Annotated in this window: 57 protein-coding genes (1 of these 57 running past the window's edge); 22 read left to right on the forward strand and 35 right to left on the reverse strand. The window is 71.0% G+C overall.

Annotation, left to right across the window (positions count from 1 at the left end; translation table 11 throughout):
• Positions 1-104: 104 nt before the first annotated feature.
• The 7 genes from ABZ880_RS22450 to ABZ880_RS22480 form a co-directional block, all read right to left on the reverse strand.
• Complete coding sequence (locus ABZ880_RS22450; RefSeq protein ID WP_361265678.1) at positions 105-1697, reverse strand: ABC transporter ATP-binding protein; 1593 nt, start codon at positions 1695-1697, stop codon at positions 105-107.
• Positions 1694-2692, reverse strand: a complete 999-nt coding sequence (locus ABZ880_RS22455; protein WP_361265681.1) for an ABC transporter permease — start codon at positions 2690-2692, stop codon at positions 1694-1696. Before ABZ880_RS22455 ends, ABZ880_RS22450 begins: the two co-directional genes overlap by 4 nt.
• Positions 2689-3702, reverse strand: coding sequence for an ABC transporter permease (locus tag ABZ880_RS22460; protein WP_361265684.1), 1014 nt, complete (start codon positions 3700-3702; stop codon positions 2689-2691). Before ABZ880_RS22460 ends, ABZ880_RS22455 begins: the two co-directional genes overlap by 4 nt.
• Positions 3703-3706: 4 nt before the next feature.
• Positions 3707-5425 (reverse strand): ABC transporter substrate-binding protein, encoded by a 1719-nt coding sequence (locus ABZ880_RS22465; RefSeq protein WP_361265687.1) that lies wholly within the window; start codon positions 5423-5425, stop codon positions 3707-3709.
• Between the two features lie 149 nt (positions 5426-5574).
• Positions 5575-5667, reverse strand: coding sequence for an Ms4533A family Cys-rich leader peptide (locus ABZ880_RS22470; RefSeq protein WP_361265690.1), 93 nt, complete (start codon positions 5665-5667; stop codon positions 5575-5577).
• 56 nt (positions 5668-5723) lie between these two features.
• The gene (locus ABZ880_RS22475; RefSeq protein ID WP_361265692.1) at positions 5724-7241 is read right to left on the reverse strand and encodes a DUF3152 domain-containing protein; all 1518 of its coding nucleotides are present in this window, start codon (positions 7239-7241) and stop codon (positions 5724-5726) included.
• An 8-nt stretch (positions 7242-7249) separates the two neighbouring features.
• The gene (locus ABZ880_RS22480) at positions 7250-8299 is read right to left on the reverse strand and encodes an alpha/beta hydrolase (protein ID WP_361265695.1); all 1050 of its coding nucleotides are present in this window, start codon (positions 8297-8299) and stop codon (positions 7250-7252) included.
• Positions 8300-8462: 163 nt separating this feature from the next.
• On the opposite strand from ABZ880_RS22480, the gene ABZ880_RS22485 reads away from it, so the two are divergent.
• The 4 genes from ABZ880_RS22485 (at position 8463) to ABZ880_RS22500 (ending at position 10347) form a co-directional block, all read left to right on the forward strand.
• Positions 8463-8687, forward strand: coding sequence for a hypothetical protein (locus tag ABZ880_RS22485; RefSeq protein ID WP_361265698.1), 225 nt, complete (start codon positions 8463-8465; stop codon positions 8685-8687).
• 181 nt (positions 8688-8868) lie between these two features.
• Positions 8869-9513, forward strand: a complete 645-nt coding sequence (locus tag ABZ880_RS22490; protein WP_361265701.1) for a TetR/AcrR family transcriptional regulator — start codon at positions 8869-8871, stop codon at positions 9511-9513.
• A gap of 152 nt (positions 9514-9665) precedes the next feature.
• Entirely contained in the window at positions 9666-9893 is a 228-nt protein-coding gene (locus ABZ880_RS22495; protein WP_142142321.1) for a DUF3107 domain-containing protein, read from the forward strand.
• Between the two features lie 184 nt (positions 9894-10077).
• Positions 10078-10347: a hypothetical protein gene (locus ABZ880_RS22500; protein WP_361266227.1), complete on the forward strand. Its 270-nt coding sequence runs from the start codon at positions 10078-10080 to the stop codon at positions 10345-10347.
• A gap of 54 nt (positions 10348-10401) precedes the next feature.
• On the opposite strand, the gene ABZ880_RS22505 is transcribed toward ABZ880_RS22500, so the two are convergent.
• Entirely contained in the window at positions 10402-11139 is a 738-nt protein-coding gene (locus ABZ880_RS22505; protein WP_361265705.1) for a ferritin-like fold-containing protein, read from the reverse strand.
• 470 nt (positions 11140-11609) lie between these two features.
• On the opposite strand from ABZ880_RS22505, the gene ABZ880_RS22510 reads away from it, so the two are divergent.
• Both ABZ880_RS22510 and ABZ880_RS22515 read left to right on the forward strand, forming a co-directional pair.
• Positions 11610-14165: a DEAD/DEAH box helicase gene (locus ABZ880_RS22510; protein WP_361265708.1), complete on the forward strand. Its 2556-nt coding sequence runs from the start codon at positions 11610-11612 to the stop codon at positions 14163-14165.
• Between the two features lie 623 nt (positions 14166-14788).
• Positions 14789-15676: an alpha/beta hydrolase gene (locus tag ABZ880_RS22515; RefSeq protein WP_361265711.1), complete on the forward strand. Its 888-nt coding sequence runs from the start codon at positions 14789-14791 to the stop codon at positions 15674-15676.
• Positions 15677-15685: 9 nt separating this feature from the next.
• Here ABZ880_RS22515 and ABZ880_RS22520 read toward each other — a convergent pair whose 3' ends face one another.
• On the reverse strand, positions 15686-16579 hold the full coding sequence (locus tag ABZ880_RS22520; RefSeq protein ID WP_361265714.1) for an NYN domain-containing protein: 894 nt from the start codon (positions 16577-16579) through the stop codon (positions 15686-15688).
• Positions 16580-16762: 183 nt separating this feature from the next.
• On the opposite strand from ABZ880_RS22520, the gene ABZ880_RS22525 reads away from it, so the two are divergent.
• Positions 16763-16915 (forward strand): hypothetical protein, encoded by a 153-nt coding sequence (locus tag ABZ880_RS22525; protein WP_185124170.1) that lies wholly within the window; start codon positions 16763-16765, stop codon positions 16913-16915.
• Positions 16916-17007: 92 nt separating this feature from the next.
• Here the strand turns inward: ABZ880_RS22525 and ABZ880_RS22530 are convergent, their stop codons facing one another.
• From ABZ880_RS22530 to ABZ880_RS22540, 3 genes are all read right to left on the reverse strand, one after another.
• Positions 17008-17613: a MarC family protein gene (locus ABZ880_RS22530; RefSeq protein ID WP_361265717.1), complete on the reverse strand. Its 606-nt coding sequence runs from the start codon at positions 17611-17613 to the stop codon at positions 17008-17010.
• Positions 17614-17669: 56 nt separating this feature from the next.
• Positions 17670-18527, reverse strand: a complete 858-nt coding sequence (locus ABZ880_RS22535; protein ID WP_361265720.1) for a PHP domain-containing protein — start codon at positions 18525-18527, stop codon at positions 17670-17672.
• A 109-nt stretch (positions 18528-18636) separates the two neighbouring features.
• On the reverse strand, positions 18637-19278 hold the full coding sequence (locus ABZ880_RS22540) for a DUF6758 family protein (protein ID WP_361265723.1): 642 nt from the start codon (positions 19276-19278) through the stop codon (positions 18637-18639).
• Positions 19279-19449: 171 nt separating this feature from the next.
• Between ABZ880_RS22540 and ABZ880_RS22545 the strand changes: the two genes are divergently transcribed.
• Positions 19450-20685, forward strand: coding sequence for an MFS transporter (locus ABZ880_RS22545; protein WP_361265726.1), 1236 nt, complete (start codon positions 19450-19452; stop codon positions 20683-20685).
• A 41-nt stretch (positions 20686-20726) separates the two neighbouring features.
• Here ABZ880_RS22545 and ABZ880_RS22550 read toward each other — a convergent pair whose 3' ends face one another.
• Positions 20727-21311, reverse strand: a complete 585-nt coding sequence (locus ABZ880_RS22550) for a suppressor of fused domain protein (protein ID WP_361265729.1) — start codon at positions 21309-21311, stop codon at positions 20727-20729.
• A gap of 454 nt (positions 21312-21765) precedes the next feature.
• Between ABZ880_RS22550 and ABZ880_RS22555 the strand changes: the two genes are divergently transcribed.
• Positions 21766-22881 carry a magnesium and cobalt transport protein CorA gene (locus tag ABZ880_RS22555; protein WP_361265732.1) on the forward strand — a complete coding sequence of 372 codons (1116 nt, stop codon included), beginning with the start codon at positions 21766-21768 and terminating at the stop codon, positions 22879-22881.
• 22 nt (positions 22882-22903) lie between these two features.
• Entirely contained in the window at positions 22904-23416 is a 513-nt protein-coding gene (locus tag ABZ880_RS22560) for a hypothetical protein (protein WP_361265734.1), read from the forward strand.
• Positions 23417-23420: 4 nt separating this feature from the next.
• Here ABZ880_RS22560 and ABZ880_RS22565 read toward each other — a convergent pair whose 3' ends face one another.
• On the reverse strand, positions 23421-24164 hold the full coding sequence (locus ABZ880_RS22565) for a hypothetical protein (RefSeq protein WP_361265736.1): 744 nt from the start codon (positions 24162-24164) through the stop codon (positions 23421-23423).
• Between the two features lie 227 nt (positions 24165-24391).
• On the opposite strand from ABZ880_RS22565, the gene ABZ880_RS22570 reads away from it, so the two are divergent.
• The 3 genes from ABZ880_RS22570 to ABZ880_RS22580 are packed head-to-tail and all read left to right on the forward strand — an operon-like array spanning position 24392 to position 27441.
• Positions 24392-25681, forward strand: a complete 1290-nt coding sequence (locus ABZ880_RS22570) for a CBS domain-containing protein (protein WP_361265739.1) — start codon at positions 24392-24394, stop codon at positions 25679-25681.
• On the forward strand, positions 25671-26264 hold the full coding sequence (locus ABZ880_RS22575; protein WP_361265742.1) for a DUF1003 domain-containing protein: 594 nt from the start codon (positions 25671-25673) through the stop codon (positions 26262-26264). Before ABZ880_RS22570 ends, ABZ880_RS22575 begins: the two co-directional genes overlap by 11 nt.
• Before the next feature lie 43 nt (positions 26265-26307).
• The gene (locus ABZ880_RS22580) at positions 26308-27441 is read left to right on the forward strand and encodes an Mrp/NBP35 family ATP-binding protein (RefSeq protein ID WP_361265745.1); all 1134 of its coding nucleotides are present in this window, start codon (positions 26308-26310) and stop codon (positions 27439-27441) included.
• A gap of 81 nt (positions 27442-27522) precedes the next feature.
• On the opposite strand, the gene ABZ880_RS22585 is transcribed toward ABZ880_RS22580, so the two are convergent.
• From ABZ880_RS22585 to sigE, 5 genes are all read right to left on the reverse strand, one after another.
• Positions 27523-28194, reverse strand: coding sequence for a hypothetical protein (locus ABZ880_RS22585; RefSeq protein ID WP_361265748.1), 672 nt, complete (start codon positions 28192-28194; stop codon positions 27523-27525).
• Positions 28195-28431: 237 nt separating this feature from the next.
• Positions 28432-28869 (reverse strand): sec-independent translocase, encoded by a 438-nt coding sequence (locus ABZ880_RS22590; RefSeq protein ID WP_361265750.1) that lies wholly within the window; start codon positions 28867-28869, stop codon positions 28432-28434.
• Between the two features lie 214 nt (positions 28870-29083).
• Positions 29084-30982, reverse strand: coding sequence for a trypsin-like peptidase domain-containing protein (locus tag ABZ880_RS22595; protein WP_361265753.1), 1899 nt, complete (start codon positions 30980-30982; stop codon positions 29084-29086).
• Between the two features lie 133 nt (positions 30983-31115).
• Positions 31116-32108: an anti-sigma factor gene (locus tag ABZ880_RS22600; RefSeq protein WP_361265756.1), complete on the reverse strand. Its 993-nt coding sequence runs from the start codon at positions 32106-32108 to the stop codon at positions 31116-31118.
• Positions 32105-32809: an RNA polymerase sigma factor SigE gene (gene sigE / locus ABZ880_RS22605; RefSeq protein ID WP_361265759.1), complete on the reverse strand. Its 705-nt coding sequence runs from the start codon at positions 32807-32809 to the stop codon at positions 32105-32107. The genes ABZ880_RS22600 and sigE overlap by 4 nt, the downstream gene beginning before the upstream one ends.
• Before the next feature lie 235 nt (positions 32810-33044).
• Between sigE and ABZ880_RS22610 the strand changes: the two genes are divergently transcribed.
• The gene (locus tag ABZ880_RS22610; RefSeq protein WP_361266229.1) at positions 33045-33743 is read left to right on the forward strand and encodes an O-methyltransferase; all 699 of its coding nucleotides are present in this window, start codon (positions 33045-33047) and stop codon (positions 33741-33743) included.
• A gap of 128 nt (positions 33744-33871) precedes the next feature.
• Here the strand turns inward: ABZ880_RS22610 and ABZ880_RS22615 are convergent, their stop codons facing one another.
• On the reverse strand, positions 33872-34039 hold the full coding sequence (locus tag ABZ880_RS22615; protein WP_003966491.1) for a DUF3117 domain-containing protein: 168 nt from the start codon (positions 34037-34039) through the stop codon (positions 33872-33874).
• A gap of 365 nt (positions 34040-34404) precedes the next feature.
• Here ABZ880_RS22615 and ABZ880_RS22620 point away from each other — a divergent pair, with 365 nt between their 5' ends.
• Positions 34405-35208, forward strand: a complete 804-nt coding sequence (locus tag ABZ880_RS22620) for an enoyl-CoA hydratase-related protein (protein WP_361265761.1) — start codon at positions 34405-34407, stop codon at positions 35206-35208.
• Positions 35209-35223: 15 nt separating this feature from the next.
• On the opposite strand, the gene ABZ880_RS22625 is transcribed toward ABZ880_RS22620, so the two are convergent.
• Together ABZ880_RS22625 and ABZ880_RS22630 are read right to left on the reverse strand one after the other, a co-directional pair.
• Positions 35224-35802, reverse strand: a complete 579-nt coding sequence (locus ABZ880_RS22625) for a DNA-3-methyladenine glycosylase I (RefSeq protein WP_361265764.1) — start codon at positions 35800-35802, stop codon at positions 35224-35226.
• Positions 35799-36170 carry a DivIVA domain-containing protein gene (locus tag ABZ880_RS22630; protein ID WP_361266231.1) on the reverse strand — a complete coding sequence of 124 codons (372 nt, stop codon included), beginning with the start codon at positions 36168-36170 and terminating at the stop codon, positions 35799-35801. Before ABZ880_RS22630 ends, ABZ880_RS22625 begins: the two co-directional genes overlap by 4 nt.
• Before the next feature lie 151 nt (positions 36171-36321).
• On the opposite strand from ABZ880_RS22630, the gene folP reads away from it, so the two are divergent.
• Positions 36322-37182 carry a dihydropteroate synthase gene (gene folP, locus ABZ880_RS22635; RefSeq protein ID WP_361265767.1) on the forward strand — a complete coding sequence of 287 codons (861 nt, stop codon included), beginning with the start codon at positions 36322-36324 and terminating at the stop codon, positions 37180-37182.
• Between the two features lie 7 nt (positions 37183-37189).
• Here the strand turns inward: folP and ABZ880_RS22640 are convergent, their stop codons facing one another.
• Both ABZ880_RS22640 and dapE read right to left on the reverse strand, forming a co-directional pair.
• Complete coding sequence (locus tag ABZ880_RS22640; protein WP_361265770.1) at positions 37190-37948, reverse strand: TIGR00730 family Rossman fold protein; 759 nt, start codon at positions 37946-37948, stop codon at positions 37190-37192.
• Between the two features lie 69 nt (positions 37949-38017).
• Entirely contained in the window at positions 38018-39097 is a 1080-nt protein-coding gene (dapE, locus tag ABZ880_RS22645) for a succinyl-diaminopimelate desuccinylase (RefSeq protein WP_361265773.1), read from the reverse strand.
• Positions 39098-39182: 85 nt separating this feature from the next.
• Here dapE and ABZ880_RS22650 point away from each other — a divergent pair, with 85 nt between their 5' ends.
• Together ABZ880_RS22650 and ABZ880_RS22655 are read left to right on the forward strand one after the other, a co-directional pair.
• The gene (locus tag ABZ880_RS22650) at positions 39183-40166 is read left to right on the forward strand and encodes a heavy metal transporter (RefSeq protein WP_361265776.1); all 984 of its coding nucleotides are present in this window, start codon (positions 39183-39185) and stop codon (positions 40164-40166) included.
• 281 nt (positions 40167-40447) lie between these two features.
• Complete coding sequence (locus tag ABZ880_RS22655) at positions 40448-40906, forward strand: ATP-binding protein (RefSeq protein WP_361265779.1); 459 nt, start codon at positions 40448-40450, stop codon at positions 40904-40906.
• Between the two features lie 63 nt (positions 40907-40969).
• Here the strand turns inward: ABZ880_RS22655 and ABZ880_RS22660 are convergent, their stop codons facing one another.
• Both ABZ880_RS22660 and fdxA read right to left on the reverse strand, forming a co-directional pair.
• Positions 40970-42061 carry a bifunctional succinyldiaminopimelate transaminase/glutamate-prephenate aminotransferase gene (locus ABZ880_RS22660; RefSeq protein WP_361265782.1) on the reverse strand — a complete coding sequence of 364 codons (1092 nt, stop codon included), beginning with the start codon at positions 42059-42061 and terminating at the stop codon, positions 40970-40972.
• Between the two features lie 111 nt (positions 42062-42172).
• Complete coding sequence (gene fdxA, locus ABZ880_RS22665) at positions 42173-42493, reverse strand: ferredoxin (protein ID WP_030929316.1); 321 nt, start codon at positions 42491-42493, stop codon at positions 42173-42175.
• 140 nt (positions 42494-42633) lie between these two features.
• Here fdxA and ABZ880_RS22670 point away from each other — a divergent pair, with 140 nt between their 5' ends.
• Entirely contained in the window at positions 42634-43641 is a 1008-nt protein-coding gene (locus tag ABZ880_RS22670) for a GNAT family N-acetyltransferase (RefSeq protein ID WP_361265785.1), read from the forward strand.
• A 32-nt stretch (positions 43642-43673) separates the two neighbouring features.
• A complete protein-coding gene (locus ABZ880_RS22675) occupies positions 43674-44525 on the forward strand; it encodes a transglutaminase-like domain-containing protein (protein WP_361265788.1) in 852 nt (283 codons plus the stop codon).
• Positions 44526-44540: 15 nt separating this feature from the next.
• On the opposite strand, the gene ABZ880_RS22680 is transcribed toward ABZ880_RS22675, so the two are convergent.
• The 4 genes from ABZ880_RS22680 to ABZ880_RS22695 are packed head-to-tail and all read right to left on the reverse strand — an operon-like array spanning position 44541 to position 48032.
• The gene (locus ABZ880_RS22680) at positions 44541-45155 is read right to left on the reverse strand and encodes a response regulator transcription factor (RefSeq protein WP_361265791.1); all 615 of its coding nucleotides are present in this window, start codon (positions 45153-45155) and stop codon (positions 44541-44543) included.
• Positions 45152-46345 carry a histidine kinase gene (locus ABZ880_RS22685; protein WP_361266233.1) on the reverse strand — a complete coding sequence of 398 codons (1194 nt, stop codon included), beginning with the start codon at positions 46343-46345 and terminating at the stop codon, positions 45152-45154. The genes ABZ880_RS22680 and ABZ880_RS22685 overlap by 4 nt, the downstream gene beginning before the upstream one ends.
• Positions 46346-46350: 5 nt before the next feature.
• The gene (locus ABZ880_RS22690; protein ID WP_361265793.1) at positions 46351-47109 is read right to left on the reverse strand and encodes an ABC transporter permease; all 759 of its coding nucleotides are present in this window, start codon (positions 47107-47109) and stop codon (positions 46351-46353) included.
• The gene (locus ABZ880_RS22695) at positions 47103-48032 is read right to left on the reverse strand and encodes an ABC transporter ATP-binding protein (protein WP_361265795.1); all 930 of its coding nucleotides are present in this window, start codon (positions 48030-48032) and stop codon (positions 47103-47105) included. Before ABZ880_RS22695 ends, ABZ880_RS22690 begins: the two co-directional genes overlap by 7 nt.
• 187 nt (positions 48033-48219) lie before the next feature.
• On the opposite strand from ABZ880_RS22695, the gene ABZ880_RS22700 reads away from it, so the two are divergent.
• A complete protein-coding gene (locus ABZ880_RS22700; RefSeq protein WP_361265798.1) occupies positions 48220-48549 on the forward strand; it encodes a hypothetical protein in 330 nt (109 codons plus the stop codon).
• Positions 48550-48597: 48 nt separating this feature from the next.
• Here the strand turns inward: ABZ880_RS22700 and ABZ880_RS22705 are convergent, their stop codons facing one another.
• From ABZ880_RS22705 to ABZ880_RS22720, 4 genes are all read right to left on the reverse strand, one after another.
• Positions 48598-50826, reverse strand: coding sequence for a hypothetical protein (locus tag ABZ880_RS22705; RefSeq protein WP_361265801.1), 2229 nt, complete (start codon positions 50824-50826; stop codon positions 48598-48600).
• Between the two features lie 158 nt (positions 50827-50984).
• On the reverse strand, positions 50985-51395 hold the full coding sequence (locus ABZ880_RS22710) for a DUF6113 family protein (RefSeq protein WP_361265803.1): 411 nt from the start codon (positions 51393-51395) through the stop codon (positions 50985-50987).
• Entirely contained in the window at positions 51392-52282 is an 891-nt protein-coding gene (gene mshB, locus ABZ880_RS22715) for an N-acetyl-1-D-myo-inositol-2-amino-2-deoxy-alpha-D-glucopyranoside deacetylase (protein ID WP_361265806.1), read from the reverse strand. The genes ABZ880_RS22710 and mshB overlap by 4 nt, the downstream gene beginning before the upstream one ends.
• A 19-nt stretch (positions 52283-52301) precedes the next feature.
• A complete protein-coding gene (locus ABZ880_RS22720; RefSeq protein WP_306189482.1) occupies positions 52302-52496 on the reverse strand; it encodes a hypothetical protein in 195 nt (64 codons plus the stop codon).
• 186 nt (positions 52497-52682) lie between these two features.
• On the opposite strand from ABZ880_RS22720, the gene ABZ880_RS22725 reads away from it, so the two are divergent.
• Positions 52683-54803 carry a prolyl oligopeptidase family serine peptidase gene (locus ABZ880_RS22725; RefSeq protein ID WP_361265809.1) on the forward strand — a complete coding sequence of 707 codons (2121 nt, stop codon included), beginning with the start codon at positions 52683-52685 and terminating at the stop codon, positions 54801-54803.
• Positions 54804-54932: 129 nt separating this feature from the next.
• On the opposite strand, the gene ABZ880_RS22730 is transcribed toward ABZ880_RS22725, so the two are convergent.
• Positions 54933-55073: the 3' portion of a dipeptide ABC transporter ATP-binding protein gene (locus ABZ880_RS22730; protein ID WP_361265812.1), read on the reverse strand. The gene runs 909 nt beyond the window's last position; only the last 141 of its 1050 coding nucleotides appear in the window; the start codon falls outside the window, past its right edge; the stop codon is at positions 54933-54935.

Here is a 55073-nt window from a genome sequence, read left to right on the forward strand (position 1 = left end):
GCGACGGACGGTTGTCCGTCGCACCACCAAAAGGGGTGAACGCTCGTAACTTTCCCGTGCAGGTCGCGTTCGATCGCGCTAAGAGATCAAGCAGTTACGTTCCGTCAGGCAGCGGCAGGTTCCCGCCGGGCGGCCCTGCGTTCGGCGGCGACCCGGGGGTCGAGCGCCGGTACGGCGGCCAGGAGTTGCTTGGTGTACGGGTCCTGGGGGTTGTCGTACACCTCGCCGGCGGGCCCGGACTCGACGATCCGGCCGCGGCGCATCACCGCGACCCGGTCGCTGACCTGGCGCACGACGGCGAGGTCGTGCGCGACGAAGACGAGCGCGAGCCCGAGTTCGCGCTGCAACTCGCCGAGCAGGGCGACCACTTGGGCCTGGGTGGTCACGTCCAGCGCGGAGACGGGCTCGTCGCAGACGATGACGCGCGGGTCGGCCGCGAGCGCCCGCGCGATGCCCACGCGCTGGCGCTGACCACCGCTGAACTCGTGCGGGTAGCGGTCGTAGTGCGCTCCTTCGAGTCCCACGCGCTCCAGGAGCTCCGTCACGCGCCCCCTGATGCGCTTCTCGTCCCGCTCGCCACGCGCGCGGAGCGGGTCGGCTATCGACTCGCCCACGCTGCGGCGGGGGTTGAGGGAGGAGACGGGGTCCTGGAAGACCATCTGCACGGCGGGATCCACGCCCACGCACGCGTGCCCGTCGTGACGCACCTCCCCTGCCGTCGGCTCCAGCAGGCCGACCAACATGCGTCCCAGGGTCGTCTTGCCGCTGCCGCTCTCGCCGACGATGCCGAGGGTCTCGCCCCGGTGGATGGTCAGCGACACGTCGTCCACGGCCGCGAACGCCCGCTTGCCGCGGCCGAATTCGCGACGCAGCCCCTTGGCCTCCAGGACGACCTCGTCGGAGGCCGTCGAGGGCGCGCGCGGCGCGTCCACGCGCGGGACGGCGCCGAGGAGTTCGCGCGTGTACGGCTGTGTCGGCGACCCCAGTACGGAGCCGACCGGCCCGTGTTCGACCACGCGCCCGTGCCGCATGACGAGCACCTCGTCGACGCTCTCGGCGGCGACGCCCACGTCGTGCGTGACGAGCAGCAGCCCCATGCCGGTCTCCTCGCGCAGCGTGTGCAGCAGGTCGAGGATCTGGGCCTGGACCGTCACGTCAAGCGCGGTCGTCGGCTCGTCGGCGATCAGCAGCCGGGGCTCGCAGGCGAGCGCCATGGCGATGAGCGCGCGCTGGCGCATACCGCCGCTGAACTCGTGCGGACGGGACCGGGACCGGCGCTGTGCGTCCGGAATTCCAACCCGGTCGAGGACCTCCATGGCACGCGCGCGTGCGGCTCGTCGCGACACGCGCGTGTGCACGCGGTACACCTCGGCGATCTGGTCGCCGATCGCGTAGTACGGGTCCAGGGACGACAGCGGGTCCTGGAAGACCATCGCGGCCTTGGCGCCGCGCAGCCGCTGCAGTTCGGCTTCGGACGCCTTCTGTACGTCGATGCCGGCGACCTCGAGCGAGCCGCCGACCCGCGCGCCCGTGCCGCGGTGCAGCCCCAGCAGCGCGGAGGCGACCGTGGACTTGCCGGAGCCGGACTCGCCGACCAGCGCCAGGGCGGCGCCCTGCTCCAGGGTGAAGGAGAGGCCGTCGACGGCCTTCAGGTCGCCGAACTCGACGGACAGGTCCGTGACCTGGACGAGACTCACGTCAGTACCACCCGTCGGTCGGCCACCGCGTACAGCACGTCGGCGACGGCGTTGGCGAGGACCACGAAGAAGCCGATGACCAGGACCATGCCGACGACGACGGGCAGGTCGACCACGTTGACCGCGTGGACGAGCTCCTGGCCGATGCCGGGGAGGCCGAACAGCGTCTCGGTGAGGACGGCACCGCCGATCGCCGAGCCGACGTTGTTGGCGTTCAGCGCGATGACGGGCGCGAACGCGCCCCGGAGCGCGTGCCGCCCCACGATCGCCCGCTCGGCGACGCCGTACGCCCGGAACGTGCGGATGTGGTCCTCGGCCAGCGTCTCCAGCATGGATGCCCTGGTCAGCCGGGCGAACGCCGCGGCCTCGACGAGGGCGAGCGAGAGCCAGGGAAGGAGCAGGTTCCACGCCCACTGCTCCGGGTCGTCGGTGAAGTTCACGTACTGCGGGAAGGGCAGCAGTTGCAGCTCACCGCAGACGACGATCATCAGGACCAGGCCGATGACGAACACCGGGGTGGCCCAGCCCGCCAGGGTGAGCGCGGTCAGCACCCGCTCGGTGAACCGGCCACGCCGCCAGGCGGAGAGCACGCCGGTGCCGACGCCGAGGATCAGCCACAGCACCATCGCGCCGAGCACGAGCGAGAGGCTCACCGGGAGCTTCGTCAGGATGATGTCCAGGACCTGCTGGTCGGTCTGGTAGGAGAGCCCGAGGCAGGGGGCCGGGCAGTGCTCCACCGAGGTGCCTGTGGAGTAGTCCTGACCGAGGATCAGGCCCTCCAGGAAGTGCCAGTAGCGCACGTAGAGCGGGTCGTCGAGCTTGAGCTGCTGAGCCACCTGGTGCACCTGCTCCGGGGAGCAGCGCGGGCCGCAGGTGATCTGGGCGACGTTGCCGGGGGTGGCGTAGAAGACGACGTAGACGATCACCGAGATGGCAAGCAGAGTCACTGCGGCGCCGACGGCGCGGCGCAGGACGAAACCTCCGAAGCCGCTCATGCGGTTTCCTCCTTGCCGGCCTTGGCCTCGCGCTTGCGGCCCGTGCCGACGCGCAGGCGCGAGGCCGCGCGCGGGTCGAGGGCGATGCGGACGCCGTCACCGAGGACGGTCAGTGCGAGGACCGTGACGAACAGGGCGCCGGCGGGCAGCAGCAGGTACTGCGGGGCCGCCTGGTACCAGACGTCGGCGGAGGTGAGCATCTGTCCCCAGGACGGGGTGGGCGGTTTCACGCCGACGCCGAGGAACGAGAGGGCGGCCTCGATCGAGATGTTCACCGGCATGAGGATCGCGGCGTACGTGATGACCGGCGCGGCGAGTCCGGGCAGCAGCTCCCTGCGGGCGATGCGCCAGGTTCCCCAGCCGCTGAGCCGGGCGGCGGAGACGTAGTCGAGCCCCTTCAGGGTGAGCGTCTGGGCACGCACGATCTTGGCGATGTTGCCCCAGGCGATGAACCCGATGACGAGGGTGACCAGGACGGGCCGGGAAAAGCTGGCCGGGACGATCGCGAGCAGCGCCAACGACATGATCATCAATGGCATGGCGACGAAGATGTCGGTGATCCTGCTCAACAGTTGATCAACCCATCCACTGCCCAGCGCGGAGGCGACCCCCATCACGACACCGAGCACGACCTGGATCACGGTCGACGCCAGCGCGACCCCCAGCGAGATCCGCGCCCCGTACACCAGCCGGGCGAACAGGTCCCGCCCGGTCTGCGGCTCGACTCCCAGCCAGTGGTCCCCGCCGATCCCTCCGAACGACCCTATCGGCACGCCCCCGCGCGCGGAGTCGACGAGCGAGGGGTGGTACGTGGTCGGGTCCTGGCCCTCCAGGGCCGTGAGCAGCGGTGCCGCGAGCGCGACCAGGACCAGCAGCGCGACGATTCCCGCCGCGACGAGGGCGGCGCGCTGCGCACGCAGCCGCCGCCAGAACTGACGAGCCCCCGAGGCGCCGGGGACGGGCTCCACGCCCGTCCCGGCGGCCTCGGCGGCGACAAGTGCCTCGCTCACGGCGCTACTTCACCGCGACCTGCGAGATGTCCAGCACACCGGTCCAGTCGCTGATCACGACGTTCTTGATGTCCTTGCCGACCAGACGCTTGTAGACGGGGTGGAACAGCGGCACGGTCAGGGCCTGCTCGCCGATCTTCTTGTCCAGTGCACCCCACCTCTTGGCGGCAGCGTCAAGATCGGTCAACTTGTTGATCGCGTCAATCTCGGCATTGACCGACTTGTCGTTCAACAGGCCGTTGTTGAAGTTCGAGCCGTCCTTCACGATCTGCCGGCCGTCGAAGATCGGGGCGAGGAAGGGACCACCGGAGGGCCAGTCGGCACCCCAGTGGGCGAGGAAGAACCCGGGCTCGGTCTTCACGTTGTGGATCTTGTCCCGGTAGTCGTTGTCCTCCAGGCCCTGCAGCTTGACCGTGATGCCGGCCTTCTTGAGCGCGTCCTGGATCGCGGTCGCGATCTCCGGGCTGGTCTCGAAGTCCTTGGCGTTGGAGTGGGTCAGCGTGATCGTGAGCCCGCTCTTGTAACCCGCCTGGGCCAGCAGCTCCTTGGCCTTGGCCGCGTCGCCGGTCTTGCCCGCCGGGAAGAGGTCGTACGGCGTGTAGCCGAAGGACTTCTGGTTCGGCAGGTAGGTGGTGGCCGCCTCGGCGAGCGCGGAACCACCGGCCGCGTTGATCACGGACGACCGGTCGACGGCGTACGAGATCGCCTGCCGCACCTTGATGTTGCTGAACGGCTTGACCGTCGGGTTGAACGCTATGTAGTTCGTGTAGCCGAACTGGCCGGTACCGACGCGAGAAGCAAGTTCCTTGTCACCGCTCACCTTGGCGAGCTCGGCCGGACCCAGGTTGGTGTCCGTCGTGACGGCGGCCGCGTCCGCACCCTGGGACGCGGACAGCCGCTGGTTGATCACGGACGAGTCCAGCCCGGACCGCACGTCGACCTTGTCCGGGTAGGCCTTGCGCTCGGCGTCCGTCGCGGTGGACCAGTACGTGTTGCGCTCGAGCACCAGGTGCTCACCGTCGTTCTCGTTCTTGACGACCTTGTACGGGCCGGACGAGACCGGGTGCTCCTCGTACTTCGTCCCCGTGTCCTTGGCCTGCGGGACGGGCGTGAACTGCGTCTGCGTGGCCAGGTACGGGAACTCGCCCTCGGGCTTGTTCAGATGGAAGACGATGGTCCGGTCGTCCGGCGTCTCGATCGCCGACAGGCCCTTCTTGTCCTTGTACGGCCCCTGGTAGTCGGCCGCACCGACCAGCCAGTCCCTCAAGTAGGGGGCTCCGCCGGACAGTTCGGGCGCGAAGGAGCGCTCGATGCCGTACTTGATGTCGGCGGAGGTGATCGCTGTGCCGTCCTCGTACTTGAGGCCCTTCTTCAGGGTGTACGTCCACACGGTCGCGTCCTTGTTGGGACGCCCGGTGTCGGTGGCGAGGTCCGGGACGACCTTGGCGCCGGCCGCGCCGTCCTCGCGGTTGCGGGTGGTGAGCGTACGGAAGACCAGCGACGGGACGTTGCCGCCGCCGGAGGTGTACAGGCGCGCGGGGTCGAAGTCGCTCTGGGCCTCGGAGTTCAGCACCGTGAGGGTGCCGCCCTTGTGGGGCGCGGAGTCGCCACCGGAGCCGTTGGCATCGTTGTCCTTCGGCCCGCAGGCGGCGGCGCCCGCTGCCAGAACCAGGCCTACGGATGCCGCGGCCACGCGGCGCGCCCTGACGGACGATTGACGCATCGGAATGACGACCTCTCGAATACTGAGACAGACGGACGAGGAGTGAGACGAAAGTGAACAGACGTCCGCCCGGGCGTCAGGTCGTCGAAAACCGTGACCGAGTCACGGTAGAGGGAAAAGATCGCGACGCGAACGCCTGAGGGCGAACGTCAGCGACAGAGAATGTCGGCCACGCAGAGCGGGGTCACGCCGATGAGCGCCAGCTCGATGGCGGCGCGGTCGGAGGCGTGGGGGGTCGACATGCCCAGAAATATGTATGAACTTTCTGCGCATGTCAACGTGACACATGAGGCGCCTGTCAACTCCCGGGATACGGCCAGGGGTTGGGCAGACAGTGGATCCCGTCGTGGTCGAGGAACTTGGTCTGCTGCTGCATGACCGGCGCGAGCTGGCCGTTCTTGGTGCAGTTGACATGGCTGTAGCCGAGCCGGTGGCCGACCTCGTGGTTGATCAACATCTGCCGGTAGGCGTGAATTTGATCACCGTATGTCTTCGATCCCTGCGCCCATCTGTACGCATTGATCATGACGCGCTCGGTGGAGGCCGAGTCGCACGAGACGTTGTCCTCGGTGGTGTCGAGCCCGGACTTGGCGCACCACTTCGCAGTGGTGCCGGGACTGGCGAGCGTGATCACGAAGTCGGGCTTGCCGGAGTAGATGCGCTCGAAGGTGCGCGCGCCGTTGTGGGCCCAGCTGCGCTTGTCGTTGAGCGTCTTCTGCACGGCCTGGGCGAAGAGTTCGCCGTCGAGCCCGAGCCCCTGCTCCACGTCCACGCGGTAGGTGTACTTCTGCCCCGAGCCCGGCGCCTTGTCGATCCCGGGAACGGCGTCGAACTTCCCCGACCCCGCGAGCGTGGCGCTGAGCGGGTACTTCTCGCCCATCGCCTGCGCATACGTCAGCGTCGCCACGCTCGGCGACGAGGACGGCGCCCCCGTGGCCGAATCCCGGGCGTCCCGCGCCTGATCGGTGGCCGACTGCGTCCCTACGGCCGTGTCGTCGCGTCCGTGCGTGACCTGACCGGCGACGACCACGGCCAACACGGTGGTGACGGCGGCGGCCGCGATCCCGGTGAACGTCCGCCCCTTGGCGCCCCTGGCCTGGGCGGGCACACCGGTCGGCGGCTCGTCGTCGGCGTCGGCCTCGGAGGCTACGCCGACGCCGGTGCCGGGGTCCCAGTCGGTGACGGAGCCGTACGGGTCCGAGGCATGCGCGGAGACGCCGGCACGGGGCGCGAAGACGTCGTCGTCCCCCTCGAAGGCGTCGAGGTAGTCCTGCCGCGGCCCACCGGGCGGCGCCTGCCGCTGTCGCGGTATGGCCACCCCGGGCCCCACGGCCCCGGCACGGCCCTGCCCCCTCAACTCACCCCATCCGCCGCCGCTTTCACGCTGCTCGGGGTGCCCACCGCGGGCGCGGGGCGTGCCGTGGGCGGGGGTGCCGTCGGGCAGACGGGGCGTGCCGTGAGCAGGCGTGCCATCGGGAAAACGCGGCACCCCGCGCGCGGGCGTACCGTCAGCGAACCGCGGAACCCCGCGAGCCGGCGTGCCGTCAGCAAACCTCGGGACACCCTGAGCGGGCGTGCCGTCAGGAAGACGCGGCACCCCCCGCGCAGGCGTCCCCTGCGCCCCGGGTCCCGGCGACCCTCCCGAAGGCATCCCTTGCTGCCCATACGACGGCCCGGGCACCCGGCGTCCACCCGTACCGGCCGCGGAAGCCCCGGAATCCGTACCGGCCCCAGAACCCCGAGCCCCCCGTCCGGTCCCTGTGTCCTCAGCGTCACCCTTCGCGGCAGCGGTGCCGCGGCGGCTGTGGCGTCCCACGGCGGCGCTCAGCTCCCCGCACTCTCGGTGGCGGTCCCGCCGTCGCCGACGACCGCACCACCGCCGTCAACAGCCGGCTCCCGGGACAGGGGGGCGTCGCCCAACTGCCCCGCCTCCGCGAGGAGTTCGAGGAAGGACCGGGCCACCGTCTCCGGGTACTCCATCATCGCCACGTGCCCCGCCTCCGGCAGGGTGAGCAGACGGGAGTCGCGGAAGGTGCGGGCCGCCTTCTGGGCCATGCGGAAGCCGACGAGCTGATCCCGGCCGCCGTAGACGAGCAGGGTCGGCGCGAGGACGCGCTCGGCCTGGCGCCACAGACCCTGCTGCCCGCCCAGTGTGTACGCGTTGACGATCCCGCGCGCGGAACGCGTCATCGCGTCCCAGAGGTACGGCAGTTGCATCCGCCGTTCCATCTCCTCCACCGCGTTGCGGAATCCTTCCGGCGAGACCCGCCCGGGGTCGCCGTAACAGAGCGCCATGACCCCGCGGACCCGCTCCTCCGCAGACCACTCCTTGGTGAACCGGGTGAAGAGCCCGGCCACTCCGGGCACCGCCAGCAGCGCCGTCGGCACGGCGGTCCGCTGGACCCGGATCTCCGGCAGCGCGGGCGAGACCAGCGTCAGCGTCCGTACGAGATCGGGCCGCAGCGCCGCGACGCGCGTGGTGACCGCGCCGCCGAGCGAGTTGCCGAAGAGGTGCACCGGACCGCGCCCGGCCGCGTCGAGAAAACGGATCACCGCGCGCGCGTGCCCGGTGACCGAGTAGTCGCCGTCGTCCGGCGGCGGGGAGTCGCCGAAGCCCGGCAGGTCGACGGCCTCACCGTCGACCACGCCCTCCAGCTGCTCCATCAGCGCCGACCAGTTCTGCGAGGAACCGCCGAGCCCGTGGACGTACAGCGCCGGCGGCAGGCCCTCGCGCGCCGGCGGTCTCGACCGCACCGTCAGCGTGATTCCCGGCAGCCCGACCGACCTGAGCCGCTCGCCCTCCGCGACCCTGACGGGCGTCACCTTCGGGAGCACATTGGTCGCCGGCACGGACGGCAGCTCGGTCGAAGACATGCGGCAATGTTACGAGACGATCACGTAGTGGCTCATGTGTTCGCCGTCACAGATGGCACGCACATGGCATGGCGTCCGGATCGGGTGTCTCCTAGGCTCGTAAAGAGGGCACCCGCTGTGGCCCCTGCTTCTTTCAGGGACATTCGTAGGAAGGGAGCCCACCATGGCCATTGACCCCAGCGATCCCGGGACGTTCGAGGACGAGGAGACCCGGAAGGACCGGGAGATCGACGTCGAGGCCCCCGAGAACGACGCCGCGGAGCAGAACGCGGACCTCGCTCCGGATCGCGACGACCCTCTCGAGGACGTGGACCCGGCCCGTGCGAACGAGGCCGACATCGTCGAACAGCGCAGGGTCGTCTCCATCGACGAGGACGACTACCGCTGACGCCCGCTGAGCTGGAACAAGACATCTTGCTGCGCGCTCCGCCCCGGTTTGAAACCTTCTGCGCGTCTTTCGTGGCCGTCCGGTCCGTGAAATTCTGCGCTCGCACCGCGCACACCAGGGTTACCGAAAAGTACGATGGCGGCGCGGCGCACACCGCATGTGGACGATTTTGGGAGGCGGCGTGACAGCCATCGAGCAGACAGAGGCGGCACGCCCGCGAGGCACGCGCCTGCCGCGCCGTGCCCGACGGAACCAGCTGCTGGGCGCCGCCCAGGAAGTCTTCGTGGCGCAGGGCTACCACGCGGCCGCGATGGACGACATCGCCGAGCGCGCCGGCGTCAGCAAGCCGGTGCTCTACCAGCACTTCCCGGGCAAGCTCGACCTCTACCTGGCACTGCTGGACCAGCACTGCGAGTCACTGATCGGGGCGGTGCGCGGCGCGCTCGCATCGACGACCGACAACAAGCAGCGCGTACGGGCGACCATGGACGCCTACTTCGCCTACGTCGAGGACGACGGCGGCGCCTTCCGCCTGGTCTTCGAGTCGGACCTGACGAACGAGCCCGCGGTGCGCGAGCGCGTCGACAAGGTCACGAACGAGTGCGCGGAGGCGATCTGCGAGGTCATCGCCGAGGACACGGGCCTCTCGCGCGCGGAGTCGATGCTGCTGGCCTCCGGCCTCGGCGGTCTCGCCCAGGTCGTGGCCCGCTCCTGGCTGCACAGCGACCGCAGCGTCCCGCGCGACCAGGCGGTGCAGCTGCTGACCTCGCTGGCCTGGCGAGGCATCGCGGGCTTCCCGCTGCACGGCAGCGAACAGCACCACTGACCCGCACGCGCGCGTGCAGGCCGTTTGTTCCCGTCCGCTGTTCGCTCCTGGCGTGCAGGCGCGGAGCGTGCAGGTCCCCTCACCGGGCTAATGTGTGCTGGGTACGGCGCGTAAAGGTCGCGCACTTCACTGACCGTCGGAGGGACATAGCCGTGGAGGTCAAGATCGGCGTGCAGCACGCGCCCCGCGAGATCGTTCTGGAGAGCGGTCAGAGTGCCGAGGAGGTCGAGCGGATCGTGGCCGAGGCACTGGCCGGGAAGTCACAGCTGCTGACCCTCGTGGACGAGCACGGCCGCAAGGTCCTCGTGCCGGCCGAGCGCCTCGCCTACGTGGAGCTCGGCGAGCCGGCCCCGCGCAAGGTGGGCTTCGGCGCGCTGTAGTCGGACAGCAGAGAGGGGCCCGGCGACTTCCAGGTCGCCGGGCCCCTCTCGCATCTGTCTGCAAGATTTTTTCTCCACATATGGAGCACAAGCCACGCACAGAGGAGGATTGCATTCCGCAGGTCACGGGTATGACGGGCTACGACCGTGACGCGCAGTGTGGCCGTGTGGGAGGGACCCCATGATGTTGTTCGAAGCGCTCGGCTCCGCTCTTCTCGGTCTCCTACTCGCGTGGGCCGCCCACCACCGGCTGTCCCACCGTCTGCCCGCCCGTTCCCTGGTGCTGGCGACGGGTGTCGCCGGGGCCCTGTTCGGCGCCTTCGTCATGCACAGCGCGCTGGACCCCGGCAACTTCCTGGTGATCCTCCTCGGCGGCGCAATCGTCTCCGCGGCCTCGCTGTCCCTGCTGCTGCGCCCCGCGGGAAGACTCCGCCGGCGGTCGGCGCCGGCGTAACTCGGCACAGGGCGAACAGGGTGAGCAGGACGATCAGGAGGGCGAAGGCCAGGGCTAGGCGGCGAGACCCAGCGCGGCCATCCGCTTAGTGTGCGCCTCGGTGATCCGCGAGAACATACGGCCGACCTCGGCGAGGTCGAAGCCGTCCGCGACGCCGCCGACGAGCATCGTCGACAGCGCGTCGCGGTCCGCGACCACCCGCTGGGACTGCGACAGGGCCTCGCCCATCAGACGCCTCGCCCACAGCGCGAGCCGTCCGCCCACGCGCGGGTCGGCGTCGATCGCCGCGCGCACCTTCTCGACGGCGAAGCCCGCGTGCCCGGTGTCGTCCAGCACGGAGAGCACGAGCTCACGCGAGTCGGAGTCGAGCCGCGCGGCGACCTCGCGGTAGAAGTCGCTGGCGATCGAGTCGCCGACGTACGCCTTGACGAGCCCCTCCAGCCAGTCCGAGGGCGCCGTCTGCCTGTGGAAGCCGTCGAGCGCAGCGACGAACGGCTCCATCGCGCGCGTGGGCTCCTCGCCGATCTCGGTGAGCCGGTCGCGCAGCTTCTCGTAGTGGTGGAACTCCGCCGATGCCATCTTCGCCAGCTCCGCCTTGTCGGCCAGGGTCGGCGCCAGCTTGGCGTCCTCCGCGAGCCGCTCGAACGCCGCGAGCTCGCCGTACGCCAGCGCACCGAGGAGGTCGACGACCGCGGCCCGGTACTGGGGGTCTGCGGAGGCCTTCGCCCAGTCCTGGGCGGCGACTCCGGTGTGCTCGTCAGGTGCGTCAGAGGTGTTGTCAGGCGTCGTCATGAAGCGCACAATAGTCCGCTCGACGAGCCGTGGAAGTCCCTGGTCAATCAGTGTGATGACGGCTACGTGACCAAATCGGCCATCGCGTGTGCGTGATTCCGGGGTATGGTGGTAATGCGCCTGCCGACTACTCGACGGGCCGCACGTATGAGGATGCCCGGTCGGTGGCCCGATCGGCTCCGACCCGACAGCCCTCCATATCCATACGGCACATTGCGTATGGCGCCCGGAGGGACCCCCTCAGCGGTACGAGCGCTAGAGCGTCGGCAGTGGTCCCGTGCGTTACGGCAAGCCCGTAAGGCAGCCGACGTCCCCGGCACGGTCCGTCAACGACCCCCGCGCTCGCCTCGCACCGCGCACACAGAAGAGGCAGCACCCTGACTACGACGTTCAGAGATCTCGGAATCCTTCCCGAGACCGCCGAGGCCCTCGAGGCCGTCGGCATCACCACCCCCTTCCCCATCCAGGAGATGACCCTCCCCGTCGCCCTTTCCGGCACGGACGTCATCGGCCAGGCCAAGACCGGCACCGGCAAGACGCTGGGCTTCGGCCTCCCCCTCCTCGAGCGCGTCACCGTCCCCGCGGACGTGGAGGCGGGCCGCGCGAAGCCCGAGGAGCTCACCGACACCCCGCAGGCGCTCGTCGTCGTCCCCACGCGCGAGCTGTGCACGCAGGTCACCAACGACCTGCTGACCGCGGGCAAGGTGCGCAACGTACGCGTCCTCGCGATCTACGGCGGCCGGGCCTACGAGCCCCAGGTCGAGGCCCTCAGGCAGGGCGTCGACGTGGTCGTGGGCACCCCGGGCCGTCTCTTGGACCTCGCGGGCCAGAAGAAGCTCAACCTCAAGCACGTCAAGGCCCTCGTCCTCGACGAGGCCGACGAGATGCTCGACCTGGGCTTCCTGCCCGACGTCGAGAAGATCATCAACCTGCTTCCGGCCCGCCGCCAGACGATGCTGTTCTCGGCGACCATGCCGGGCGCGGTCATCGGTCTCGCGCGCCGCTACATGTCGCAGCCCACGCACATCCGCGCCACCGCGCCGGACGACGAGGGCAAGACGGTCGCGAACACCTCGCAGCACGTGTACCGCGCGCACAACATGGACAAGCCCGAGATGGTCGCGCGCATACTGCAGGCCGACGGCCGGGGACTGGCCATGGTCTTCTGCCGTACCAAGCGCACCGCGGCCGACCTCGCCGACCAGCTCAAGCAGCGTGGCTTCGCGGCCGGCGCCGTCCACGGCGACCTCGGCCAGGGCGCCCGCGAGCAGGCCCTGCGCGCGTTCCGCAACGGCAAGGTGGACGTCCTCGTCTGCACCGACGTGGCCGCCCGCGGCATCGACGTCGAAGGCGTGACGCACGTCATCAACTACCAGTCTCCCGAAGAGGAGAAGACGTACCTGCACCGCATCGGCCGCACCGGCCGCGCGGGTGCCAAGGGCATCGCGATCACGCTCGTCGACTGGGACGACATCCCGCGCTGGCAGCTGATCAACAAGGCGCTGGAGCTCAACTTCAACGACCCGCCGGAGACGTACTCCACGTCCCCGCACCTCTTCGAGGAGCTGAGCATCCCCGCGGGCACCAAGGGTGTCCTGCCGCGTGCCGAGCGCACGCGTGCGGGCCTGGACGCGGAGGAGCTCGAGGACCTGGGCGAGACCGGCGGCCGCGGTGGACGTGGTCGCGGCGAGCGGGGCGGCCGGGGCGAGTCCCGTTCCGCCGACCGTGAGCGCCCGGCGCGTACGCCGCGTCGCCGCCGCCGTACGCGCGGCGGGTCGGCCCTGGACGCGACGGCCACGCCCGAGGCCGTGACGGAGGTCTCGTCGACCGAGGAGACGTCCGGTCCGCGCACCCCGCGCCGCCGTCGCCGTACCCGTAACGGTGCGGCAGCGGAGCCGGTGACCACCGCGGCAGTGGTGTCCGAGTCCGCGGAGGCCGCCGTCACGACGGCGGAGGGTCCTGCCCTCGACGCCCCCGAGACCCCGGCGAAGCCGCGCCGCCGCCGGACCCGCAAGTCCGCGGAGCCGACGGTGAGTTCGGCCGAGGCGACGGCACCGGAGACGGTTGCCCAGGAGGCTCCGGCCGTCGTCGAAGCCCCGGTGGTCGCGGAGCCCGAGGCTCCCGCCAAGCCGCGCCGGCGTACCCGTAAGGCCGCCGAAACCGCGGTCGACACGGCCGAGGGCGCCACCGAGAGCGCTCCGGAGCCGACGGAGGCCGCACCGCGCCGCCGCACCCGGAAGGCCGCAGCAGCGGCCGAGGCCGCGGTGGACACGGCGGAGGCCGCCGAGGCCAAGCCCCGCACCCGCAAGGCGACGGTTGCCGCCGAGACCGCGGTCGACACGGCCGAGGCGACGGAGGCCAAGCCGCGCCGCACGCGCAAGACGGCCGCCGCGGCCGAGATCCCGGCACAGGCCGCCGAGGAGCCCGAGGCCAAGCCCCGCACCCGCGCCCGCAAGGCGACGGCTGCCGCCGAGGCCGCGGTGGACACCGCCGAGGGCACGGAAGCCAAGCCGCGCACCCGTACCCGTAAGACGGCCGCCGCTTCGGAAACCACCGAGGCCGCACCCCGTAGGCGTACGCGCAAGGTCGCCGAGTCCGTCGACGCCGCGGTGGCGCCGGAGGCCGCCGAGGCCAAGCCGCGCACCCGCACCCGCAAGGCGACGGCCGCTGCCGAAGCCGCGGTCGACGCCGCCGAGGGCACGGAAGCCAAGCCGCGCCGCACCCGCAAGACGGCAACCGCCGCCTCGGAAGCCACCGAGGCGGCCAAGCCCCGCCGCACGCGGAAGGCAGCGACCGCGGCCGTCGACACGGCCGAGGCCACGGAGGCCAAGCCGCGCCGCACGCGCAAGACGGCCGCCGTCGCCGAGATCCCGGCACAGGCCGCCGACGAGCCGGAGGCCAAGCCCCGCACCCGCGCCCGCAAGGCCACGGCACCCGCCGAGACCGCTGCCGACGCGACCGAGGCAAAGCCCAGGACGCGCCGCACGCGGAAGGCCACGGCCGCCGCGGAGCCCGCGGAGAGCTGACCGCTCAGTCACCCGACGGCCCGGCCCACCTCACGTGGGCCGGGCCGCCGGCGTTTTCCGACACGCGGTACTCGGCCACCCCCACGCGCCCCTCCTCACCTGAGGCCGACCATCCGCCTTCCGCCACGGGAACCCCCCGGCCAACCAGCACACCCGGCCCGCCCCACCTCACCTGGGCCCGGCCGTCGGCGTTTTCCGACACGCGGTACTCGGCCTCCCCCACGCGCCCCTCCTCACCTGAGGCCGACCGTCGGCCGTCCGCCACGGGAACCCCCCGGCCAACCGGCACACCCGGCCCGCCCCACCTCACCTGGGCCGGCCGCCGGCCTTCCAACACCGCAACACTCAGCCGCCGCACGTCACCCGCTAGGGCCACCTCACCTGAGCCCAGCCATCGGGCGTCCAACACCGCCAGACCCGGCAAGCCCGCGCCCCACGCACCACCTCACCAGCACCCGGCCACCGGCTGCCTTCCAACACCTCCGCACCCGGCAACCCCTGCGCCCCGCACCTCCCAGAACCCAGCCACCGCCCCTCCAACACCACAACACCCCACCGCCCCACGCGCCCCACCCCGCCCCCTCCTCGGCCGCCCCGGCACCCCCGCCAGATAACCTCACCCCATGAGCCGTCCCCCGAGCTTCACACCGCCCCCCGGCGCCCGCGCGTACGCCCTGCGTACCGCGCGTGGAGAGTTCGCCGTCGTCGATGCGCCCGTGGCGGACGGTGTCGCCCCGCGGGGTACCGCGCTGTTGCTGCCCGGGTTCACCGGCAGCAAGGAGGACTTCAACCCGCTGCACGAGTCGCTCGCGGCGCGCGGCTACCGGACCGTCGCGGTGGACGGGCGCGGACAGTTCGAGTCCGACGGGCCACAGGACGACGAATCGGCCTACGCGCAGGACGAGTTGGCGCGGGACGTGCTCGCGCAGGCCGAGGCGATCGGAACCCCCGTGCACCTCGTCGGGCACTCCCTCGGCGGGCAGATCGCACGGGCCGCGGTCCTGCGCGACCACGCCCCCTTCCGTTCCCTCACCCTCATGGCCTCCGGCCCCGCGCAGATCTCCGGCTCCCAGCAGCAGCGCGTCAAGCTGCTCCGGGACGCGCTCGCCGTGATGACCATGCCCGAGGTGTGGGATGCGATCCAGGCCATGGAGCCGCCGGAGGAGACCGACACCGGGGAACTGGACGAGGGGCTCGACGACCGGGAGGACCTGCGCCGCCGCTGGCTGGGCAACAAACCCGCCCAACTCATCGCCACCGGCCGCCAGTTGTGCGTCGAGCCGGACCGCGTGGCCGAACTCGCCGCCGTGCCGCTGCCGTTCCACGTTCTGTCGGGTTCCCGCGACGACACCTGGCCGGTGACCCTGCTCGACGACATGGCTCTACGGCTGCACGCCCACCGCACGGTCGTCCAGGGCGCCGAGCACTCCCCCAACACGGACAAGCCCCTCGAAACGGCCCGCGCCTTCGCCGACTTCTGGGACGGGACACAGGACCGCAGGCCGGAATAAAGATCACGGCTAGTACTGCGCCTGCAGGTGCTCCCAGAACCCGTCCCGCAACGCCCGCCGCAGATCCGCCTGCCCCCGCAGGGAGTACTGCAGCAGACCCTCCGCCTCCACCAGCAGGTCCTGGTCCACCGAGCCCGGCAGATACGGGTGGCCCGGCAGCAGCTCCCCCAGGGAGTCGCGGCCCCGTGCCGCCAGCCACTTCGCCGCGATCTGCGCGCCGACGAAGCGGACGTCCTCGCGGGTCGGCCGGGAGGCGCCGGCCTCGTAGGCGGGAGCGGTGCGGCGGGACACGTACGGCTTGAAGAAGTCGAGGTCGAAGGTGCGCTGGCTGTCGACCTCCCAGAGCAGCGGCTCCGCCTGGTTGCGCCCCTCGGGGGCCTCGATGCCCCACAGGTGGACGCGCGCCCCGTACCCCTGCGCCGCCTCGACCGCCGACACCAGGTCCTCGTCGCCGCCGAGCAGCGCCGCGTCGCTGATCGCGCGGTGTCTGGCCAGGGACTCCAGGTCGGTCCGAATGAGTGAATCGACGCCCTTCTGCTGGTTGTTGGCGTTCAGGTTGCCCAACCGGACCTTCACGTCCGGCAGTTCGGCGATGGACTGCTGCTCGGCGGTGTGGATGCGGCGTCTCGCGCCGTCGTACCAGTAGACGCGGAGCAGCCGGCTGTCCGCGAAGATGGTGCGGGCCCTGTCGATGAGCGCCTCGATCAGCCCCTCGGCGTCCAGGTCGAAGGCCCGCCGGTCCTCCGTCCCGGCCACCAGCCGCCCCGCGGCCGCATACAGATATCCCGCGTCGACGAAGATCGCATGCGTCGAGGGCGTCTTCGCCACCTCGGCGAGCATGCGCTGCAGCAGCTCGTTCGTGCGGTCGATGCGGGCACTGAGGGCCGCGAGGTCGTCGTTCATCGCCTCCATTGTCCCGGCGGTCACGCTGCGAACACAACCGGTCCCGGTCAGTCTCCCGGCGGGCGCTTCCGAACTTCTTACCAGTCAGTAATTAGTCGTTCGAAAAATTTCCTTAGCGTAGGGAATGTTTGTAACACGCAGCCCGTTGACTACTACGTACACAGCGAGACGAAGGGAGAGGCCGTGCGCTTCGAAATCATGCGACTCGACGAGGTCAACGGCACGACCGTGGACAGCAAGGTCGTGGACGCCGCCTCCGTCAACCGGATCGTTCAGCAGGCCGCCGCCATCGGGCAGCGCCTCTGGATCAGGCCGGCCGAGGAGTCGGCCGCGTAACAGACGCGGAACACCACAGACGCGGATCACCGCTCAAGCTTCAGAGCCCCCGTACGGCATCGATGCCGTACGGGGGCTCTGCGCTTGGGGGATCAGCTCGCCCGGACCACCTGGGTGATGCCGTTGATGATCTGCTGCACGGCGATCGCGGAGAGCATCATGCCCGCGAGCCGCGTCACCAGGACCACACCACCGTCCTTGATGACCCGGATGATCAGCAGCGAGTACCGCATCACCAGCCACAACACCACATGGATGGCGAGGATCGCCGCCCACACCGACACCTGCGTGGCCACGCTGTCGGCCTTCTGCACGGCGAGGATGACGGACACGATGGCACCCGGACCGGCCAGCAGCGGCATGCCCAGCGGTACGAGGGCGACGTTGACGTCCTTGGTCTGCTTCGGCTCGTCCGTCTTGCCGGTGAGCAGGTCGAGTGCGATCAGCAGGAGCAGCAGTCCTCCCGCGATCATCAGGGCGGGCACGGAAACATGCAGGTAGTCGAGGATCTGGTGGCCCAGGAGCCCGAACACGGCGATCACGCCGCCCGCCACACAGACGGCCTGGAAGGCCATCCGCTTCTGCACCTTGCCGGGGCGTCCGGCGGTCAGCGCGAGGAAGATCGGGGTGATCCCCGGGGGATCCATGATGACGAAAAGGGTCAGGAAGAGGGAGCCGAAGACGGCGAAGTCGAACATGACTGAAGAGGCCTTGCAGGAAGAGATGCGAATACGACGGTGAGGTGCGGGCGACCTCAGGCCCCGCCGGTCCCCGGCACCGGGAACGCACCCGTCGCCCGGCGCGTGATCTCGCCGTAGACCTCGGGATCCGTCGTGTACTCGCCGAGCAGCACGGTCTTCCGGCTGCCGTGGTAGTCGCTGGACCCGGTGGTCAGCAGCCCGAGTTCCTTGGCCAGGCCCCGCAGCCGCGCTCGGGTCTCCAGGTCGTGGTCCATGTGGTCGACCTCGATGCCGTCCAGCCCGGCGGCGGCCATCTCGGCGATCGCGGACTCCGGGACCGTACGGCCGCGCTTGCTGGCGCCGGGGTGCGCGAAGACGGTCACGCCTCCCGCGGCCTTGACCAGCCGGATCGCCTCGAAGGGGTCCGTCTCGTGCTTCTCGACGAAGGCCCGGCCGCCGTCGGCGAGCCAGTCCGCGGTGAACGCGTCGCTCACGGTGGGCACCACGCCGAGCTCGACCAGCGCGGAGGCGACATGCGGACGTCCGACGGAACCGTCACCGGCGATCCGCTTCACCTGCTCCCAGGTGACCGGCACGCCCAGCTCGTTCAGCTTGGCGATCATGCCGTGGGCGCGGGGCACCCGGTCGTCCCGCACCAGCTCGCGCTCGGCGAGCAGCGCCGGCTCCTCGGGGTCGAAGAGGTAGGCGAGCATGTGCATCGAGATGCCGTCGACACGGCAGGACAGCTCGGCGCCGGTGACGAGCGTGAGCCCCTCGGACAGCGCGGCGATCGCCTCGGCGTGCCCGCGGGTGGTGTCGTGATCCGTCAGCGCGACGACGTCCAGCCCGGCGGTGGCGGCATTGCGCACCAGCTCGGCCGGGGTGTCCGTACCGTCGGAAGCGGTGGAGTGGGTGTGCAGATCGATGCGCACGACGCGGACTCCAGGCGGTGACGGGACGGAAGAGGACACCCAAGGATAGCGGGAATCCAGGGGTGCCCTGTCACACCTGAAACTGTGAAGCGCCCCCTACAGCGAACGCTCAGGGTTCCAACAGCCTGGGCGACAGCGCCCCGCAGGGGACCAGCTCGACCTCCGCCCCCGCATCCCGCAGATCCGTCAGCACCAGCTCGTCGTACATCAACAGCCCCGACTGCTCGGGCCACACCACGGCCCACAGCCACAGCCCGCGCGCTTCGCCCGCGAAGACCGCGCGGTCGTCGGGGGAGCCGGTGACATGCCAGAGCGGGGTGGGACGGCCTCCGGCCAGGACCTTGGCCTGGGGCGGCTTCTCGACGTTCATGTACGGCCCCGGGTCCGGACCGTCGATGCCCGCGTACCGCGCGCCGAGCCCGACGCCGAGTTCCTCGGCGACGAGGATCAGCTCCCCTATGCCGCCGAGCGGCCCCGGCCCCGAGCAGGCCACCGCGGTGGCGCGACCGCCGTGGCGGTCGTCACCGGCGCAGGCCACGCCCGTGTGCAGCCAGCCGACCGGCAGCGGCCACGGCATCCACACCGGCACCTGCGTGCGATGCACCACGACGCTGAGGGCCTCGACGCTGGGCGGGATCACGGGCTGCACCGGATGCACGGTGCCGTGCACATCGCACTGCCACGAATCGGCGAAGAGTCCGGGAGCCCTGACCCGGCCACCACACTTCGGGCAACTGGGTTCGCCCCTCATAGGGCCCCACGGTCCTACCCCGGCTCCCCCACGTCAAGGACGATCACCCGTCCGGACGGAACCCTTCACCGGAACCCTCACCAGGCAAAACTAGATGCGCCTTGCATTAATTAGCCACCCTAACTTACTATGTGCATACACCAACTATCTATGTCGGGACGGGAGCACACGATGGGAGCAAGTCAGGACCCCTTCGACGCGGGAGCGGGCAGCATCCTGCGGCAGCCGAAGGCCGTGTGGGCGACGGCCGGCGCGTCCGTCGTCGCCTTCATGGGCATCGGACTCGTCGACCCGATCCTGCCGTCCATCGCCAAGGGACTCGACGCCACGGCCGGCCAGGTCTCCCTCCTCTTCACCTCGTACTTCCTGATCACGGCCGTGGCGATGCTGATCACCGGCTTCGTCTCCAGCCGCATCGGCGGCCGGAAGACCCTGCTGCTCGGTCTCGCGTTCGTGGTGGTCTTCGCGGGCCTGGCGGGCACATCGAACTCCGTCGCCGAACTCGTCGGCTTCCGCGCCGGCTGGGGCCTGGGCAACGCGCTCTTCGTCTCCACGGCCCTCGCGGTCATCGTCGGCGCGGCGGCCGGCGGCAGCGCGGCCGCGATCCTGCTCTACGAGTCCGCGCTCGGCCTCGGCATGGCCTGCGGGCCGCTGCTGGGCGCACTGCTCGGCAACGCGAGCTGGCGGTACCCGTTCTTCGGCACCGCGTTCCTGATGGCGGTCGGCTTCCTGTGCATCACGGCGTTCCTGAAGGAGCAGCCGAAGCCGGCGCGGAAGACGTCACTCCTCGACCCGATCAAGGCACTCGGCCACGGCGGTCTCGCATCGGCGGCGGTCTCGGCGTTCTTCTACAACTACACGTTCTTCACCGTGCTGGCCTTCACGCCGTTCGTGCTGAACATGACCCCGTACAAGTCGGGCGCCGTGTTCTTCGCCTGGGGTGTGCTGCTCGCCGTCTTCTCGGTGATCGTGGCGCCGCGCATGCAGGCGCGGTTCGGCTCCCTGAAGGTGCTCGGCGGCTCGCTGGTGCTGCTCGCCGTCGACGTGCTCGTCCTCGGCTACGGCGACCACACGACGGCCGTCGTCTGCACGATCCTGTCCGGCGCCTTCATCGGCGTGAACAACACCGTGTACACGGAGCTGGCCCTCGGCGTCTCGGACGCGCCCCGCCCCGTGGCGAGCGCGGGCTACAACTTCGTGCGCTGGTTCGCCGCGGCCGCCGCTCCCTACTTCGCGCCGAAGATCGAGGAGTGGACCGACCTCCACATCCCGTTCGTGGTCGCGGCGGTCACCGCGCTGCTGGGTGCGCTCGTGGTCCTCGTACGACGCAGCGCGCTCACGCACGAGGCCGCGGAACTTGAGCCGCAGCACGCGACCGAGGACGGTGTCACGGTCTTTGCCAACTGACGCTTTCCGGCCACCGGTTGGTGAGCTTGCTCACTCGCCGGTCAGTCCAGCGGGACGGACCTCCGGGACGGATCCCGGAGGTCCGTCCCGTTCGTCAGCCAGCGCTCCTGGAGGGCCTGGGCACCGTGAACGCGCTTCCAGGCGGCCTCGTTCGGGGTCATGGGGAGCAGGGGCAGGAAGCGGACCGGCTCGAGGGGTTCGTCGAGGTCGAGGTCCTCGACCAGGCCGCCCGGTTCAGCGACCAGGACGGAGCTGAACGGCGCGCCGGGCCACAGGGGTTCACCGATCTCGAGCGAGGCGCCGGGGGCCACGACCACGCCCTCGACCTGCGGGGACGCGGCGAGCACGGCGAGCGGGCGGAGCGCCTTGTCGGTGTCGGCGAGGCCGCTGCGTACCGAAAGAACCAGCTCGGCGCGCGGGCCCTGGACCGGATCGGCGAGCACCGCGGTGGGGTCGCTCATCGGCTGCGCGGACATGCCGAGCGTGGCGTAGCGGACGATGTCGCCCTGGCGGAAACGCAGCACCTCGATGCGGTCCGTACCGAGGAACGTGACCGCCGCGCGCGCGTCCGGTTCGCCCAGCGCGGTGCGCAACCGGGCCTCGACCAGAGCAAGAACATCAACCATGCGGCGAGCATAGAACTCGTCAGTACCGGGCAAAGCGGCGGCTTGACACTTTGGGCTGCTGATAGTCTGACCCGGTCGTTCGGGCAGCACGCTGAAGCGTCGCGATCGAGTCCGACGCCACAGGGACTCCCTTACGAGGGACCGGCCGGAGGAGGTGGGGCTGTCATGGATCGAAGTCACCCGTGCAGTACCACTCGCTCTTCCTGCCGCTGATGTAGCTGATCCGGCTCCGGCTGACTGCCGCCTTTCAGGTTTGCGTCTTCACGCGGAAGAGCACTTCGTTTCGTTTTGCCTGATCTGTCTGATCTGAATCAGTAGCGAAGCTCGCCACCGCGACGGTGCGGTGCTCCCCGCTTTGCGGACGTGCCAAACACCATCAGTCAGGACGTCCCCATTCCGGGTAGTTCCAACCGTCGTCGGCGGCCTCTCGTTGCCTGTCACGAAGGAGCCCGCCATGTCGATGATCCGTGACCTGCGTGCCGTGGTCCGCCCGTCCCGCATCTCCCTGCGCAAGGACGCCGGCGTCTACGACACGACTCGCGACCCCTCGACGCCTTCGGCCGTCGTCGACTGCGCCGTCTACCGCAACGGCAGCCGCGTCGACACCGGCAAGCCGCTGACCCCGCACGAGGCGATGCGCCTGGTGCGCCGCGACGGAGGCTTCGTGTGGATCGGGCTGCACGAGCCGACCGAGGCCGAATTCGCCGGTATCGCGGGCGAGTTCGGGCTCCACCCGCTGGCCGTGGAGGACGCGGTCCAGGCCCACCAGCGGCCCAAGCTGGAGCGGTACGACGACTCCCTGTTCACCGTCTTCAAGACCGTCCACTACGTCGAGCACGACGAACTCACCGCCAGCAGCGAGGTCGTCGAGACCGGTGAGGTCATGTGCTTCACCGGACGGGACTTCTTCATCACCGTCCGGCACGGCGGACAGGGCTCGCTGCGGGCGCTCAGGCACCGGCTGCAGGACGACCCCGAGCTGCTCGCCAAGGGCCCCTCGGCGGTGCTGCACGCGATCGCCGACCACGTGGTCGACGGCTATCTCGCGGTCGCCGACGCCATGCAGGACGACATCGACGAGGTGGAGACCGAGGTCTTCTCGCCCGGCCGGGGCGGCGTCTCGCGCGGTGTGGACTCGGCGCGGATCTACCAACTCAAGCGCGAGGTCCTGGAGTTCAAGCGTGCGGTCTCGCCCCTCCTGCGCCCGATGCAGCTGCTGAGCGAGCGGCCGATGCGGCTGATCGACCCGGACATCCAGAAGTACTTCCGGGACGTCGCCGACCACCTCGCCCGGGTCCAGGAGCAGGTCGTCGGCTTCGACGAACTGCTCAACTCGATCCTCCAGGCCAACCTCGCACAGGCGTCCGTCGCGCAGAACGAGGACATGCGGAAGATCACCGCCTGGGCCGCGATCATCGCCGTACCGACGATGGTGTGCGGGGTGTACGGCATGAACTTCAAGTACATGCCGGAGCTGCACTGGAAGTACGGCTACCCGGTGATCATGGGCATCACGGTCTGCCTCTGCCTCGGCATCCACCGCACGCTGAAGCGCAACGGCTGGCTCTAGAGCACCTCGATAGGCTGGGCACATGACAAGCGAGCTGCTCGAGCAGGCCCTCGTCGAGGAGGCCACCAAGAAGTCCGGCCTCGTCTGGGTCAAGGGCCCCGGCGTCCCGGCGCGTGCGCTGTGGCACGTGTGGCACGAGGGTGCCGCGTGTGTCGTCGGCGACGGGCCGGGCGAGCAGCCGCTGCCGGGGCTGGCCGACGGGGGCGGCGCCGAGGTGACGGTCCGCAGCAAGGACAAGGGCGGCCGGCTGGTGACCTGGCCGGCGAAGATCGTGGAGCTCGCGCCCGGGTCCGAGGAGTGGGCGGCGACGGTGGCCGAACTGAAGGGCAAGCGCCTCAACGCCCCCGACGGCGAGGCCATGACGGAGCGCTGGTCGCGCGAGTGCCGAGTGCTGCGCCTGGAGCCCGCGGGGACCACCGAGCCGCTGCCCGAAGGTTCGCTCGCCGAGGCACCGCTGCCCTCGCCGGCGACGACGCGTCAGCCGATCCCCGCGGGGCTTCCGCGGCTGCTGCTGAAGAAGAAGCGCCGCCGCTGAGAGATCAGGACGCCGGCAGCTTCTTGCCGTAGTCCACCGTCTCGTTCTTGTCCGGCTTCGTCAGCGCGAAGTCCTTGCCCCAGGAGGAGAAGGCCAGGGTGCCGGCGCCGCCCGCGCGGACCAGCAGGAGCGGGTACGGCTTGCCCTCCAGGGAGACGTCCAGGGTGCCGCCGGAGCCCTCGTCGCCGGTGAGGCGGATGGTGGGGGTGCCCGCCTGCTCGTGGTGGCCGTCCGTCCCGAGCGAACCGTGCAGCGTCAGCAGCCCGTCGAGGAGGACGTCCATGTCCGTGAAGCCGACGAACTTCTTGTACGAGGGGTCGCCCTGCGGCACCTTCACGTACTTGCCGTCGAGCTTGCCCGCGGCCGAGGCGTCCTTGTCGCCGTCCGCGTGGTTCCAGAACGCCGAGTCGGCCTTCAGGTACAGCTGCTCACCGATCCGCAGCAGCCCGAAGGCCCCGCCCTGCGCGGTGACCGTGCCGGTGGCGCCGTCGGACTTCAGGCGCATGTCGAGTTTGTATGTGCGCCCATTGGTGACCACGTTCCCTGAGAGGCGTACGGAGTCGGCGGACTCGGCGGCCGCCCGGGTCTTCGACTGGATCTGGTCGGCGGGCAGCTTGCCGACCCCGTTGGTACCCGCGTCCGGATCCTCGCTGCAGCCCGAGAGCAACCCCGTCCCCGTCACCACCAGCGTGCACATCGCGCTCACCAGCGCGGTCCGGCGGGTTCGGCCCAGGGGGATCGCAGTCACAGGCGGGGCTGCCTTTCGGTGGAGGGACGCGAGCGCGTACGGCAGCGTACCGGGGTCGCGTCGGCCCGGCGGAGCCAGTCCGTCCGGACCCGCCACCAGGGCGGATCCGATCGGCACGGGCTAGCCTGAAGCCCACCCGAGCGGGCAATTCGGAATACAGGCACAGCAAAAGACACGAGCAGCGAAAAGCAGCACGAAACACCCCGTACGGAAAAGGAGGCGCAGCCATGGCAGCGGGCGCCCCCCGGATCTTCGTCTCGCACCTCGCCGGCGTCGCCGTCTTCGACCCCAACGGCGACCAGGTGGGCCGCGTGCGCGACCTGGTCGTCATGCTGCGCGTCGGGCGACGGCCCCCGCGGATTCTCGGGCTGGTCGTCGAACTGCCCACCCGGCGCCGCATCTTCCTGCAGATGACCCGGGTGACCAGCATCGAGTCCGGCCAGGTCATCGCCACCGGCGTGCTCAACGTCCGGCGCTTCGAGCAACGCCCCACCGAGCGCCTCGTCTTCGGCGAACTCCTCGACCGGCGCGTCACCCTCGTCGAGACCGGCGAGGAGGTCACCGTCCTCGACGTGTCGGTGCAGCAGCTGCCGGCCCGCCGGGACTGGGAGGTCGACCGGGTCTTCGTACGGAAGGGGAAGAAGGGCGGCGCCTTCAGAAGGGCCAAGGGCGAGACGCTGACGGTGGAGTGGTCCGCGGTCACCGGCTTCTCCCTGGAGGAGCACGGACAGGGCGCCGAGAGCCTTCTCGCCACCTTCGAGCAGCTGCGCCCCGCCGACCTCGCGAACGTTCTGCACCACCTCTCCGCCAAGCGCCGCGCCGAGGTCGCCGCGGCCCTCGACGACGACCGCCTGGCGGACGTACTCGAAGAGCTGCCGGAGGACGACCAGATCGAGATCCTCGGCAAGCTGAAGGAGGAGCGCGCCGCCGACGTCCTGGAGGCCATGGACCCGGACGACGCGGCCGACCTGCTCGCCGAGCTCCCGGAGGCGGACAAGGAGCGGCTGCTGACGCTGATGCAGCCGGACGAGGCGGCCGACGTGCGCCGGCTCATGGCGTACGAGGAGAAGACCGCCGGCGGGCTCATGACCACCGAGCCGATCGTCCTGCGCCCGGATGCGACCGTCGCCGACGCCCTCGCGCGGGTGCGCAACCGCGACCTCTCCCCCGCCCTTGCCGCCCAGGTCTACGTCTGCCGCCCGCCCGACGAGACCCCGACCGGCAAGTACCTCGGCACGGTCCACTTCCAGCGGCTGCTGCGCGACCCGCCGTACACGCTGGTCAGCTCGATCATCGACGACGACCTGCAGACGCTGGACCCCGACGCCCAGCTGCCGGTCGTCGCCGGGTTCTTCGCGACGTACGACATGGTCGCGGCGCCCGTCGTCGACGAGGCCGGGGCGCTGCTCGGCGCGGTGACCGTGGACGACGTACTGGACCACATGCTGCCCGAGGACTGGCGGGAGACCGAGTTCCACCTCGAGGAGGACGAGGGGGCGACCGCCCATGGCTCCTGACCGCGAGTCCAGCCGCGAGCGCACCCCGGTGGGGGCGACGGCCGCCACGCGCACGCGTGCCCGTCTGGACCAGCCGCGCCCGCCGCGCCGGCGGCTGCTGCCCGAGTGGGACCCGGAGGCCTTCGGACGGCTCTCGGAGCGGATCGCGCGGTTCCTGGGCACCGGACGGTTCATCGTCTGGATGACGGTCGTCATCATCGCGTGGGTGCTGTGGAACGTCTTCGCCCCGCACGACCTGCGCTTCGACAACTACCCGTTCATCTTCCTGACCCTGATGCTGTCCCTGCAGGCCTCCTACGCGGCCCCGCTGATCCTGCTCGCGCAGAACCGGCAGGACGACCGCGACCGGGTCAACCTCGAGCAGGACCGCAAGCAGAACGAGCGGTCCATCGCCGACACCGAGTACCTGACCCGCGAGATCGCCGCTCTGCGCATCGGCCTGGGCGAGGTCGCCACCCGCGACTGGATCCGCTCCGAGCTGCAGGACATGGTCAAGGAGCTGGAGGAGCGGCAGAACGGCCACCACCAGCACGTCGTATTCCGGGCAGAACGGTCCCGCGGACGTGACGTAGACGACCGCTGACAGGCATCCCGGGGCCCCTGTGCGGCGCCGTACCATCGTCTTTATGGCTAGCGAAGACGCGGTGCGCGAGGCACTGGCGACGGTGAACGACCCCGAGATCAACCGACCCATCACGGAGCTCGGGATGGTCAAGTCGGTGGACATCGCAGCGGACGGAGCGGTCGCGGTCACCGTGTACCTGACGGTCTCCGGCTGCCCGATGCGCGAGACGATCACGCAGCGCGTGACCGACGCGGTCTCCCGGGTCGAGGGCGTCACCCGCGTCGAAGTGACGCTCGACGTCATGAGCGACGAGCAGCGCAAGGAGCTGGCGACCGCGCTGCGCGGCGGGACGGCCGAGCGCGAGGTCCCCTTCGCCAAGCCCGGCTCGCTCACGCGCGTGTACGCGGTCGCGTCCGGCAAGGGCGGCGTCGGCAAGTCGTCGGTGACGGTGAACCTGGCCGCTGCGATGGCGGCCGACGGCCTGAAGGTCGGTGTCGTCGACGCCGACATCTACGGCCACAGCGTGCCGCGCATGCTCGGTGCGGACGGCCGTCCGACCCAGGTCGAGAACATGATCATGCCGCCGTCGGCGAACGGCGTGAAGGTCATCTCCATCGGCATGTTCACGCCGGGCAACGCCCCGGTCGTGTGGCGCGGCCCGATGCTCCACCGGGCGCTGCAGCAGTTCCTGGCGGACGTGTACTGGGGCGACCTGGACGTCCTGCTGATGGACCTCCCGCCCGGCACCGGCGACATCGCGATCTCCGTCGCCCAGCTGGTCCCGAACGCCGAGATCCTGGTCGTGACGACCCCGCAGCAGGCCGCCGCGGAGGTCGCCGAGCGCGCCGGCTCCATCGCCGTACAGACCCACCAGAAGATCGTCGGCGTGGTCGAGAACATGTCCGGCCTGCCCTGCCCGCACTGCGGCGAGATGGTCGACGTGTTCGGCACGGGCGGCGGCCAGACGGTGGCCGACGGCCTGACCCGCACGACGGGTGCGACGGTCCCGGTCCTCGGCTCCATCCCGATCGACGTCCGCCTCCGCGAGGGCGGCGACGACGGCAGGCCGGTCGTCCTGACGGACCCGGACTCCCCGGCGGGCGCGGCCCTGCGCGGCATCGCGGGCAAGCTCGGCGGACGCCAGCGGGGTCTTTCGGGCCTGTCGCTGGGGATCACGCCGAAGAACAAGTTCTAGGCCTCGTACGGCTTTCCAGGCTTCGTACGACCGAGGGGGCGCCGTCCGGACGAGACGGCGCCCCCTTCGTCGTAACCCCGACTAGGCGTAGGCCGAGATGTCCTTGATCACGGCGAAGCCGAGGCCGTACGCGCTCATCCCTCTTCCGTACGCCCCCACGTGCACCCCTTCCTGCGTGGAGCCCGCGAGGACCCAGCCGAACTCGGACTCGCGGTAGTGGAACGACGTCGGGACGCCGTCCACCGGCAGGGAGAGCGTCGACCAGGCCGGGCCGGACAGGTCGTCGGCCAGGGCCCACGCCGTCTCCGTCTGCTGCTCCAGCCAGTCGTCGCGCAGGGAGTGGTCCATCTGACCGGGCCAGGTGAAGGACAGCAGCCCCACACCCGCGAGCCAGGCCGCCGAGGACACCGAGGTGGCCTCCAGGAGCCCCGTGCCGTCGGCGCTGCGCCGTACGGGGTTGGCCGCGACCGTGACCACGACCGCGAACTTCTCCTTGGGCTCGCCGGTCGCACCGACCGCGTACTCGTTCTTCACGGAGGGCTCGTCGCCGAACCCGATCGAACCGTGTGCGACGGCTCCGTCGGCCGCCGTCCCGACCTGCATCAGTCGGCGCGGCCCCGTGAAGGCCTCGTCGAGGCCGTACCACGGGAAGGGCGCCTGCAGGTAGCCGTCGACCGTGCGCCGGGCGGAGGGGTCCTGTGGTCCGCCCTCCGCGGCCGGCGCCTGCGCGACTGCCTGACTCGTCGTCTCCATGTGCCCGGACGCCTCCTCGCTCTCGTCGGACCGGAGCGGCCCGCCCCCCTTCGGGCGGCGTTACTCCTCGAAGTACGGTCCGCACAACAACTCGGCAGCATAGCCACACCTGTGAGGGCAGCCGGGAAACCCACCGGCGCGTGGGTCGCGCGGGGAGGCGGGTTCAGGCCGTGCGGAGGCGCCGTGGAGTATGAAGTGCGTCACGTACGGCGCAGGTGAGCAGCGGGGGCGTACGGCTCAGGTGGCGTCCGCGTCGAAGGGCGGACGGTCGTCCTCCTCGGGCTTCTTCGTCATGTCGACGCGGCCGCCGGAGGAGCCGGACGAAGCAGACGAAGAGCTCGGCGAGTCGGTTTCGCGGCTGTGGACCGCGTCCGTCACCTCGGCCATCTCCTTCTTCAGGTCGAAGCCGTTGCGGATCTCCTTGAGCCCCAGTTCGTCGTTGTCCAGCTGCTTGCGGATGAACGTCTTGGGGTTGAGGTCCTCGAACTCGAAGTCCTTGAACTCCGGGCCGAGCTCCGACCGGATGTCCTGCTTGGCGCTCTCCGAGAACTCCCGGATCTTGCGCACGGTCCGCATGACGTCCTGGATGACCTTCGGAAGCTTGTCCGGACCGAAGACGAGCACGGCGAGGACAACGAGCGTGACCAGCTCGAGCGGTCCTATGTCATTGAACACCTGAAGCTCCTTGCGATGTCCTCGGTCCTCGGCCCTCGGTGGTCTGTGCGGGTCTTCCGTGGTCCGGGCCGGATCCACGGTACCCGGCGATCCCGTGCGACCGGTACTGTCCCGAGGCCTCCGAGTGGGGCCGCGTGTGCGGTTTTGGGCGTTGTTTGCCTTGTGGGGCGGGGGTTGGGGGGTGCACCTGTGAGGTTCGTGTCAATCGGTTCGATCAGTTGCCGTCGGAGGAACCGAGCACCAGGGAGATCTTCTTCTCCTTGCCGTCGCGCTTCACGGTCAGCTCCAGACGGTCGCCGGGGCGGTGGGCGCGGGTCTTGACGATCAGTTCCTCGCCGGAGTGGATGCGCTGGCCGTCGACCTCGGTGATGATGTCGCCCGCCTTGATGCCGGCCTTGTCGCCGGGGCCGCCCGCGGTGACGGCGGGGCCGCCGCCGGTGGCCTTCGCGCCGACGCGGGCGCCGTCGCCGGTGTAGTCCATGTCGAGGGTGACGCCGATGACGGGGTGGGTGGCCTTGCCGGTGTTGATGAGCTCCTCGGCCACGCGCTTGGCCTGGTTGACGGGTATCGCGAAGCCGAGGCCGATCGAACCCGCCTGACCGCCGCCGGAGTCCGAGCCGTCGTCGGCGGAGCGTATGGCGGAGTTGATGCCGATGACGCGGGCCTTGGAGTCGAGGAGGGGCCCACCGGAATTGCCCGGGTTGATCGGCGCGTCGGTCTGCAGCGCATCCACGTACGACACGTCGCTCCCGTCGGAACTGTCGCCGCCGGCGGTGATGGGCCGTTCCTTGGCGCTGATGATTCCGGAGGTGACCGTGCCCTCGAGGTCGAAGGGGGCGCCGATGGCGACGACGGGGTCGCCGACCTGGACGTTGTCGGAGTTGCCGAGCGCCATGGGCTTGAGGCCGGTCACACCGCTCACCTTCACGACGGCGAGGTCGTACCCGCTGTCCCGCCCGACGACGGTGGCCTTGGCGGTGTCCCCGCTGTTGAAGGTGACGGATATCGTCCCGCCGGTCCCGGCGGGCTCGACGACGTGGTTGTTGGTGAGGATGTGTCCGCGGCCGTCGAGCACGAACCCGGTGCCGGTGCCGGACTCGTCGGCCCCGGTGACATGCAGGGTCACCACGCTGGGCAAGGCCCGCGCGGCGATCCCGGCCACACTGTCCGGAGCCCGCCCGACAGGCTCCTTCCCGGCCTGCGGCAGCTCTACGGCCCCCACACCACCGTTGCGCTCGAGATAGGCCCCGAGGGCCCCACCGACACCACCGGACACAAGCGCCAGCGCCACGGCCCCACCGACGAGGGCCCTGCGGACCCGCCTACGTCGCGTGCTCTTGTCGTCGACAGCCGCCCCGTTTTGTTGAAGGGGAGCTGGGGCCCAGGGGTCGTAGTTCTGCCAGGGGGTGGAGGGGGGTGGGGCCTCGCTGAAGGGGGGTGCCGGCGCGGGAACGGGGCCCGCAGGCGCGGGGGACGGCACCGCGTGCGACGGTGCCGGGGCCGGCGGGTCATGGGGCGCGGATCCCACCGGCCCGCCGGAGACGTGCGGGACGGCGGGCATGCCGTGTACCGCGGGCGGCGTCGGCACCGCCGTGTCCTGCGCGGGTGTGGCCGCGGGGTGCTGCACCGGCGGGGCGGGCGCCCAGGGGCCGGGGTCGCCGTAGGGCGGGGTGCTGTACGGGTCGGGGTCGTGCAGGGGCTTGAGGCGGGTGGTGGGCGTGGGAGACGGGTCTGCCGGTCCAACTGCGGGCGCAGCCGGCCGTTCCAGCTCGAAGTCGCCCTCGCTGTGGGACTGTTCCGGAACCCCCGTCCCTGACGCCCGCTCAGCAGCACCGGCCTCGGAGGCTCCTTCCGAAGCCCCTGCCCCGGATGCGTCCCGCTCCAAGGCATCACCGGGCTCCGAACCCGCCACGTCCTGCGGAAGCCTCAACTCGTAGTCGCCGTCGGCAGAAACCGTCTCGCCGCCACCGACCACGGCAGGCGGCACCAGCTCGAAGTCGCCGTCGCCACCACGAACCCTGTCCGCTCCGTCGTCCCCCGGTGCCCTCTGGGCAGGGCCCTGCGGACGTGGACGGCTCCACCACTTCGGCTTCGTGGGCTTCCCCTCGTTCATGCTCTCCCCACAGCTGACCACGGCACGACTCGTCGGCGGTGGCCCCGGTTCGTCGACTCCGCGCCCGGCTCCCTGCCGTGGGCGCGGTTCACCCTGGATTCAACCAGGTCGCGCGCCGTCGCGCAGAGGCCGGTCAGGGGGTGGTGCGAGAGGGGGAGGAGGGAGCGGAAGTGGTGTCGGCGATCGGGGCGGCCAGAAGGCCGGGGGACGAGACCTCGGGGGTCGAGGACCACGAGGTCAGGGTCAGCGGCGGGGTCGCGGTGAGCGGACGTATCAGCGGGGACATCACGGCGGCACCGGCCACCACGGGGGTGGTCAGCGCGTGCACGGCCTGCTGCACCTGTCCGGCGGTGACAGGGCTCGGCATGCCCGGCAGCAGCGGCGCGGACACCTCGGTCGGGGCCACCGGGGTGTCGCCGAGCGACTGCCGGCCCTGCGCGAGCAGCGGGCCGGTGCCACGGCGCCGCTGGGTGTCGGGGGCCGTCGCGGCGCCCGTCCCCTGCGTACGCATCGGGGTCACATTGCTGCCGGCCCCCGAACCGCCGCGCGCATCCGCGGTGTCGGTCGGTGTGCCGGTCGTGACGCCGCCCAGCGCGATCGCGGCGAGCGACACCGCTCCGGCGGCGACGAACGCGAACCGCATCCCGCGCGAGGCGGACCGCTCGGCCTCATGGCGGCTGACGTCGTGTATGCGGAAGCCACGGTCGGAGTCGGGGAGGACGGGCGCCGGGGCGTGGGGTGCCGAGGGGACGTAGTCGAACTCGAAGCGGTCGCCGCGCTTCAGCCCGAACGCTCCGGTGGTGCCGAACTTCCCGGAGGCCGAGCCGGGGAGTCTTCCCCCTCCGAACGGCGAGCCGCCGTCCGGATCGTCACCTCCCCCGGGGAGCCCCTGGAGTCGGGCCAGGAAGCTCTCGGAGGGCGGCGGCGGGGCCGCCTCCGCGAAGACGTTCTTCAGCTGTCGCTGTGCGTCGGCCTCCGCCTTGCACTTGGCGCAGGTGGCCAGGTGGGCGAGGACCCGATCACGCGACTCATGACCCAGCTCTCCGTCCACCAGGGCGGAGAGTCGGTCTCCCAGGTGCTGCTCGGCCAGACGCCTCTCGGCGGGGCTGGGTCGTGATCCACTCACGCGGTCGCGCCCCCTCCCCCCAGCGCGGGCACCCGTGGCACCAGGGAACGGCGCTCGGTCGTCCGGGTCTGGGGCGCACGGTGTGCGAGGGCCTTGCGCAGCTGCGAGCGGCCGCGGTGGATGCGCGAGCGGACCGTGCCGAGCTTGACGCCGAGGGTTGCGGCGATCTCCTCGTACGACAGTCCTTCGATGTCGCACAGGACGACCGCGGCGCGGAACTCGGGCGCGAGGGTGTCGAGGGCCTGCTGGACGTCCGCGTCGAAGTGCGCGTCGTTGAAGACCTGCTGTGGGGACGGCTCGCGGCTGGGCAGCCGCTCCGCCGCGTCCTCGCCCAGCGCGTCGAAGCGGATGCGCTGCTTGCGGCGGACCATGTCCAGGAAGAGGTTGGTGGTGATGCGGTGCAGCCAGCCCTCGAAGGTGCCCGGCGTGTAGGTGGACAGGGAGCGGAAGACGCGGACGAAGACCTCCTGCGTGAGGTCCTCGGCGTCGTGCTGGTTACCGGTCAGGCGGTACGCCAGCCGGTAGACGCGGCCGCTGTGGGTGCTGACGATCTCCTCCCAGGTGGGCGGAGTCCACGCCTGCCCGTCCGCGTCGGTGGAGAAAGTCGCGGTCTGGGCCTGGTCGGCGGCGTGGCTGTGGTCAGCTGCGGTGTCGTTCACGGATTTCGGCCTGCCCGCCGATCCGAGAAAGCGCCGCAGCACTCCTCCCCGATCCACAGGCGCAGCCGCACCTCCCCTGTCGGCTCTGGTGGTGTCCAGTGGAGCCCCTACCATAGCCACCTCGCCCGTTAGCTCCGGATAAGCGGTTTTACGAGAATTTGATATGGGCTGATACCCCTCTGGCCGCTGCGTCTGCAGTTGCTCGGGCCCCGGCCCCACTTCGTGATCCAACTGTGTCCCCCCGTGCCGTCTCCTACCCCTCTAAACGCCCGGTCCCATCTGCGGGTTCCCGGCCCCAACGGATACAGTCACGCCCAGGCAACCACGGGGACAGGAGAGGGCCATTACCGGCAACCGGCAGACGAGCTGGGCGTTCGCCGACGCCTACGTCGCCGAGGACGAAGTCCTGCGCTGGGCCCGCGACCGGGCCCGTGAGGCGGGGCTGCGCTCGGTGTCGCCCGGCACGGGCGCGGCGCTGCGGTTGCTGGCGGCCTCGGTGGACGCGAAGGCGGTGGCGGAGATCGGCACCGGCACCGGCGTCTCCGGCATCCATCTGCTGCACGGCATGCGCCCCGACGGCGTGCTGACCACGGTGGACCCCGAACCCGAGCACCAGCAGTTCGCCCGCCAGGCCTTCCGTGCCTCCGGTTTCGCCAGCAACCGCGCCCGCTTCATCCCGGGCCGCGCCCTGGACGTCCTGCCCCGGCTCGCGGACGCCGGCTACGACCTCGTGTTCTGCGACGGCGACCGGCAGGAGGTCATGGACTACCTCGCTGAATCGTTGCGCCTGCTCCGTCCGGGCGGCCTGGTGGTCTTCGAGGGCGTCTTCGCCAACGGCCGCACGGTCGACTCGAGCCCGCAGCCGACGGAGGTCCTGCGGCTGCGGGAGCTGCTGCGCGCGGTGCGCGAGAGCCAGGATCTGGTGCCGTCGCTGCTGCCGGTGGGCGACGGGCTGCTGTGCGCGGTCAAGCGCTGACCCGACCGGGAAGCAATGCGTGAGCCCGTACGTACTCCCGAGGAAACCCGTACGCACTGCTGAAGAAAACAGCAACCCCGGCACCACTTGGGTGCCGGGGCAGCTGAAAGGGTATGGTCGCTTCCGCGTCAGCCGACGACCTTCTTGAGGGCGTCGCCGAGCGCGTCGGCCTCGTCAGGGGTCAGCTCGACGACGAGCCGACCGCCGCCTTCGAGCGGAACGCGCATGACGATGCCCCGCCCCTCCTTGGTCACCTCGAGCGGGCCATCGCCCGTCCGCGGCTTCATGGCCGCCATGCTCGTTCCCCTTCCTGAAACCAGCTCATCGTCAAAGCCGACGGCCCTGGGAGGGCACACGCGTCTAGCGTGGGACACGCGACACCGGCATCGAACACATTGCTTCCAAGCCATTATCCCGCATCTCAGGACCCGATGACCAACATCAGTCGGCATCGCTTGGGCAACGCGCGCGAGCAAAACCACTCAATTCGGCGATGTGACTGCGATACTGCGCGGCCGCACGGACTTCCGCCGACCGGAAACCGTCCGGAATTCTTTGACGCAGGTCACACGACCACTCCGGTCTCTCTCCGCCATGCTGTCCTACGGACAGGGGCGTACCGGCCGGTACGCCTGAACCGCGACAGCCGAGGGGACACACCATGGCCGACACCGTGCTCTACGAGGTGAGCGACGGGCTCGCGACGATCACGCTGAACCGCCCGGAGGCGATGAACGCGCTGAACGTCGCGACCAAGGTCGCCCTGCGAGACGCGGTCCGGTCGGCGGCCGGTGACGACGCCGTGCGGGCCGTGCTGCTGACTGCCGCGGGTGACCGGGCGTTCTGTGTGGGGCAGGACCTCAAGGAGCACATCGGGCTGCTGGTGCAGGACCGGGAGACGGGGTCGCGGCAGACGATGAGCACGGTGAAGGAGCACTACAACCCGATCGTGCGGGCGCTGGCGGAAATGCCGAAACCGGTGGTGGCCGGGGTGAACGGGGTGGCCGCCGGGGCCGGCTTCGGCTTCGCGCTCGCGGCGGACTACCGGGTCGTGGCCGACACGGCTGCGTTCAACACGTCGTTCGCGGGTGTCGCGCTGACCGCCGACTCCGGTATCTCGTGGACGCTGCCGCGGGTCGTCGGGCCGGGGCGCGCCGCCGATCTGCTGTTCTTCCCGCGGAGCATCAAGGCGCAGGAGGCGTACGAGCTGGGGATCGCGAACCGGCTCGTGCCGGCCGCCGAGCTGCGTGCCGAGGCCGAGAAGGTGGCGAGGGCGTTGGCCGAGGGGCCGACGGTGGCGTACGGGGCGATCAAGGAGGCGGTGGCGTACGGACTGTCGCACTCGCTGACCGAGACGCTGGACAAGGAGGACGAGCTGCAGACGCGTGCCGGGTCGTCCGAGGACCACGCGATCGCGGTGCAGGCGTTCGTGAACAAGGAGAAGCCGAAGTACCTGGGTCGCTGACCTGCACCGGCACTGTCACGAGAGGCGTGCGACGCACGCCTCCAAGTGGTCGTCCACCAAGCCGCACGCCTGCATCAGTGCGTATGCCGTTGTCGGGCCCACGAAGCGCAGCCCCCGTTTCTTCAGGGCCTTGGACAGGGCCGTCGACTCGGGGGTGACCGCAGGGACGTCCGCGAGCGTCTTCGGGGCCGGGCCCCGGCTCGGTGCGTGGGACCAGATCAGCTCGTCCAGCTCGCCCGGGGCCCAGTCGGCCAGCACGCGCGCGTTGGCGAGGGTCGCGTCGATCTTGGCTCGGTTGCGGATGATGCCCGCGTCGGTGAGGAGGCGGGCGCGGTCGGACTCGGTGAAGGCGGCGACCTTCTCGATCCTGAAGTCGGCGAAGGCGGCACGGAAGCCGGGGCGGCGGCGCAGGATCGTGATCCAGGAGAGGCCGGACTGGAAGGCCTCGAGGCTCAGGCGTTCGTAGAGGGCGTCGTCGCCGTGGACCGGACGGCCCCACTCCTCGTCGTGGTACGCCACGTAGTCCTCGGTGGACAGGGCCCAGGGGCAGCGCAGCGCGCCGTCCGGGCCGGCGAGAGCGGTCCCGTCAGTCACTGCTGGTCCTCCGGGCCGTGGGCCGGCTTCTCCATGGAGATGTGGGGAGCGTGGTGGCCGTGGACGGCGGCCTGGGCGCCCGCCAGTGCGGACTCCAGGTCGGCGATACGGGCGTCGCGCTCCGCGAGCTCGGCGGCGAGACGGTTGAGCGCGTCGTCGACGTCCGCCATGCGGTAGCCGCGGGCGGCGAGCGGGAAGCGGAGGCTGTCGACGTCCGCGCGGTCCACCGGACGGTCCGGCGGCAGGGGGTCCTGCAGCCGCTCGGGGGCCACCTCGGGCAACGGGCCCTCGCCCTCTCCGCCACCCACCACGGCCAGTGTCACGGCGGCGACCACGACGGCGAGGGCGACGACCAGGAACAAGAACATAACCATCGCTGTGGTCCCCACGCTCGATGCTCGGAAGCTGGATGAAGCTGAATGTGTCAGGGTCCGATCGTGCCATGCGAGTCTGACAGTTAGGGTCGCAGGCGGCCGAAAGGCCAGGACACCCAGGACGTACTAGGAGAGGTCACAGCGGATGCTCAGGCTGGGCAGGCGCTCGTTCGAGGCGCACGAGCCGGTGATCATGGCGATCGTTAACCGGACTCCCGACTCCTTCTACGACCAAGGGGCGACCTTCCGCGACGAGCCCGCCCTCGCGCGCGTGGAGCAGGCGGTGTCGGAGGGCGCTGCCATCATCGACATCGGCGGGGTGAAGGCGGGGCCGGGCGAAGAGGTGTCGGCCGAGGAGGAGGCGCGACGGACGGTCGGGTTCGTCGCGGAGGTGCGGCGGCGGTTCCCCGACGTGATCATCAGCGTCGACACCTGGCGGTCCGAGGTCGGGGAGGCCGCCTGCGAGGCAGGGGCCGATCTGCTGAACGACGCGTGGGGCGGGGTGGACCCGCGGCTGGCGGAGGTCGCTGCGCGCTACGGCGTCGGGCTGGTGTGCACGCACGCGGGGGGTGCCGAGCCGCGGACGCGTCCGCACCGGGTGACGTACGACGATGTCGTGGCCGACATTCTGCGGGTGACGCTCGGTCTGGCCGAGCGGGCGGTGGAGCTCGGGGTGCCCCGGGAGTCCGTGCTGATCGATCCCGGGCACGACTTCGGGAAGAACACCCGGCACAGCCTGGAGGCGACGCGGCGGCTCGGGGAGATGGTCGAGACGGGGTGGCCCGTGCTCGTCTCCCTGTCCAACAAGGACTTCGTGGGCGAGACGCTCGACAAGCCGGTGAAGGAGCGGGTGGTCGGGACGCTGGCGACCACCGCCGTGTCCGCGTGGCTCGGGGCGCAGGTCTATCGCGTGCACGAGGTCGCGGAGACCCGGCAGGTGCTGGACATGGTCGCGTCGATCGCGGGGCACCGGCCCCCGGCGGTCGCCCGCCGGGGGCTCGCGTAGCGCCTCGCTACCGGGCGGCCTCCTTGGAGACCAGTGCGACCGCCTCGTCCACGTCGTCCGTGACATGGAACAGGAGGAGGTCCTTCTCCGACGCCTTGCCCTGGGCGATCAGCGTGTTCTTGAGCCAGTCGACCAGACCGCCCCAGTACTCGCTGCCGAACAGGACGATCGGGAAGCGGGTCACCTTCTGGGTCTGCACCAGGGTGAGCGCCTCGAAGAGTTCGTCGAGGGTGCCGAGGCCGCCGGGCAGGACCACGAAACCCTGTGCGTACTTGACGAACATCATCTTGCGGACGAAGAAGTAGCGGAAGTTCAGGCCGATGTCGACGTACGGGTTGAGGCCCTGCTCGAAGGGCAGCTCGATGCCCAGGCCGACGGAGATGCCCTTCGCCTCCAGGGCGCCCTTGTTGGCCGCCTCCATGGCACCGGGCCCGCCGCCCGTGATCACCGCCCAGCCCGCCTCCACCAGGCCGCGGCCGAGCCGTACCCCCGCCTCGTACTCCGGCGAGTCCGCCTTGGTGCGCGCCGAGCCGAACACACTGATCGCGGGCGGGAGTTCGGCGAGGGTGCCGAAGCCCTCGATGAATTCCGACTGGATGCGCAGCACCCGCCAGGGGTCCGTGTGCACCCAGTCCGACGGGCCGCCGGCGTCCAGCAGCCGCTGGTCCGTCGTGCTCGCCGTCACCTGGTTCCGCCGCCGGAGGACCGGTCCCAGGCGCTGCTCCTCCGGTGGCTGCTTCTTGCCCTCGGGGTTCCCGGTAGCCATGTGCGCTCCCTCCGCTTGCGGGGTATTTCCACCTCAGCGTAGATCTACGCGGGTTACGGACGAGGGACCTCAGCGTGTCAGCCAGTTGCGCAGGCGCTCCTCGCCCGCAAGGATCTTGACCGTTTCGACCCTTTCATCCCGCTTGTGCGCCAAGTGCGGGTTCCCCGGGCCGTAGTTGACCGCCGGGGTACCGAGGGAGGAGAAGCGGCTCACGTCCGTCCAGCCGTACTTCGGCTGCGGGGTGCCGCCCACCGCCTCGATGAAGGCCGCCGCGGCAGGGTGGGAGAGGCCCGGCAGCGCGCCGCCGCTGTGGTCGTCGACCACGAACTCCTCCACTCCGCAGTCCGCGAAGACCTCCCTGACATGGGCGATCGCCTCCTCCTCCGTACGGTCGGGCGCATAGCGGAAGTTGACGGTCACCACGCATTCGTCGGGGATGACGTTGCCGGCCACCCCGCCCGAGATGCCCACCGCGTTCAGGCCCTCGCGGTACTCCAGGCCGTCGATCACCGGGTAGCGCGGTTCGTAGGAGGCGAGGCGCGCGAGGATCGGGGCGGCCGCGTGGATCGCGTTGGCGCCCATCCAGCTGCGCGCCGAGTGGGCCCGCTCCCCCTTGGTCTTCAGCAGCACCCGCAGCGTGCCCTGGCAGCCGCCCTCCACCTCGCCGTCGGACGGCTCCAGCAGCACCGCGAAGTCGCCCTCCAGCCACTCGGGGTGCGCCTCGGCCACGTGCTTGAGGCCGTTGAGCTCGGCGGCCACCTCTTCGTTGTCGTAGAAGACGAAGGTCAGGTCGCGGTTGGGGGCCGGGACCGTGGCCGCGATGCGCAGCTGGACCGCCACGCCCGCCTTCATGTCACAGGTGCCGCAGCCCCACAGGACGCCGTCCTCGTCCAGCCTCGACGGGAGGTTCCCCGCGATCGGGACGGTGTCGATGTGCCCGGCCAGGATGACCCGCTCCGGCCGGCCGAGGTCCGTGCGGGCGATCACGTTGTTGCCGTACCGCTCGACCGTCAGATGCGGCAGGGCGCGCAGCGCGCCCTCGATCGCGTCGGCGAGGGGCTTCTCGGTGCCGCTCTCCGAAGGGAAGTCGACGAGCTGCGCGGTGAGCCGGGCAGCGTCCAGAGTGAGGTCAAGCGGGGTGTCGGCCATGCCGTCGACCCTAACCCGCCAAGCCCTCGGCCCACTGTCCACATCCGCCCCGGGCGCCACAGCGCCCTCCGCTACCTTGTACGGCGTGCCAGAGCCGTCACCCACCCTCAAGCGTCGCGGCCGCCTCTTCCGTGCCGGGGCGGCCTTCTTCGTCCTGCTCGCCCTCGCGGGCTACCTCGTGGTGCAGTACGTCACCGGAGGCACCGGCAAACCGGGCTGCAAGGTCGTCTCGGGCAAGGCCGGCGAGGAGGCGTACGAGTTCACGCCCGAGCAGGCCGTGAACGCGGCCACCATCGCCGCCGTCGGCACGGGGCGCGGCATGCCCGAGCGGGCGGTGGCCATCGCGCTGGCGACCTCGATCCAGGAGTCGGGCCTGCGCAACATCAGGCACGGCGACCGCGACTCGCTCGGCCTGTTCCAGCAGCGGCCCTCGCAGGGCTGGGGCACGCAGAAGCAGATCCTCGACCCGACCTACGCGGCGGGCATCTTCTACGAGCACCTGGCCAAGGTGAAGGGCTATACGAAGCTGCCCCTCACGGTCGCCGCGCAGCGCGTGCAGCGCAGCGGCTTCCCGGAGGCGTACGCCAAGCACGAGCCGGACGCCGTCCTGCTGGCCGCCGCCCTCACCGGGGACTCGCCGGCCACGCTGACCTGCCAGGGCCGCATCGACGCCACCACCACGCAGGCGGCGGGCCCGGACGCCGTACGGGCCGCGCTCGTACGGGACTTCGGGCGCGACGCGCTGCAGCCGGCCGGCGCCGAGGTGAGCGCCAGGTCGAAGCCGACGCCTTCCCCGACCGTGAGCACGCAGCCGGGTTCGCGCACCGTCACGCTCCCCGTCACCGCCGGCAAGGGCGTCGCCAAGGGCCGCAGCGTCGGGCAGCGCGGCTGGCAGCTCGCGCACTGGGCCGTGGCCAACTCCTCGGCGCTGCACATCGAACGCGTCTCCTACGGCGGCCGGGAGTGGACCGCCGGGAACACCGACAGCCAGTGGCGCACGACCGGCACGCAGGGGGCCTCCGGAGCGGAGAAGGACGCGGACGCCGTCCGAATTGTCACTGGGCAGTAGTGCGGGCGGTAACCCGTGCGGGTTACACCGGTCCCGCACGGTCCAGGACGGGGGCAGGTTTTCGCGCCGTCACCCCAGCATCCGCAAAAACCCTTGGAACCAAAGGGCTGTAAGGATTCCGCAGACTTTCGGGACGGGCACTCTTTGCCCGTTTTTATCCGCAGCCGATTATGCGACGCATTGCCAACTCTTTACGTTTGGGCGCCGCAACCTTCGCAGCCTTCGAGCGGTAGTAACTGCGTCCGAGCCCGGACGACCAAGCATTCAGTCGAAGGAGCATCATGTCTCTCCCCCTGACCCGTCGGATCGCCCGTGCCGCGCTGCTCGTCGCAGCGGGAGCGGCTGCCGGGGTCGGTGCGGCCGGCTCCGCGAGCGCGGCCCCCGAACTGCCCGCCACTCCGAACGTCGGCGGCGTGACCGCCCTGGACGGGGCGAGCGTCGGCAACACCGTCGACGGTGCGGCGCAGAACGTCACCGGGCTCGCGGGCGACGCCGGCAGCAAGGCGGTCAAGAAGGCAGTGCCGACCGCGGGCAAGACCGGCGGCAAGGTCGCGAAGAAGGCCGGTCCGACGGCGCAGAAGGCCGCCGGGGAAGCGGCGGGCACCGTCGGCACCCTCGTCGGCGCCACCACCAAGTCGGCGACCAAGGGCAGCCTGCCGACGGACTCGCTGACCAAGGGCGCCGCCCTGCCGCCGGCCGCGACCCTGCCGGTCAAGGCGGGCCTGCCGATCACCGGCTGAACACCCTGAACGACGAGAGGGCCCGGGACGAGTGTCCCGGGCCCTCTGTCACGTCCACGGCGGCTACAGGCGTGCCACGGCCGCCCGCACCCGCTCGTCGGTCGCCGTCAGCGCCACGCGCACGAACTTCTCGCCCGCCGGGCCGTAGAAGTCGCCCGGCGCGACCAGGATGCCGAGCCCGGCGAGGTGGGCCACCGTGTCCCAGCAGGACTCGTCGCGGGTCGCCCACAGGTAGAGGCTGGCCTCGCTGTGCTCGATGCGGAAGCCGTGCCCGAGCAGCGCCTCGCGCAGCGCCGCACGGCGGGCCGCGTACCGCTCGCGCTGCTCACGCACATGGGCGTCGTCGCCCAGGGCCGCCACCACGGCCGCCTGGGTGGGCGCCGACGTCATCATGCCGCCGTGCTTGCGGATCTCCAGCAGGGGGCCGAGGACGGCCGGGTCGCCGGCCAGGAAGGCCGCGCGGTAGCCCGCCAGGTTCGAGCGCTTCGACAGCGAGTGGACGGAGACGATGCCGTCGTACGATCCGCCGTTGACGTCCGGGTGCAGGACCGAGACCGGGTCCGCCTCCCAGCCCAGCTCCAGGTAGCACTCGTCGGAGAAGACGAGGACGCCGTGCTCGCGGGCCCAGGCGACGATCCGCGTGAGCTCCTCCTTGCTCAGGACCTTGCCGGTCGGGTTCGACGGCGAGTTGAGCCAGAGGAGCTTCAGGTTCGTCGGGTCGAGGTCCGTCGGGTCGTCGTAGACCTCGTAGGCCGCGCGGGCCAGTCGGGCGCCCACCTCGTACGTCGGGTAGGCCAGGCGCGGGTACGCCACCTTGTCGCCCGGGCCGAGGCCCAGCTGGGTCGGGAGCCAGGCGACGAGTTCCTTGGAACCGACGATCGGCAGGACGTGGCGGTGGGTGACCTCGCGGGCGCCGAGCCGGCGCTCCACCCAGCCGGTGATCGCGTCGCGCAGGGCCGGGGTGCCCCAGACCGTGGGGTAGCCCGGGGAGTCCGCCGCGTCGATCAGGGCCTTCTGGATCAGGTCGGGGACCGGGTCGACCGGGGTGCCGACGGAGAGGTCGACGATGCCGTCCGGGTGCGCGGCGGCCGTTTTCTTGTACGGCTCCAGCTTGTCCCAGGGGAAGGTGGGCAGGCGGTCGGAGACTGCGGACACGGGACTGTCGCTCACTTTCGGTCGTACGGCAAACGCCTCGGCCCCGTACGGCGATCATGGTGATCCGGCCGTACGGGACCGAGGCGGCACGCTGTGCGGGCCGCTGCGTGATTACTCGGCCTGCGGCGGCAGCGCGGCGATGAAGGGGTGGTCCCGCTCGATGAGGCCCAGCTTGCTGGCGCCGCCGGGGGAGCCGAGCTCGTCGAAGAACTCGACGTTCGCCTTGTAGTAGTCCTTCCACTCCTCCGGAGTGTCGTCCTCGTAGAAGATCGCCTCGACCGGGCAGACCGGCTCACAGGCACCACAGTCGACGCATTCGTCCGGGTGGATGTACAAGGACCGCTGGCCCTCGTAGATGCAGTCGACCGGGCACTCCTCGATGCACGCCTTGTCCTTGACGTCGACACAAGGCTGCGCGATGACGTAGGTCACGCTGTCGTTCCTCCTCGATAGGGCGCTGGCGGGCCTCCATAGGCTCCGCCGCCTGGCGCGCGGGAGCGCGGCGTCGTCGATGCCCGCCCCTAGTATCTCCGTTCTTGGGCATGATCCGAACAGGAGGGGTGAACTGACCTGTGGAAATCTCGGCCGGCGGACGTCTCGAGGTTCGTATCACCGCTGCTGACGTGGGGAAACGAGTCTCCGTACGGCGCTTGACCGCAAGTGGAGTCCCGGAAGAGAAGTTCACCGACACGGTGGGTGTTCTCACATCATGGGACGACGGTGTGCTGCTGATCACACGGAAGGGCGGCGAGAGCGTCCGGATTCCGGAATCCTCGCTGGTCGCGGGGAAGGTCGTGCCCTCCGCGCCGGCCCGCCGCAGGGGGCCCGCCGCCTCGTACGAGGAACTCGCGCTCGTCTGCGCGCGCGCGTGGCGGCCGGTGGAGAGCGAGCGGCTGGGCGAGTGGGAGCTGCGGGCGGCCTCCGGCTTCACGCGGCGGGCCAACTCCGTGCTGCCGCTCGGCGACCCCGGCCTGCCGCTCGACGAGGCGCTGGACGCCGTACGGCATTGGTACGGCGAGCGTGGGCTGCCCGCGTACGTCCAGACCGCGACCGGCGCCGAGGGCACGCAGGAGCTGCTGTGCGCGGAGCTGGAGCGGCGCGGATGGGTGCGTGAGGTGACCGCCGAGCTGTGGATCGGGGCGCTGGCGCCCATCGCCGACCGGGCGGAGGGCGCGGGTGTCGTGCTGTCCCGGGAGGCGGACGAGGCGTGGCTGGCGCGCTACCAGCGCAAGGGGGTGAGCGAGGTGGCGCTGAAGGTGCTGGGGAGCGGGCCCTCGGTGTGGTTCGCGACGGTTCCCGGGGAGCAGGCGCCTGCCGCGATCGGGCGGTGTGTCGTGGACGGGCGGTGGGCCTCCTTCGCCGCGGTCGAGGTGGATCCCGCGCTGCGGCGGCAGGGGCTGGCCACCACCGTGATGGCCGCGCTGGCCCGGCGGGCCCTGGACGAGGGGGCCTCGGCGGCCTGGCTCCAGGTCGAGGAGGACAACGCGGGGGCACGGGCGCTGTACGCCGGGATGGGTTTCGCCGCGCACCACGCGTACCACCACTACCGGGAACCGGCGGTTCCCGGCAGCGGCCAGTAGTACCGATCGCCGTGAGAGGGCACGAGCCTGCTATGCGTCCCCCGTATCCCCCGTCCCCCGAGCGGTCCGCCGAGCTGCGGCGGCGGTTCGCCGAGGAGGCGCGGTCCGAGCGGCCCGACCTGTCCATGCTGAGCCTGCTGGTGGGCGCGGAGGCGGACGGGGGGCTGGACGAGGCGGGCATGGACGCCGCGCAGATGGAGCTGGACCGGCTGGCGGGGCAGCTGCCGTTCCGGCCGGGCGGTCCGATGGCCTGGGCGACGGCGCTGCACCACCTGCTCGGTGTGCGGGACGGGTTCCGCGGTTCCCCCGCCGACTACCAGCGCCTGGAGTCGTCGCTGCTGCACGAGGTGCTGCGGCGGCGGCGCGGGCTGCCGATCCTGCTGTCGGTGGTGTGGATGGAGGTCGCCCGGCGGGCGGGGGCGCCGGTGTACGGGGTCGCGCTGCCGGGGCATTTCGTGGTCGGGTTCGGGCCGCAGGAGCAGCAGGTGCTCGTTGATCCGTTCGACGGGGGGCGGGTACTCAACGGGGGCGACGCGGAGCTGCTGGTGGCCGGGGCGACCGGGGCGCCGCTGGATCCGTCGATGCTGACGCCAGCGGATCCGCTGGAAGTGGTCCTGCGCATCCTCAACAACATCCGCGCTTGGGCTGCCGCCCGGCCCGAGCGCTCCGATGTGGGGCTGTGGGCGGTGGAGTTGTCACTGCTGCTGCCTTCGCATCCGGCGCGGCTGCGTTACGAGAGGGCTCAACTGTTGGTGCAGCGGGGGGAATTCCTCAGCGGGGCGGCAGAGCTCGATGCGTACGCCGACGTGGTGGCGGCGGTGGACGAACCCGCGGCACAGCGGGTACGCCGACAAGCGCAGTCGGCAAGGGCAATGCTCAACTAGGCACGCGTACGAATTTCAGAGCCAGCCCTTTTCTCTGGCAATGCGCACCGCTTCGGCTCTGTTTCGTACCGCCAGTTTCTGGATCGCCGTCGAGAGGTAGTTGCGGACCGTGCCCTGGGACAGGTGCAGGGTCTTTGCCAATTCCGCGTTCGTCGAACCGTCGGCCGCCGCGCGCAGGACCTCACGCTCCCGGTCGGTCAGGGGGTTGGCGCCCTCCGCGAGGGCCGCTGCCGCCAGCGTCGGGTCGATGACCCGCTCGCCCGCCAGCACCTTGCGTACCGCTTCCGCGAGTTGGGCCGCGGGGGCGTCCTTGACCAGGAAGGCGTCGGCGCCCGCCTCCATGGCGCTGCGAAGGTAGCCGGGGCGGCCGAAGGTGGTGAGGACGACCAGCTTCACCGCCGGATGGGCCCGGTGGACCTGGGCCGCCGCCTCGATACCGGTGCAGCCCGGCATCTCGATGTCGAGCAGGGCCACGTCCACGTCGTGCTCGCCCACGGCCGCCAACACCTCGTCGCCGCGCGCCACCTGGGCGACGACCTCGATGTCGTCCTCGAGGCCGAGGAGCGCGGCCAGCGCCTCGCGGACCATCGACTGGTCCTCGGCGAGCAGCACCTTGATCGTAGGGCTCATGCCCCGGATCCTACGGCCGGGGAGGTACCGGCGGGCACGCGGGCGACCAGGCGGAAACCGTGCTTCGTACGGCCCGCCTCAAAGGTGCCGCCCGCCTTCTCCAGGCGTTCGGTGAGGCCGGTCAGGCCGTTGCCGGGGCCCTTGCCGGAGCCGCCCGAGCCGTTGTCCTCGACGGAGAGTTCGAGGACCTGGCCGTCGAGGGTCTGCCGCTTGAGCACCTCCACCGTGCAGCGCCCGGCGCCGCTGTGCCGCACGACGTTGGTGACCGCCTCGCGCAGCGCCCAGGCCAGCGCCGACTCGCTCTCCTCGGGGACGTCGGCGAGGTCCGGTTCGTCGGGTACGTCGGCGGTGACGCCGGCCGCCGTCAACGCGACCTGCGCGCCCGCCAGTTCGGCGGACAGCCGCGGGCGCCGGTAGCCGGTGACGGCCTCACGGACGTCGACCAGGGCCTGACGGCTGACCTGTTCGATGTCGGCGACCTGCTGGGCCGCCTTGTCGGGGTGGTCGGGGAGCATTCGGCCGGCCAGCTCGCTCTTCAGCGTGATCAGGGAGAGGGAGTGGCCGAGGAGGTCGTGCAGGTCCCTGGCCAGGCGCAGGCGCTCCTCGTTCGCGGCGAGTTGGGCGACCGTCGCCCGGGCCTTGCGCAACTCGACGGTCGTGCGCACCAGTTGCTTCACGCCCGTCATCGAGTAGCCGAGCAGCAGCACCAGGAGGAACAGGCTCCAGGCGGTCTCCTCCCCGGCGCGGATCCCCACCAGGATCAACGCGACCGTGTTCAGCGGGATCGCCCAGTACGCGATCCGCAGCGGCAGAGTCACGCCGCAGACGACGGAGACGTACACGAAGAGGCCGAGCCAGGGGGCGCCGAGCGTCAGGGGCAGGATGACGGCGAGCGTGGCGAGAACGGCGACCAGGCCCACCACGATCCGGCCGGCGAACGGCCTTCCCATGTTGCGGAAGACCACCGCCAGGTAGGTCCCGACGAAGAAGAGGAGTCCCGCCCAGCCGGCCGCGGTGGCGGCGGTCGTGTGGTGGCCCGAGACCAGGTCGTTCAGCGGAGCGCTGAGGAAGACCAGCCAGGGCAGGATCCACACCAGCTTGCGCCAGGCCTCGGCGCGGTTGCGGGGCGGCTCCCCGATGCGGATCAGACGCTGCACGCGGGCCTCTTCGGGCGCGGGGTCTTCCCTCATGATGCTCACGCCTTCAGCGTGTCCTTCCGGTACAGCCAGGCCGCGCCACCCGCGAACAGGACGAAGAAGACGGCGAGGATGGCGATGTCCTGGGCGTGCGGGGCCTGGCTCTGTTCGATCGCCCGCCCGAGGGCAGCGTACGCGTGCGTGGGCAGCCACTTGGCGATGTCCTGGAGCCACTGCGGGAAGCTGGAGGACGGGAACCACAGGCCGCCGAGGATCGACAGGCCGAAGTAGACGATCATCGTGAGCGGGCGGACCGCGTCCCCGGAGGCGAGGTAGCCGATGGCGACGCCGAGCGCGGCGAAGACCAGGCTGCCGGCCCAGATCGCACCGGTGAGCGCGAGCCACTGCCAGGCGTCCAGCCGTACGCCCTTCACGGCGGCGGCGACCAGGAAGACGACCACGATGGACGGCAGGCTGACCACGGCCGCGCTGGCGGTCTTGGCGAGGACGTATCCGCGCCCGGGCAGCGTGGTCAGCCGCAGCTGCCGTACCCAGCCGTTCTCCCGCTCCTTGGCGATGCGCTCGCTGTTGCCCATCAGTACGGCGGTCAGGGCGCCGAAGGAGGCCATGGAGACCATGACGTACGCCGCCACGGTCAGTCCGGTGCCGTCGACCTTGCCGTTCGTGCCGCCCTGGCTGGAGGCGAGCAGGAAGATGACCGACGGGTAGATCACCGAGAAGAACAGGAACTTGCGGTTGCGCAGGGCGCGGGCGAGTTCCAGCTTGATGAGGCCCCGCGAAGCAAATGTATTCAGCATGACTGCTTGGCCTCCTCGGCCTCGGTGATGGCGACGAAGGCCTGCTCGAGCCCGAGCCCGGCGACTTCGAGGTTGCGGGGGTAGACGCCGAGGCCGTAGAGGGCGTGGACGGTCGCGTCGGCGTCGGAGGACTGGATGCGGACCGTCTGACCGCTTATGTCGACGGACGTGAGGAAGGGGAGCGCCCGAAGCGGGGCCTCGTCGATCGCGCCCTCCAGGTCGAAGGAGACGCGCCGCGCGCCCGCCTTCGCCTTGATCTCGGCCGCCGTGCCGTCCGCGAGGAGCCGGCCCCGGTGCAGGACCAGCACCCGGTCGGCGATCGCGTCCGCCTCCTCCAGGTAGTGGGTCGCGAACAGCACGGTCCGTCCCTGGTCGGCCTGTTCGCGCATGGTCGCCCAGAAGGCCTGGCGGGCGGAGACGTCCATGCCGGTCGTCGGCTCGTCCAGGACGATCAGGTCGCTGTCGCCGGCCGTGGCGAGGGCGAAGCGGACGCGCTGGGCCTGGCCGCCGGAGAGCTTGTTGACCTTGCGGTCGGCGATCTGCGAGATTCCGGCGCGGGCGAGGACGTCGCTCGCCTTGTACGGCTTCGGGTGCAGGTCGCAGGCGAGCTTCACCAACTCGGCGACCGTCACCTCGTCCATCAGCCCGCCGCTCTGCAGCATGGCGCCGACCCGCCCGGCAACGATGGCCTCGCGCGGGCCGGTGCCGAAGACGCGGACCGTGCCGCTGTCGGCGTGCTTCAGGCCGAGCAGCAGGTCGAGGGTGGTCGACTTGCCCGCTCCGTTGGGCCCCAGCAGGGCCACCGTCTCCCCCGGGTGCAGGGCGAGCGTCAGCCCGTCGACGGCCCGTACGCTCCCGTAGGTCTTGCTCACCTGGTCGAACCCGACCACCGGTGTGGTGGCCGTCGCGGCTGTCGTCGTCATGTGATCCATCGTGGCCGCGGGGGCCGTGCGCCCGGCAGTGTCGGCGGTCCGGAGTACCGGATGACAGATGTCACGCCGGGCGGCGCGGGAACGCGTAAAAGATATGGCATGGACTCGCCAAAAAAGTTACCTTGATCGCCGCCCGGCCCGACCCGCCGGGCACAACCACATCAAGGGGGATACCGCGATGCGCAAATTCCTTGCCGGCGCCGCCACCGCCGTGGTCGCCGTCACCAGCCTCGCCTTCGCCGCCCCGGCGCAGGCGGCGGCGTCCGGCACGGTGTCGGTCCAGGACATCAACTGCCATGCCAAGGAGAGCGTCCGGATCCGGAAGTCGAAGTCGACCGGCTCGGACGCCCTCGGGCTCTTCCCCAAGGGCGCGGGGGCGGACTGCGGCGCGGCCACGGAGGGCGGCACCTTCACCGCCTGCGGCCACACCGACGGATTCTTCTGGATCGCGATCAACTACCAGGGAATCAAGGGCTACGTGGCCCTGTACTGCATCACGCGTCCCTGACCGCGTGAAGCCCGTGAAGGCCCGTCCTCCTGGACGGGCCTTCACACGTCAGCTCGGGTCGGTGTCGATGACTCCGGTGCGCTCCGCCGTCGTCTTGCCCAGCAGAGCCCTGCGCAGCGCGGAGGCGACGTCCTGGGGGGTGACGGCCGTCTTCTGCCCGGTGCCCCGGGTGATCAGCACACCGTCGAAGGTGGTGCCGTACGCCTCCTTGAGCGCCTTGAGGTCGTAGGTGTCCACGAGCTTGCCGTTGACGGCCTTGAACCCGATGATCTTCGGCAGTGACACGGGGCCGAACGGGATGCTGTGCGACGCGTCGGTCTGCACGGTGACGAGGCCGGACATCGCGGGCTTCGCGAAGGCCTTCATCTCGCGGTCGACCTCGGCGTTGGTGATCGTCGGCTGCGTGTTCGTCGTCGCGACCGCCACCGGGGAGCTCGAACCGGTCTCCACCTGGTTGCGGTACGCCTCGATGACCGCCTCGGTCGACCGGGCGACGTCGACGCTCTTGCCCGCCTTGCCGTAGACGGCGACGGCCTTGCCGGACTTGAACCGGATCGTGCCCTCGGTCATCGAGCCGGAGCCGCCGGCCGTGTCCTTCAGGGCGGCGGTCAGCTTCTCCGTGTCGACGGGCATCACCGGATCGACGACGCGGTGGTTGCCGAAGAGGGAGCCGATGACGGAGACCGGGTTGTAGTCGCTGTGCGCGGCCGCGCCGACCGTGGCCTGCTCGTCGAACTGCAGTCCCGCCTGGTCCGGCTTGAGCGTGACGGTCTTGCCGCCGACGGACAGCTTCAGCGGCTTGTTCACATTGCCGCCGAAGGCCTCGTCGAGCTTCTTGACGGCGTCGTCGCGGGTGCCGCCGCCGATGTCGACGCCGAGCACGGTGGTGCCCTTGGGCACGTCGGAGTGGTTCATCAGCAGCCCGGCGCCGTAGGCACCGACACCGATGACGAACACGCCGCCGCCGAGCAGCACCAGCTTGTTGCGGCCCTTCTTTTTCTTCTTGGGCGCGGAGGAGGACGGCACGTTCTGTGCGACCGGCTCGGGCAGCTTCGGCGGCGTGTGCGGCAGCGGGCCGTCGCTGTGGGTGCCGGGCCCGAACGGCGAGTTGGCGCCCGGCGGCACCACCGGGATGCCGCTGGTGACGGTGTGCCCGGAGACGTTGTCCGGCGCCGGGTAGCCACCCGTGCCCGGCTCGGGGGCCGGCTTCTGCGGGGTGAGGATCGCGGTGTCGTCGCTGAGACCGCCGCCGGGACCGAGACCCGCGCCGTGCGGACCGCCCATGCCCGAGGGGCCGCCGGGTCCGCCGGGTCCTGCGGGGCCGCCGCCGAGGGGCGGCGCCAGCGGGCCGTCTCCGGTGACCGGGCCGCCGGTCGGGCCCGCGGGGCCCTGGGCACCGCCCTGACCGCCGCGGCCGTTCGGCCCGTTGAAGCCGCTCGCGCCGCCGTAACCGCCTTGGCCGTTCTGCCCGTTCTGGCCGTTCTGGCCGTTCTGTGCACCGTGCTCGCCGTCCGAGAAGTACGGCAGCTCGTCACGGCGCGCCTCGCCGCCGGGACGCGAGCCGCCGCCGAGCGGGCCCGCGGCCAGCGCCTCGGTGACGTCGAAGGAACCGGTGCCCCCGCCGTGGCCGGGGGCCACCGGGCCGCCGGTCGCGCCGGGGAGCCCCGCGCCGTTCGTCCCGCCGGGGCGGGAGCCGCCGGGCACGCTCATGGAGCCGACCACGCCACCGGGACGACCGGTGCCCGGACGCGCACCGCCGGGAGCCCCCGCGCCGGACCCGGCGGGACGCGCACCGCCGGAAGTCCCGGCGCCGGCGGTGGGCGCGCCCGCACCCGAACCGCCGGGCAGACCGGCCCCGTTGGTGGCGCCGCTGCCCTGACCGCCCTTGGCCGGGCCCGACTTGCGGGGCGCGAACCAGTCGCTGGTCTTGTCCTCGGCCGACGGTGACGGGTCGGCGGGAGGCTCCACGGTGCTCATGGCCTGGGTCGCGCCCGGTGCCGGAAGCTCGGTCTCGCCGGTCTCCTCGGGACTCGCGGCGTCCGCGACGGGCGTACGCACGACGACCGGCGGAATGGGCCTCGACCCGGGGATGTTGATCCGGATCCGGGTCGTCAGCGTGGTCTCGGTCTTGCGGTCCTCGGACTGCGCGGCCGAACGGCCCGCTTCCGCACCGGCGTCGGAAGCCATGGGGGTCCCGTACGGCGGCGTGCCCGAAGGGTATGCGGCTTGGCCGCGCCCGTTGGGCCCGGAGGACGGAGTGTCAGTTTCACGACTCAAGGCAGGTTCTCCCGGTTGGCTCCGCCGCCCGCACGACCTGAACACGCGGGCGGCTCGGCGGCGCGCACCACCATACTGGCCACTTCTGGCGCGTATCCCATGACCGCCGGGGAAACCCACACGGGACTCGCACTCACGGTTAATGGCGAAGTGGTACGTCACTTGCCAAGTCGGACGTCACGGCCACCTGGTTGCCGCCCCTGAGCAAGGGTGGCGCAGATCACAGCGACGGCCATGCCTCCGAGCAGGAAGAGATACGAGCCGCCTCCTGCGCCGAAGAGGAAGTCGCCCTCGGGTCTGCTGGCGGTGAGCAGGATGACGGCGATCACCCAGCCGGCGGCGGGCGCGATGGCCCCGCCGCGGCTCTCGGTGGCCCGTCCGCCGCCGAGGCACAGCCCGGCCTCGCCCGCGAGAGCGAGCAGCAGCCCGCCCGGGAACCAGCCGGCCTGCACCAGCGCACCGGCGGCGCCGACGAGCACGCCGAGCACGAACAGGCCGAGGTACAGGAACGTCCGCCCGGCAGGGGGCCGCTGCAGCGGCTGGGCGAGCATGGAGCCCCGCTCGGTCATGACGCCTCCCTCACGCCGGCGCCGGCACCGACGTCGAGCCCGGCGAACAGATCGGTCTCCCGCGGCTCCCCGCCCTTCCCGCGCACCAACTCGTAGTACTCGGTGGTGAACAGGGGCTGCCCCAGCCTGTTGGAGAGCGAGAAGTACGGCTCGGCGACGTCGAGTTGCGTGGCGTGCGCCCGCATCGCGGCGGCCTTGGCGGCGGCGTACGCGGTGCCGTCGATCTCGGCGGTGACGCGCTCGTCGGGCACCACACCCGGGACGTCGCCGACGGCCGCGGACTCGGCGAAGGGGGCGGCGGACAGACCGGGCAGATCCGCCTCGAGCCGGGCGAAGGCACCCTCGGCGACGGAGCGGGGCACCCGGTTCCAGTAGATCTTGGGGATCTCCCAGCCCTCCGCGGCGGCCAGTTCGGCGGCGCGCATGGCGACGCGGTGGGCCTGGATGTGGTCGGGGTGGCCGTATCCGCCGTTGTCGTCGTAGGTGACGAGGACCTGGGGGCGTACCTCGAGGATCACCTCGACGAGATGCCGGGCCGCCTCGTCGACGTCGGCCTGCCAGAAGCAGGCCGGGTCGTCGTTGTCGGGGATGCCCATCATCCCGGAGTCCTGGTAGCGGCCCGGGCCGCCGAGCTGACGGAAGTCCTCGACGCCGAGTTCGCGCATGGCGGCGGTGAGCTCGCCGAGCCGGTACTCGCCCAGGGCGGTGCCGGTCAGGTGCTGGAGATCGGGCGGGATGACCTCGCCGCGCTCACCGAGTGTGCACGTGACCAGCGTCACCCGGGCGCCCTCGGCTGCGTACGCGGCCATGGTGGCGCCGTTGTTGATCGACTCGTCGTCCGGGTGCGCGTGCACCAGCAGCAGACGCCGGGCGGGGGGTTCCGTCATGGAGCCCACCCTAATCGGGTCAGAACTTGATGCTGCCGATCATCCCCGCGATGTTCGTCGTCAGCTCGCTGATGGTGGGAGCGACCGTCGAAGAGGCGAGGTAGAAGCCGAGCAGCATGCACACGATGGCGTGGCCGGCCTTCAGTCCTGACTTCCTGATCAGCAGGAAGACGATGATCGCCAGCAGCACCACCGCCGAAATCGAGAGTGCCACGGCGGCTCACCTCCAAAGATCCCAAGTACGCGGGGGTCGGACCAAGGGGCAACGAATCCCTGCAGACAAACCAACAAGGACCAGCAGGTTCATACCCACTATGCGCTAGTGATCATAACTATCCGTACGCGCGCATCGATCGGCGCACGGCCGCACAAGGGGGCGCATGGCCAATATGGTCGGGGCATGACGACGACGTCCGACTCCTTCCCCCGCCGGCACGCCCGCACCCAGCGGTTCACGCTCGGCGCGCCGCGCGCGTTCACCGTGGCGCCCGACGGCGCCCGTGTCGTGTTCCTGCGCTCCACCTCCGGTACGGACAGGGCGAGTTCCCTGTGGGTTCTCGATGCGACCGGCGGCCAGGAGCGCGTGGCGGCCGACCCGCGCGCCCTGCTCGGCGGCGTGGCCGAGGACCTCCCGCCGGAGGAGCGGGCGCGCCGCGAGCGCAGCCGCGAGGGCGGCGCCGGCATCGTCGGCTATGCCACCGACGCGGCCGTGGAGTTGGCGTCTTTCGCCTTGTCAGGGCGGCTTTTCGCGGCCGAGCTGCGGGCCGGCACGGCACGTGAACTCCCGGTCCCCGGACCGGTGATCGACCCGCGCCCCTCCCCCGACGGCCGCCATGTCGCGTACGTCGCGCAGGGTGCCCTGCGGGTCGTGGGGGCCGAGGGCGAGGGTGAACGGGCGCTCGCGGAGCCGGAGTCGGCCAACATCACCTATGGACTGGCCGAGTTCATCGCGGCCGAGGAGATGGGCCGCTCGCGCGGCTTCTGGTGGTCGCCGGCCTCGGACCGGCTGCTGGTCGCGCGCGTGGACGACACGCCGGTGCAGCGCTGGTGGATCTCCGACCCCGCCCATCCGGAACGTGATCCACAGCACGTCCCGTACCCGGCGGCCGGCACCGACAACGCGGACGTACGACTGTTCGTGATCGGCCTGGACGGGCTGCGCACGGAGGTTGTCTGGGACCGGGCAGCCTACCCGTATCTGGCGCATGTGCACTGGTCACAGGCGGGTGCACCGCTGCTGCTCGTACAGGCGCGCGACCAGCGCAGTCAGCTGTACCTGGCCGTCGACACGGAGACGGGCGCGACCCGGCTGGTGCACGCGGACGAAGATCCAATTTGGCTTGATCTTTTCCCCGGGGTGCCCTGCTGGAGTCCTTCCGGGCAGCTCGTGCGTGTCGCGGACGAGGGCGGCGCGCGGGTGCTCGCGGTCGGTGAACGCCCGCTGACGGGACCGCAGTTGCACGTCCGCGCGGTACTGGACGTCTCCGCCCACGACGTGCTGGTCGCCGCGTCGGCGGGAGCAGAGGCCGAGTCCCCGGAGACCGGCGAGGTGCACGTCTACCGCGTCAACGAGCTCGGCCTTGAGCGCGTCTCGCAGGACCCCGGCGTGCACTCGGCGGTGCGCTCCGGGGGCGTGACCGTGCTGGTGTCCGCCACCCCGGACCGGCCGGGCGCCCGTGTGCAGGTGCTGCGCGACGGCAAGCAGACGGCGACCATCGCCTCGTACGCGGAAGATCCCGGTATGTCCCCGCGCGTGATCCTCACCGAAGGGGGCGCACGGCGGATCCCGTGCGCCGTCCTGCTCCCCCGCGATCACGACGGCGAGACGCCGCTGCCCGTACTGCTGGATCCCTACGGCGGTCCGCACGGTCAGCGGGTGGTCGCCGCGCACAATCCGCATCTGATCTCGCAGTGGTTCGCCGACCAGGGTTTCGCGGTGATCGTCGCCGACGGGCGGGGCACCCCGGGCCGCTCCCCCGCCTGGGAGAAGGCGATCCGGGACGAGGTCGCGGCGGTGGCCCTCCAGGACCAGGTGGACGCGCTGCAGGCGCTTGCCGCCGACTTCCCGCTCGACTTGGGCCGAGTCGCGATCCGCGGCTGGTCCTTCGGCGGCTATCTGGCGGCCCTCGCGGCGCTGCGCCGCCCGGACGTCTTCCATGCGGCCGTGGTCGGCGCCCCGGTCACGGATCTGCGGCTGTACGACACCCACTACCAGGAGCGCTACATCGGTCACCCGGGCAAACAGCCCGAGGTCTACCGCCGCAACTCGGTGATCGACGACGAGGGACTGGTGGACGCGGCCGAACCGCACCGCCCGATGATGGTCATCCATGGCTTCGCGGACGACAACGTCGTGGTCGCCCACTCCCTGCGGCTGTCCTCGGCCCTGCTGGCCGCCGGCCGCCCGCACGAGGTGCTGCCGCTGTCCGGAGTCACGCACATGACCCCGCAGGAGTCCGTCGCCGAGAACCTGCTGCTGCTCCAACTGGACTTCCTGAAGCGCTCTCTGGGGCTGTCATAGCCACCCAAATGCGCATCAATCGCGTTAACACGCAGGCAACTTGGCCGACCCGATCCCGATATACGGACGCGTCAGTCTAAAGAACGTACGGCCGTGCGGGTGCCGTAAACGGACCGGGGTGCAGCCATGTCACCCCGGTCCGTTGCTTTCCCCCTCCGGGGGAACGACTTGCTTCTCTTCCGCGAAGTGGCACGCGGAGTCATGGGCGGCCGGGCCGCTCGTGTGCCTGAACTCGGCCGGCACCGCGAGCAGCGGCACCTCCAGCGCGCA

This window comes from Streptomyces sp. NPDC047043, from assembly GCF_040644055.1.
GTDB lineage: Bacteria > Actinomycetota > Actinomycetes > Streptomycetales > Streptomycetaceae > Streptomyces.

Coding starts and splice junctions, on each gene's coding strand:
- ABZ880_RS22620 (WP_361265761.1), top strand. CDS start 34,405: ATGGCCGACACCGTGCTCTACGAGGTGAGCGACGGGCTCGCGACGATC.
- ABZ880_RS22530 (WP_361265717.1), bottom strand. CDS start 17,613: ATGTTCGACTTCGCCGTCTTCGGCTCCCTCTTCCTGACCCTTTTCGTC.
- ABZ880_RS22480 (WP_361265695.1), bottom strand. CDS start 8,299: ATGTCTTCGACCGAGCTGCCGTCCGTGCCGGCGACCAATGTGCTCCCG.
- ABZ880_RS22615 (WP_003966491.1), bottom strand. CDS start 34,039: ATGGCGGCCATGAAGCCGCGGACGGGCGATGGCCCGCTCGAGGTGACC.
- ABZ880_RS22710 (WP_361265803.1), bottom strand. CDS start 51,395: ATGACCGAGCGGGGCTCCATGCTCGCCCAGCCGCTGCAGCGGCCCCCT.
- ABZ880_RS22520 (WP_361265714.1), bottom strand. CDS start 16,579: ATGAACGACGACCTCGCGGCCCTCAGTGCCCGCATCGACCGCACGAAC.
- folP (WP_361265767.1), top strand. CDS start 36,322: ATGCTCAGGCTGGGCAGGCGCTCGTTCGAGGCGCACGAGCCGGTGATC.
- ABZ880_RS22595 (WP_361265753.1), bottom strand. CDS start 30,982: ATGAACGAGGGGAAGCCCACGAAGCCGAAGTGGTGGAGCCGTCCACGT.
- ABZ880_RS22545 (WP_361265726.1), top strand. CDS start 19,450: ATGGGAGCAAGTCAGGACCCCTTCGACGCGGGAGCGGGCAGCATCCTG.
- ABZ880_RS22550 (WP_361265729.1), bottom strand. CDS start 21,311: ATGGTTGATGTTCTTGCTCTGGTCGAGGCCCGGTTGCGCACCGCGCTG.
- ABZ880_RS22690 (WP_361265793.1), bottom strand. CDS start 47,109: ATGCTGAATACATTTGCTTCGCGGGGCCTCATCAAGCTGGAACTCGCC.
- ABZ880_RS22695 (WP_361265795.1), bottom strand. CDS start 48,032: ATGACGACGACAGCCGCGACGGCCACCACACCGGTGGTCGGGTTCGAC.
- ABZ880_RS22640 (WP_361265770.1), bottom strand. CDS start 37,948: ATGGCTACCGGGAACCCCGAGGGCAAGAAGCAGCCACCGGAGGAGCAG.
- ABZ880_RS22700 (WP_361265798.1), top strand. CDS start 48,220: ATGCGCAAATTCCTTGCCGGCGCCGCCACCGCCGTGGTCGCCGTCACC.
- dapE (WP_361265773.1), bottom strand. CDS start 39,097: ATGGCCGACACCCCGCTTGACCTCACTCTGGACGCTGCCCGGCTCACC.
- ABZ880_RS22500 (WP_361266227.1), top strand. CDS start 10,078: ATGTTGTTCGAAGCGCTCGGCTCCGCTCTTCTCGGTCTCCTACTCGCG.
- ABZ880_RS22630 (WP_361266231.1), bottom strand. CDS start 36,170: ATGTTCTTGTTCCTGGTCGTCGCCCTCGCCGTCGTGGTCGCCGCCGTG.
- ABZ880_RS22515 (WP_361265711.1), top strand. CDS start 14,789: ATGAGCCGTCCCCCGAGCTTCACACCGCCCCCCGGCGCCCGCGCGTAC.
- ABZ880_RS22585 (WP_361265748.1), bottom strand. CDS start 28,194: ATGGAGACGACGAGTCAGGCAGTCGCGCAGGCGCCGGCCGCGGAGGGC.
- ABZ880_RS22725 (WP_361265809.1), top strand. CDS start 52,683: ATGACGACGACGTCCGACTCCTTCCCCCGCCGGCACGCCCGCACCCAG.
- ABZ880_RS22555 (WP_361265732.1), top strand. CDS start 21,766: ATGTCGATGATCCGTGACCTGCGTGCCGTGGTCCGCCCGTCCCGCATC.
- ABZ880_RS22485 (WP_361265698.1), top strand. CDS start 8,463: ATGGCCATTGACCCCAGCGATCCCGGGACGTTCGAGGACGAGGAGACC.
- ABZ880_RS22455 (WP_361265681.1), bottom strand. CDS start 2,692: ATGAGCGGCTTCGGAGGTTTCGTCCTGCGCCGCGCCGTCGGCGCCGCA.
- ABZ880_RS22570 (WP_361265739.1), top strand. CDS start 24,392: ATGGCAGCGGGCGCCCCCCGGATCTTCGTCTCGCACCTCGCCGGCGTC.
- ABZ880_RS22510 (WP_361265708.1), top strand. CDS start 11,610: ATGACCCTCCCCGTCGCCCTTTCCGGCACGGACGTCATCGGCCAGGCC.
- ABZ880_RS22560 (WP_361265734.1), top strand. CDS start 22,904: ATGACAAGCGAGCTGCTCGAGCAGGCCCTCGTCGAGGAGGCCACCAAG.
- mshB (WP_361265806.1), bottom strand. CDS start 52,282: ATGACGGAACCCCCCGCCCGGCGTCTGCTGCTGGTGCACGCGCACCCG.
- ABZ880_RS22685 (WP_361266233.1), bottom strand. CDS start 46,345: ATGAGGGAAGACCCCGCGCCCGAAGAGGCCCGCGTGCAGCGTCTGATC.
- ABZ880_RS22465 (WP_361265687.1), bottom strand. CDS start 5,425: ATGCGTCAATCGTCCGTCAGGGCGCGCCGCGTGGCCGCGGCATCCGTA.
- ABZ880_RS22540 (WP_361265723.1), bottom strand. CDS start 19,278: ATGAGGGGCGAACCCAGTTGCCCGAAGTGTGGTGGCCGGGTCAGGGCT.
- ABZ880_RS22580 (WP_361265745.1), top strand. CDS start 26,308: ATGGCTAGCGAAGACGCGGTGCGCGAGGCACTGGCGACGGTGAACGAC.
- ABZ880_RS22505 (WP_361265705.1), bottom strand. CDS start 11,139: ATGACGACGCCTGACAACACCTCTGACGCACCTGACGAGCACACCGGA.
- ABZ880_RS22575 (WP_361265742.1), top strand. CDS start 25,671: ATGGCTCCTGACCGCGAGTCCAGCCGCGAGCGCACCCCGGTGGGGGCG.
- ABZ880_RS22675 (WP_361265788.1), top strand. CDS start 43,674: ATGCGTCCCCCGTATCCCCCGTCCCCCGAGCGGTCCGCCGAGCTGCGG.
- ABZ880_RS22680 (WP_361265791.1), bottom strand. CDS start 45,155: ATGAGCCCTACGATCAAGGTGCTGCTCGCCGAGGACCAGTCGATGGTC.
- ABZ880_RS22655 (WP_361265779.1), top strand. CDS start 40,448: ATGTCTCTCCCCCTGACCCGTCGGATCGCCCGTGCCGCGCTGCTCGTC.
- ABZ880_RS22470 (WP_361265690.1), bottom strand. CDS start 5,667: ATGTCGACCCCCCACGCCTCCGACCGCGCCGCCATCGAGCTGGCGCTC.